Raw genomic sequence first — 57,671 nt, forward strand, 5'->3', positions numbered from 1 at the left:
CTGGTAAGTGCTCTAAATTTGTCGCAGGTCGCCCGGGCTTTTTCGTTTATTTGTTTCACAGCTACAAACTTAAAAACATGGGCGGCTTTTTTTTATGCCCTTACAAATCTATTCGTGATATTGTCTATTGATTTAATGATATAAATGTATTTAGATTTACTTTTTATTAGGTAGTCGTTACCTTTAAGTAAGTAGTTACCGAAAAGTAAGTAATATGAAAAGTAGCACAAAAAATGAGGCTTGTCCTTTTAGATTACGGGCTTCGAGAGATGCTTTGGAAATCATTCAGGGTAAATGGCGCGTTCCTATTGTTATCTCTTTAACCTATGGCGTTAAACGCTTCGGTGAAATTCAAAGAGATATTGGCGACGTATCGCCAAAAATGTTATCCCAAGAGTTAAAAGCTCTGGAAGAAAACAAAATAATCAATCGGATTATGTACGATACTATGCCTGTAACTGTTGAATATTCTTTAACTCCGCTTGGCCAGTCAATGCAAACACTATTGGATGAATTGCTAAACTGGGGAAATCATTTTAGGAAAGAAATTATCGGACAATAACTATTCCTAATTTGCTCTGTTACAATGCAAAGAAACTTCATTTTATAAATTCAAATTGTACTTTCCGCTAAAATACCAAATTATTAACACAGCAACTCAGAAATAAATATATTCTTATAGGGTTTGGGATCCGGATTTATAATATGTCATGGGTTGCCCATTTTTCCAGCAACAAAACAAGGTCTTCCAATCTGACCGGTTTGCTGATATAATCGTTCATACCAGCCTCAATGCACCGATCATGGTCTTGTTTCAGTGCATTGGCGGTTAAGGCTATGATGTAGGGACGTACCGGGAATTGTTTTCTTATCAGCATTGTGGCCTCAATCCCGTCCATTTTAGGCATTTGCAGATCCATTAAAATAATATCGTAATGCCTGGTGGTGGTGGCATGAAGTGCTTCAAGCCCGTCCACGGAAAGATCTGCCTCATAACCCAGGCGTTTGAGGACAGAAAGAATTACAATCTGATTTACTTTATTATCTTCTGCCACCAGTATTGAAAGTGGATATCGTTCAGAAAACCCGGGGTCAAGTTTGACCTGCATCTGGCTCTGATAAACCAAATCCTGTGCTTTCTTCGGTAAGCTACCGCCGAGTTTTCCATAAATACATTTTTGTAAAGCATACCTCTTCACAGGTTTGCTCAGCGGAACTTCTAACAGCTCCCGTTGTACACCTCGATTTGCAGAACTTACCCCAAAAAAGATAACTGGCAGCTTGGTGCTGTAAGCTTCAATGCCTGATCTGAGAAAAGCACTGTCATTATCGGGAAGATCTGCATCGGCCACAACCAGATCAAAATCTTTAAATCGCTGTAGCAATTCCAGGGCTTCGTGGGCTGACCTAGCCTGATGCGTTATCATACCAAAGGAATTGAGCATATCTGACAGCACTTCACTACTAACTTCATTATCTTCAACCACAAGCACTTTTTTTTCAAAAAAGCCCCTCATATCAAAATCATGCTCAGCACTTATAATATCTTCGCCTGCTTTAACATCGACTGAAAAATGGAAAGTACTTCCTTCTCCCTCTACACTTTTTACACCAATCTGCCCATTCATCAGGCCTACAAGCTTTTCGCAGATAACAAGTCCAAGGCCTGTTCCGCCATAGTTTCTGGTGGTTGAAGAATCTATTTGAGAAAATGCTTTAAAGAGACGTCCCATCTTGTCCTTTGGAATCCCGATTCCTGTATCGCTGATTTCAAAATTAAGGGTTACATTACGTTCCTCACGTCTGAGTAAACTTACCAAAAGAACAACCTGTCCCTTGCTCGTAAACTTGATGGCGTTCCCAACCAAATTGATCAGAATCTGCCTGATTCTGAGATTGTCGCCCCAAAGTATTAATGGGACCTCGTTTTCAATTTTGTACACCATATCGACCTCGAAGGGCAGTGTTTTAACAGAAAACACATCAAAAACCTCTTCAATACATATACGCAGATTAAAATTAATGTTATGAAGCAATAATCCTCCCGATTCAATCTTTGAAAAATCGAGGATGTCATTGATGATCGCCAGCAAATCTTCACCGCAAAGCTGTATCGATCTGGTAAAGTTCTGTTGTTCCTGGTTCAATGGTGTTTCAGCAAGCAGAGCAGCCATCCCAATTACTCCATTCATGGGCGTCCTGATCTCATGGCTCATAGATGCAAGGAATGCACTTTTAGACAGATTTGCTTTGTCTGCCTGCTCAACAGCTTTTTTCTGTTCTATAACCGCATGTTCAAGCTCCTTTGTCCGCATGGCAATCTGAACTTCCAGCAGTTTTTTTTGTCTCCGAAGATTGTTCGTTCGTACTTTATACCAGATATAAACCCAGCATAATACGACAGAGACAGCCAGGCACCGAAACCACCATGTCTTCCAGAAAGGCGGCGTAACGGTTATTTCCATACTTGCGCCTTTTTCATTCCATATGCCGTCGTTGTTGGAGGCCTTGACCCTAAAAGTATAGACTCCGGGGTCAAGATTTGTATAAGTAGCCTGACGGCTATTTCGTGTGTAGATCCACTCATCATCAAAACCCTCCAGCTTATAAGCATATTCATTTTTTTCAGGAGAGGTGTAATTGAGCGCAGCGAATTCCAATGAGAAAAAAGATTGCTTGTAGGAAAGTTTAACCGTTTTCGTTTCGGTAATATCCTGATGAAGAATTGAATCCGCAGCACCAACCTGCACTTTTTTATTAAATATATTGAAATTAGTAATGTAAACGGGCGGTACATATAAATTATCAGAGAGACTGTCAGGATAAAAACTGCTGAAGCCATTAATCCCACCAAAAAACATTTGCCCATCCTGCGCCTGAAAACAAGAATTATCCCTGAACTCTGTACTCCATAACCCATCCGAAAGTCCGAAGTTCCGGAAAACCTTTCGCACCGGGTCAAACTTTGAAATACCTCTGTTGGTACTCATCCAAAGCATATTTTTGCCATCCTTCATGATTGCATAAATAACATTGCTTGCCAAACCGTTTTTCTCAGTATAAACCGTAAACCTGCCTCTTTTTGTATCCATGTAATTCAGGCCGCCTCCTACTGTGCCAACCCAAATGTTAACACCATCCGCCTTGCAGAATGATTGAATACCGTTACCGGATATACTATACGCATCAAGACTGTCTTTACGGAAGTGGCTAAATTTTTTTGTAGACAAATTAAACCTGTCCAGCCCATTATATGTACCAACCCACATATATCCCTCTTCATTCTGAAATACTGCCGAGACAATATCGCTCGACAAGGACGACTCAGACCTTAAATCGGCAACGTAGCTTGTGAACCTGTCTTTTTTTACATCATAGAAATTCAGCCCACCTTTCCAGGTGCCAAGCCATATATTACCGTCCAGATCTTTATACAGATTGTTAACGTCGGCCATGGAAAGACTACCAGCCTTTCCATGATCTGGCATAAAATGTCTGAATTTAACTGCTTTCGTATCAAAAAGGTCAAAACCACCATTATGAAAACCAAGCCCAAGCACATGATCAGAAACCTGGATCATGGTGACAACATAGTCTGAGCTTATTGAATTGATATTATTTTTCTGATGTCTGAAATGCTTAAAGGTTTTGGTTTTTCTATTGAAAAGATTAAGCCCTCCACCGTCGGTCCCTAGCCAGATATTGTCCGGATTATTATCGCCACTGATGCAGAGGACCATATCGTGGCTCAAACTGTTAATATCCTCAGGTAAATGGATATATGATGTAAACTTAGTTTTCACGCCTGATAAAAAATTCACCCCACCCGCGTAGGTACCAACCCAAAGGTTTTTTGCATCATCCTTGTAAATACAATAGACCGAATTATTGCTTAATGTTGAAACGTCATCTTTTTTATTCTTAATGTTAGAAAAAAGACCGCTTTCCTGATCAAATATACTAATACCTCCATTTTCGGTACCGATCCAGAGCCTACCGTCAGCTGCTTCACAAAGAGATAAGATATCGTTATGGGCTATACTATTACGTATAGCATCATATTTAAAATTAATGAATGAATCCTGCCCACGATCATACAAGGACATGCCCCCACCATGTGTACCCACCCACAACTTTTGCTTACTGTCGACAAGTAATGTCGTTATCCAATCAGAGGAGATACTTTTACTATTTTTGATATTGTGAAAATAACCTTTTGCCTGTTTGGTTAAAAGATTCAAGCTGAACAATCCATTTTCTGTCGCAATCCACAATGTACCATTATTCTGCTGTGCTATTTTTAATATGATGTTGCCTTTTGCAATTCCGTGACCAAACGGGTAAAGCTTAAATTTCCCTGACGCGGCATCAAATAAAAACAAGCCATTACTGCTCGCAACCCACATCCGGTTTTGACCATCAATAAATAAATCATTGATTTCATTGGACTGGCCTATATTACGGAAGTGTGTAAATCGATTTTTCTCACGGTCGAAACGATTTAAACCGTTCACTGTGGCAATCCATAAATTTCCCTGAGCATCCTCTTCTATATCCTTGATACGGCTATCGGATAAACTGTTTGGATCCTGGTCGTCATGTTTATAGATGGTAAACTTATACCCATCAAATCTATTTAGTCCATCTTCTGTTCCAAACCACATAAATCCTCTTTTGTCTTTTAGAACGGAATTTACATTACTTTGAGATAGCCCCGAGGCCGTGGAAATCCTTCTAAATCCGTTAGACTGATCTTGTGCGTAACATCGACTGAATGATAAGATGTAAATAAGCAGTATAAAAATCGTACGGATGCAGAAAATCATATAAACGCGAGGAAAATCATGTCATATTATAATTTAATCGTACTAATAGCAAATATAATCCTAAATAGTTTCAGGACTTTTATAGAAATAATTAACATTATCTTAGGATAATCGGCCGGAGATGCACTTTGCAAACATTGTATTTTACCTTTCGAAAATGGTAATTCAAACCTCAACTTTTGCTGTACGCGTTTGATACCCGGTGCAGATTTTAACAAAATTTCCCATTCTTTAATAGTAGTATGCAAAAACTTTGATTGATGGGTACCAAAATGAGGATTCTAATAATTAACTGATATAGTCTACGTATAGGGTAATCGATGCATCGATTCAACATACATTTTTGTCTGTCACGACAGGAAATTAATTTTCTTTCAACTTTACAAAAAAACTTCTATAATGTTAATACCAAGTATCTAGGAAATATTTGTGAGCAGTTGTTTGCAAAGATTGTTGCTTAAACTGAATTCATTTTAAATGTTATTTTAGTATATGCCCCTTTTCCACCTACTGTTTTTCATTAAAAATGAAAGATATCTTATCAAACGTATGCTTATGCTGAAAGAAAAAAATACTGAATTTTCAGTATTGTTTAAAGAAAGTATGTCATCAATATTTGTTATAGATAACCAGTAAATATTTTTCGTGGATTTACGCGTTCTGGTCTGTGAAAATAGTTAGCTGTTAAGGGCTACGACGGGCATAAATTCAAGGGTGAATAATTGATATACGTGTCTCGAAATTTTGATATCTCTGTCTTACATTTCGATTGAATCTGAACAATTGCAATAAATGCTAATTATAACATTTTATCCAGCTTCATAAAAGTTATCAATCTGACTGGGAATTTACCATTTATGTAGTGGCTGATAAATTACAGGCTGATGTAGGTAGATTGACGTCGACTTTTGATCGACATTTTAGTTTTATTCAGAACCATCATAATGCAAAAGATTTCCGAACAGTAATTCAGCAATATCCACCCAATAATGTCATCGGATAACAGCTTATGAAAAATAATGTATTTACTAAAATTAAAGAATTTAATAAAGGCAGAGATCCTTTTTTTCTTGCCCTGAAATATGACAAAATGATGGAGAATCCATTCAATTTCTTTAGAGGAACCTGTCATTTGTTTTATCAGGATCTTTCAAAGAAATTCACTTTCGAAGATGATACGAAAGTCTGGATATGCGGTGATTTACATATTGAAAATTTTGGCCGTTACAGAGGTAGTGATGCAAAACTACATTATGATATTGAAGATTTTGACGAGGCGGTATTGGCTCCTGTGACCTGGGAAATTTTGAGAGTCATCACCAGTATCCATCTGGCTGCGGAACAACTTAAATCCGATACAGAAACCGCAGATCTATCTTTTGAAAAGTCTAAAACGCTATCTAAACATTTTCTCGAATCATATGTTGAAGTTATTCTTGAAGGAGTTCCTGGTCAAATTAAATGTACAAATTTACTGAACTTTATTACGCCTCCTGTTAAAAATAAAAACCAGGTTTTTCAGACTTCCTCTACGCCGGCAACTATAAATATTGACAGGCCAACATCAAACAAATCCAAGACCGATGAACTTGACCTTGTCCTAAAAAAGAAGATAACGGAAGTGGTTACAACATGGCTTCGGGGAAATAAAAATATGGACGAAGTTATTGATGCTGCGTGGCGCATTGCAGGAACGGGAAGCTTGGGGATTGAGCGGTATATTGTTTTGGTAAAGCAAACTGACGGTCAGGGTTTTTACCTGTTGGATATGAAGAGATCTATGCCATCAAGTTTGAGAACTTATGTAGACTCATTTAAGCAAAAAATTGTACAACCAGAATGGCAAAATGAATCAGAAAGGATCATTGAGATCCAGGAGAAAATGCAAGATATTAGTCCTCAGTTTATTGTACAGAATGAATCCAGACAGATTTTATTCGAAGGAAACAGCTACGTACTGAAAGAATTGCAGCCGGAGGCCGGTCGGATAGAGCTTAAAAATCTGGTGAAGGCAAATCAGTCCCTTAAAGAAATCATCGCCGATTATGCAATAATTACTGCATCCGCCCATTTAAGCTCAGCAGATTTTAAGGGATCGTCAAGTGTACGTTCGTTACAGGCTTTTTTTAAGAATAAAATGCATCATCGATCAATCCTGAATTACTGTACAGGATATGCAAAAGATGTAAAAAAAGACTTCGCAGATTTTTCGTCAGATCCTAATGTCTGGCACTTTATTCGCAAGTATTGCGAGTTAGTAAAAATAAAGCCCTGACGTATACCTTCATCGTTATTTCTATTAGCGCATATCCAATGAGCAATATTTGTCCAAAAGAAATAGAAACCCATCGACTTGCCAGCAATACAAGCAGGGAATTAGTAATTATTTCCGCCTGCATATATTCTTCGCAAAGGATACTGGTAAATGCAGAGGAAGTATATGAAATAACTTGTGACAGCCGTCAGCGATGGAAAGATCTGATTTTACCTTCCGGTCCTGAAGGTATTTTTAATCCGTTGGCCATTCTCGCAGGATTAAGACTTAGGGGTGTAAAATGTTTTTGTTTGTGTGGTGCATATAATGAATCAGAAAACGATCTTTTTGAAATAGGGATCCAAAGGGTTATTACGATTCCTAAGGATAAAACATCACTTTCATTTTTTCCAAATGATGCCATAAAACACTATGGCAACAATAAAGGGTCTGTAATCATAAAAGTCAGGCGCCTGAAATAAACGGATAAACCGACATATGTATGACAACATGGTCGGCATTGAAAACTGGCGAAAGTCAAAATATGACTAAGAAAAAATCATTTCGGTCGTGAATTTATACTAAAGTTCATAAATGGAAATTCGGTCGTGTTATTTTAATGGTGAGTCTGGCGTTCGATGCGACCTTTCCGAAACTGATGATTTAATAATTGTCAGGACAAGAGAGGGAAGCGCCTATTCAATATTGAAGACCATAAGTGCATTGGATCCTTATTGGAACTATATCACTTTGTTCGAAGCTTTTCCGGAATCTAACGTTTATTTGTACAAATGCTTCTTTGCTCCGGATACCCGCAAATTTAGAGACGAAGTCAAACGAATCATTCGTATAGCAGGGCACCCTTTACTTTGTTACGTAGGTACTGTCCTCAAATTTACTGGTACTGAAATATATCAAATCTACACAGGAAATATATTTATAAAGTTTTACGATGGTGTTGGAAATAGTCAGATTGCGGGTATACTCGCCCGTAATGATTTAAAAATAAAATCAATATTGCATTTTGGATTAAATACTTATTTCACTGAACCAGATAGTGACATCGGACGGAATGTATTTGAATTAACCCAGCAGCTTCTTGCCATGACGGAAGTGGAGTATTGCCACCCTGAGTTGATCGTAAAAAGTAGAAAAGTAGTATTGAATACCAACTCTATTCCAGAACCAATAAGCTGCACAAATTCAAATTGGACACTAAAAAAAACGGGTGTTTTTGATGCATGGAAGTTTTCAAAGGGTAAAGGAATAAAGATTTGCATAATTGACGACGGTCTGGAATTCGATCATCCGGCATTTTCAGGCAAATACAAAATCACAGGAGCCCGGGATATGATGGATAATGGAGGCACACGACTTCCAATACATCAATTTTCGGAAAGACATGGTACTGCGTGTGCAAGCATTGCCTGCTCTTCAGACCCCAAAGCATACGGTGTTGCACCTGAGGCATCACTCATGCCTATTCGTATTGGCGGACTGGGGTCGGTACTTCAATCAGAAGCATTTTATTGGGCTGTGCAGCAAGGTGCAGATGTGATTTCATGCAGCTGGGGACCACCTGACGGCAACATTTTTACAGAGACCGACAATGATTTTTCATTCCCTGTTCCGGATCATACCAATTTAGCCTTCCGTTACGCCAGTACAAAAGGACGTAATGGAAAAGGAATACCAATTGTTTTCGCAGCTGGTAATGGTAGGGAACCTGTAAAAAATGACGGATATGCATCGCACGAAAGTGTTATTGCGGTAGGTGCAAGCAATGAGGCAGACGAAGCGACAGTTTATTCCGACTATGGAATTCCCATGTTTTGTTGTTTTCCAAGTGGAGATTATAAAATACTGGATCAAAACAATGTCATAAAACTTGACGGTGTAAGGGTAGCTGACCGGCTGGGAGTTGCCGGCTACACAAGAGACCAATACTATGATTTTTTTGACGGAACCTCTGCTTCATGTCCTGGCGTGGCAGGTGTTATAGCACTTATGCTGGCAGCAAATCCAAATTTGGCCCAGGGTGAAGTAAAAACCATTATTAAAAATGCCTGCAAAAAAATTGGTAATAAAACTTCCTATATCAATAGTTACAGCCAGCAATTTGGATACGGATTACTCATGGCTGACCAGGCTGTTAAACTTGCAACGAATTATAAAACCTTAAACGCTTCTCTTCCCATGCCGACAAATTCAACTTCTTCCCCACGTTTATCCCTTCATATAGGGATTGATAAAGTGGACCCAACTTACTACAAGAATAGCTCTGTACCCGAATTATTTGGATGTGTTAATGACATGACAAATATGCGTGAGTTGGCCGACAGCTTGAATTTTAAAAGCGATGTACTTGCAAACTCTGATGCGACGCGGAATAATATCATGAAACAGATCGAAAAGCTTGGAAACCTTCTTGACCCTGGAGGCCTCCTGCTGATAACCTATGCGGGGCATGGAGCGCCAATTCCAGATTCAGATGGTGATGAAAAAGACCAGCAGGACGAATCATGGGTAACGTATGATGGGTTCTTAATCGATGATGAAATAAACAACTGCCTGGCAAAAGTTCCTGATGGAAACCGGGTGCTAATTATCTCAGATTCCTGTCATAGCCGGACTGTATCAAGAGTTGTATCTCCTTTTGGCCGCGTCCGCACTATATCCAAAGAAAGAGTTCGTCAAATACTTAAATCAAATAATCAGACGGTAGCAGATTTGAGGGCTGCAATTGGTCCAAAATTAGAACAGGTAGCATTCGTAAAACTTCTTTCCGCGTGCATGGATGATCAGTTTGCAAAGGAAACAAATGGTGCGGGTGTTTTTACCAACCGACTCCTGGAAGTGTTTTATGAACTCACAAGTCAAAACAAGACAACTAATTACCGCGATTTCATAGAAGCGATCAACGTTCGAATGAATGATCAGGACCAAATTGCAGGTATTTCTAACACAGGGAAGGAAAGCGCTGATTTTGATGGTCAACACCCTTTCAGCGATTCTTCCTTTAACAGTAGCTCTACTTCTCCGACCGTTTCAATCAAAAAAGATTCATCAGCTATACAACAGGCGAAAAAGGAAATACTGATTGTTAAATCTAAAAAAAATACTATCAAGATTCCCGCACGCACAACGGGTAGATCAAATGCTTTTTCAAACAATGAACTTAGAATAACGGGTGGCAAAAATGATAACTCAAAGCCATTTGGAGCTCCCAGCGAAATTTCAGCTGGTACAGTTGATGCTTCTGAAATTCCGGGAAGTAAGCCTTGGGATAAAGCTTATCAAGTTGTTTTAAGCAATCCGGGAACAGATATTGAATACGTTGAACCCGACATTGCTTCCAATATCTATCTGGAAGATTTTATGCCAAAGGCGGACCAGGCGCGTGCTCTGTCGGATTCCGAATTCATTTCGACATACCCAAACCCCGGTCCTGGCCCGAAGGGATTCACCTGGCACCTGGACGATTCTCACTCTCAGCTGAAAAGTGCCAATGAACTTGTATTTCCGGAGATCAAATTTCAGGACTTTCCAGAAGATACAGAGCGCATGGTCAAGATCGCTCACATTGATACTGGTTATTTGCCAAATCATCCCGCATTGCCAATCAATTTGGACCCGGCCGCAGCCACCTTTTCCGACGGCAGTATACGGGAAGGTGCTACTGATTTCGACTTACCGCTGTCGCTTTTTGAACAGCAGGGACATGGAAATGGTACCCTGTCAATTCTGGCCGGTGGGAAAATCCGCGATGAAGATACCTCGGGGGAATTCAGGGGATTTTTTGGTGCAATTCCTTTTGCCAGAGTCCTAAGTCTCAAAATCAATGACACGGTATCCATTCTTTCAGGCAAAAATTTCGCCGCGGCCGTAGACTATGCCATTGCTCAAAAATGCGATGTGATTACGATGTCGATGGCTGGCCTACCCAGTAAGGTTATGGCCGAAGCAGTTAACAAGGCATACGAAAATGGTGTGGTCATTGTATCCGCAGCGGGAAATAATTTCGTAAAAGGAATTGCCCGGATCTTGCCTACAACGACGCTCTACCCTGCGCGCTATCCTCAGGTAATTGCTGCCGTAGGTGCGGCAATAAATGAAAAACCTTATTTGTACAATGCACACAATGAAGCATTAAGATCATTCGATAGTGAATTTATGCAAATGAATTACGGGCCCGATGATGCTTTAAAAACCACAATGGCGGCATATACTCCAAATTTGGTCTGGTTTAACAGAATTGATAAAGATTCAAACGGAAAACCAAGGTTTTACATTAAACGCGGCGGTGGAACTTCATCTGCTACTCCGCAGATAGCTGCCGCCGCAGCATTGTACATTCACAAGCACCGTGCAGAACTGGAACAGCTGGCTGGCAATAACAAGTGGATGATTGTCGAGCTGGTTAAGGCGGCATTGTTTCAATCTGCTTCCAGAGATAACCCATTCCAGAAATATTATGGAAACGGCGTTTTGCGTGCCGCTGATGCCTTGGCGATTAACCCAAATACTCTTATAACCCAAATTTCACGCGCAAAAGATGCAGAAGGTGGAGGTTTTCTTTTCAAGAGACTGATCAGGATTTTTAAAGGGCGAAGTGCCTTTGGTAGTTTATCCGGCGATATGGAGACTAATCTTCAGACCATGATGAGCACAGAAATCCTGCAACTTCTTCACCGTGACAGCACTTTGCACAAATACCTCGATCAGATAAATCCCGAGGATCAGAACCACGGGCTTGATGCAATTCTTAATATGGAGGAATTTGTACGGGATATTCAAAAAAGCGAAATGGCTTCGGACTTCCTTAAACAAAGATTGCTCCTGCCTGTTGACGTTCGCATGGTTCGGACTTTGAATTCAAGTCGGATTGAGTTTAATAATCACCTCATCAAAACAAAATCCGGTGTAATTGAAATACGGACAGACGGTATTACTGCATCAATTAAGTCAGTCGCCACGGATCAGAAACTTGAAGATTGGGAGGGTGGTATTTATCACGCATTTGAAATTGAGATCAATGATAGCTTTGGGTCAAGAGGAGGCGGTTCTGCACTTGCCATTACGGACGATTTTGATAGTTTGGAAATGGATTCCGCAATTTTGATAGAGAAAAACGTGGATGGTGTCCCGCTGCTTCAATGGCAGCTTAAAGGAGACAGCACGGATGTGCCCGCCCCTTTAAGAAGTATTTTTGCTGCTGCTACGGATACTTTTGAAAAAGATCAGTTCTTTATTAATCTGAGTTCCGGCGACACCGATAATCTGCGCGGAGATGGGCTCAAAATTGTAAAACTTGCAGTCAAAGTTTTTAGTTGGTTTAAAAATCCAAAAAAGAAAAATAACAATGCTCCACTGCTGGATCTTGTGTCCAAAATGGGGGATTCGAAATACGAATTGCTGGTTTACGACCTCAATCGTGTTGGAGGAACAGGTAAAGAATGGGAAGATCCAACCAATATTCTAAATTTTTTCCAAACCATAAATAATGATCCAAAACCATTACTTGTTCTTCTTCCGGGATTACTAAGCAAACTTGAAAAAGGTTTTGATGAGTTTCTTGCAAATGGTGTTGTAATACAAGGACTTAAAACAAAATTTGGCCGCTACATTATAGGATTCAATATGCCCACTCTTGTGCAGGGCATAGAAGATAATGCGAAACATGTGAATCAAATGCTTGTCAATTCCGGATTAAAAGATAAAAAATGCAGTGTAATTGGCAGAAGCAGCGGCGGACTTATTGCCAGATTTCTGTTCGAGGAACTTTTGTTTGATATCAAAACAGGGCAACCTGTCAAATCCGCTCCACTGATACTTGAGAAGCTTGTAGTCACTGGAACCGCCAATCAGGGCACCTTACTTGCATCCCGTCAAAATTGGGCTAATTATGTCAATATTGCCAGCAATGTGGCCAATCTCGCAGGCCTCTTTGTTCCAGTTCTTCCACAAATCATGGGAATACTAAAGGCCATTGTTAATACCGGCACTTCCCTGCCGGGAGTGAGTGACCTGGACGAACAAAGCAAAGTAATCCTGAAACTTAACCAAATAAACATTAGCCGGACAAATTACCTGGTCATCACATCGAATTATGAACCCAATGGTTTTTTGAAAAAGCTTTTCAACGAAAACATTATTGATAGGCTCATTTTCAAAGAGGAAGACAATGACACGCTCGCTCCTGTGCTTGGTGCAATATTCAAGAATCAAGATCCGAATTATACGATCACACTTTTGCCGGATCAGTTTCATATTTCTTCAGAAGCAGACCAGGTAAACCATTTCAGTTACCTGCAACCTCACAATACCATCATTATCAATAAAATTTTAAACTGGCTATAAAAACATATTTCTGACTTCTAACTTCATTCAAAATGGCTGATAAAAAAAAGAAAATACAGCAAATAATCAATGCATTTGAGACCGGAACCGCTGCCGGAAAATATGATGCGCTCGTTATTTTCTCCGATGGTAAAAACAATACGAGGCAAATTACTTTTGGGAGAAGTCAAACAACCGAACAGGGAAACCTAAAGACACTTATTGATATGTACATTGTCCGCAAAGGAAAATTCGCCAAAGACTTTGCTCCTTTTACGCATCAAATTGGAACGGTTCCGCTTGTTGATAACACTCAATTTAAAACACTGCTAAGAAAATCGGCACGCGAAGATATTATCATGCGTGAGGCCCAGGACGAATTCTTCGATATACTTTACTACACTCCCGCCCTAGCTTTCTACACAGGTTTAAAGCTGACGCAGCAGCTCAGTTTGTTGGTTGTTTTCGATAGTTTTATTCATTCCGGCAGTGTACTGCCATTCCTTCGTGAACGTTTTACTGCCTTGCCTCCGTCCCGAGGAGGAGATGAGAAAACGTGGATCAGTGACTACGTCAAAGCACGACATGCGTGGCTTGCAACGAATAAAAAAGTTATCCTCCAAAAAACAGTTTACCGAACTCAATGTTTTCTGGATCAGATTAAAAATAACAACTGGCTTTTGGATAAGCCTGTGAATGCAAATGGGATTATGATTCTCTGATTACGATTCAGTATAGATTTGGTGATTTAAAAAGTGTTAATCATTCCAAAAGTTATAGAGACGAGAGAATTATATTTTAAAGATAAGGCCTGTTTCTTATATAGCCTGCCCACTCTAAATTAAAAAAGACATTATAACACTCAACTCTTAACCTTACTATGCAAAGAAATTCTATTACAGACACTCCAAAAGAGTCTTCTTTACAACTCTTTAATATCCTTCAGGAGGAGTACCAATATATTCATGGACCAGAATCAGCGGAGATCCAATCTTCTCAGTCTATTCCTCCAACTCCAGATTATGAAATAGAAGAAGAATTAGTTTTACGTTTAAACCTGGAAATAGGAAAACCAGGAAGGGCTGATGAAAAATTATCTGAGGATTATCAAAATCCTTACATAAAACTTGCCAAATGGATCAAGGCGGAAGATGAACAAAACAATGACGCAAAAATTACCGTAGAAACAATTGGGCGTGTTCTTATAATAAAAACAGAAGATAAAAATTTAATTGAGAATGAACCTTGGCTTAAAGATCTACTATCACTGCAGCCTTACACGCGCGGCCTGCTTTCTCAATATCAAGATGGTAGAAATACCAATAGAGCACTTACAATAGAAGATGTATTAGAGTTGAACAAGCTTTTGATCCATGATGCATTTTCAGAATATATCAAGTCCGAGGAAACTCTAAAATTAGAAAATATTTTTGACAAAATGCGTAATATCGCTCAATCTGCAATATGCTTTTCGGGAGGAGGAATACGCAGCGCCACATTTGGGTTGGGTATCGTTCAAGGGCTAGCTGATTTGGATGTTCTTGAAAAATTTAAATACATGTCTACCGTTTCCGGGGGTGGCTATCTTGGCTCCTGGCTGAGTGCATGGAGTCATCATGAGGGTTTTGAAACAGTAATAAAAAAGTTAAAATCTGAGTCTAGCACACCCTTTACTGTTGAGGCTGATCCAATCCTATATCTTAGAAAATACAGCAATTATCTGTCACCAAAACTGGGACTTTTTTCAGCAGATAGCTGGACACTTTATGCAACTTATCTTAGAAATCTTTTAATGATATGGCTGGTTATCATCCCCTTTATGGCTGCACTCGCTGGTATTCCCTGGCTTGCGGCAAATCTAGGTGGGGCTAAATTTGCTTTTTACGGTCCCTACGCCTTTTGGCTTATCTCCATCTTCTCGCTTGCAGCTGGAATTCTTCTGATCATGGCCACTAAGTTCCTACATGAATTTGTGCCTGAATCAGAGGCTGCAAAATTCAAGGGAGCTCCAACAAAAGATGTTTCGGTGGCGGAACGCGACACGAAAAATTTCATAAAGAAGTGCTTTATCCCCTTGCTTTCAGCAAATTTCTTGCTGTTGATAGCCTGGATTTGGTTTGAGCAGCTTACAACTTTCCCTTTTCAGTTTATCGAAGATATACACACCTCTCTCGGTTTAGACAAGAAAGACACTGACCTAAACATAGCATGTTTCGGAGGCATTTTTGTTTTACTTTGCACAGGATCCATTCACCTTATAGGATGGGTATTAGCAAGGCCTACACCAAAAAACTGGCTTCTTTTGTTGGGCCAGATATTGGTTGTTTGGGCTGCGGGGGCTTTTTCCGGTTTTTTGTTACTTCTGCTATTAGGCAAAACCCGCTTATATATTCCTGGTGATTTGCATTTACCAGCGGTTATCTGCCTTGGTTTTCCTACTGCTTTATTAGCAATTCTTTTGTCGGGTTATATTTTTGAAGGGATTATTAGCCGATGGAATGAAGATTCCCGGCGGGAATGGACTGCCCGATACAGCGGGTTTCTGTTATTAACAGCATTGTCGTGGTTGGTTTTAACGGCTATTATTCTTTTTGGGCCCAGATTAATTGACAATATCAAATTACAAATAGCAAGTTTGGGATTCGGATCAGGTATACTTACCGGTGTTCTTGGTGGGAGCAATAAAACAGCAGGCGGAGGTGAGGCAGCGGGTTCAAGACAAGGAAAAGGTGCTGCACCGGGAGCAGTGAGTCTCATGTCAAATTTAAGTCTGCCCATCGTAGCCTTAATTACCCTTGTAGTTTTGATGACACTTTTGTCGTCTTTAAATCTTGAATTAATCCGGATATTTGGTAAAAGTAACGCACCCTTTCCGATTGTTGATGTTTATATTCCATTTTTAATATTGCTGACATTTACACTTTTCGGCATTGGTACTGCATTTACAATTGATACTAACCGGTTTTCACTTCACGCGATGTACCGTGCACGATTGATACGTGCATATCTTGGAGCATCACGGCCGCAAACAGAACGTGCACCTGATCCTTTTACCGGATTTGACGAAAATGATAATATGCCGATGGCAAAGCTGGATAAGCAACAAATTACGTCTACAAGAGCTAAATCAAAACAAAAACCTCCTTTTCATGTCATTAATCTTGCGCTTAATCTGGTAAACAGCCAAAATCTGGCTTGGCAAGAACGAAAAGCAGCAGCCTTTTCAGTATCCACATTACACGCTGGCGCTATGAAGCTTGGATATCGACGCACGAGACCTGATGCTTTAAACCATGGTATGGATATAGGAAGCAATGTTGGTGAACAAAAAATTTATGGAGGCAAAAATGGCATCAGCCTGGGAACTGCCATGACAATTTCGGGAGCTGCCGCTAGTCCCAATATGGGCTATCATTCGTCACCTCTTATTGCATTTTTAATGACGCTTTTCAATGTCCGGCTGGGTTGGTGGCTGGGTAATCCCGGGCCTGCGGGGGATGAAACTTTTGATCGTCCAACGCCATTATTCGCAGTAAAACCTATCTTCGACGAATTAATTGCAAATACTGATGAACTCAATAAATATGTTTATTTGTCTGACGGAGGGCATTTTGAAAATCTTGGAATTTATGAGATGGTGCTTCGTCGCAACCGTTTTATTCTGGTAAGCGATGCCGGTTGCGATGAAAAATGTACGCTGGAAGACCTTGGTAATGCAATTCGTAAAATCCGTATTGACCTGGGTATCTCTATTGATTTCGATGAAGGATTCAACATCAGGGCAAGATCCAACGATCCGAATCCGGAGGGGCAATCCTGGGCATTAGGACGGATAAGATATTCAGAGGTAGACAAGCAAAGAGCGGGAAATTCCTGTTCGAACGATGTTGATGGGCTGCTTTTATATATTAAACCTGCTTTTTATGGTAAAGAGCCAAGAGATGTATTTAATTATGCCTCAATTAATGCCGCTTTTCCGCATGAATCAACAGCGGATCAATTTTTTTCCGAGAGTCAGTTTGAAAGTTATCGCGCTTTGGGAAAACATGCAATAGAAAACCTTAACGGATCTATAAAAAAAGAAGCCGGTGTTGATCTGATGGAGCTTTTTAAACCCGATGGTCCAAAAAAACATTGGGAATTTATGGCTAGTAAAAAGAACACTGCAACAGATAGTAATATTTAAAATGATGGCTTTTGGTAAGCATTAAAAGAGACAATGACGGCTTACAAAACTCTTGGGTTTAAACAAAAATCTAATTTAGTTTAAACTCAGAGTTTTTAGTTGAAAGCTTTTACAAAAATACAAAGCTGAACTTCATAGAAATTCTAAATCAATCCATTGCAACTTGCATACTGAACTAAACCGCTGGTATTCTTGGTATTGGTTTTTTCAATCATCTTTTGTCGGTGTGTATTTACTGTATGAAAGCTTATAAAAAGCTTGTTTGCAATATCTTTGCTACTTTGCCCCTCAGACAGCAACTTTACAATTTCCAGTTCACGTTTACTCAATATCGTTTTGTTTTTGACAAACTCATCGCAGTTGAATAGATAATGTTGGTTGTCAATGTCAGAAGTTAAAGAGGCTAATTGATCGTCAGAGTTTTTCCATTGTGTAATATCGTTACATATCCCTAACAAATGTGTAATATTGCCGGAGTCATCTTGCTGTAAAACAGCATTTTGTTCTAGGATACGAATAACTTCACCATCTGGTTTCAAAATTCTATAATCGTAGCTAAATCGATAATTAGACTTTTTTGTGGCAGGTATAGAATTCAATATATTCCAAATCCTGTACATAAGACGCCACGTATTAAGCTGATCCTCCGGATGTCTTATCTTATTCTGAAAATTCTGACCCATTGATGTGTAGTTGTCAGATGAATATCCAAAATGATCAAGCGTATTTTTACTGACAAATGTGTATTGCTGCGTACGGATATCTATAATCCATGTTACGCACGGTGACTGATTAAGTACATTTAGAAAGGCAGGATCAGTAAATGTAGCGTGCAGTTTAGACTGCACACCGGACGGTTCTGCTAACCCCATCCACATTTGCAAAACCTTGAGATATTCAGCATCAGATTGTAGCTTAGCGGCATTCATAATTTAGGTTGGAGAGAGTAGAAGATTATTAATATACAATCAGATATATACCCTAATAGTTTTATCTCAATTAGTTATATTTCCTCTCAAAATATAAGAGGAAATACATCGTCAAATATCACTACCACAATAATTTACAGTTAATATTACTTCAAGTTTTGAACAAATCATATCATGATTTATTAAGTGGTATTTTGACTGAAATTCAAGGAAAACTTCCATCAAAATTAAAATATCGTATCATTAGTAATACGAAGAAATCGATACGTCCAAAGGACATGATAGGGACTAAGAAAGAAGGAACTGATCTATGAACATTTTGGCTCTGAAATAGAAAAAAAACGACACTTGCATAGTAACATCCCGTCAAATTTGGCGGGTGTCTTTTAGACCAAATAAAGCTTAATTGACTAATTTATCAATGATAAAGAATACCATTGTAGCGACCATACTTAAACATTTACCATAAGAGAAAACTCGCATTCGTTGTGCAAACGAAATAAAACTGACTTCCTTTTTATCCTTGATACATTGCATACCAGTTTTCCAAAATACCCACGACAATGATGATGCCTACCCCTAACGGCAAAATATTTTCAGTTGAACCAATAAGTTAATGTCCTTATCATTACCGCAAACCGTCAACAAAATCAACGTTGAAAATAAAAAGGGGGGAAAAAAAGCAAAAATATGTAATCGAGTCGGAGCCCTTTTAGTATCATGCCAATCGAGCGGTCAGGTATTCAGTTTAGCCATTTTTTACGAAACAGCCTTTTGGTTCTGAATCCAGTCAATCCGACACTTTTATCATATTTGTCAAGAATCATACTTTTGGTTCGAAACATAAAAAACCCTGCTATCATAGAGGCAACTAAAAAGATAGCAACTAGTGCGGTCAAACAAGGGTTTGACGCTATTTAGGTTTGACCGTCATTACTTCGATATATTTTTTTTGATTTTGCATTTATTAACCGATAAACAATTCTACAATGGTGAAAGGGCAATAATGTTGTCAGCGCTAAATTGAGGCACGATTTTCATAATTCCCGGAGAATCTCTGTATTTCAAAATTACAAGATAACGTTTTTACAATGCTTCCAACCGAGTTTCTGGAAACAGCGAAAACAGTAGTAAATCCCTCCACAACAAAAGATTAACCGCCTTCAACCGGCCGGATTGCATCATTAAATGAACATCCCAATCGGATTAATCAAAATAAAAGCGGCATCCTTGACGATCAAAAATTCTTTATTTAAGATATCCTCTTTGAGCTTATCTCTTACTGACTGGGTTTGCTTATCACTTTCCTGGATTTTCAATTTCATTTTGTCCTTTCAGCATTTGTCCTGCGATGCTTGTAACTACACTTGGCGTATTCGTCTCCATAAAAAGCAGGTCACTGTCGTTTTTGCAATGGATTTTTTACTTTAATGCTTGCAGATTATTTATGGTTTTTTTAGGCTATCACTTGCTTTTATACAGAAAGTAGCCAAATCACCCAACGCGCTAATTATCAATATTTTACATGTCGAAAATTTAACTCAGGCAACAAATAGGTAACAAAAATTGACTTTTTATTGACATCAGCGATAATTTCCCTGGTTATTTCCCCCTACTACCCCCGGGGTATTTGCGGGACAGAATTTAATTACTGATTTCTATTTAGTACACTTACCACTAATTTTTTCTCGGTTCCATCTCTTCCGGCTTCTTCGCAGCGGCAAATAAATTGAAGCAAGCAACAAGGGATGCGTTACTTATGATCAAATCTTCTCCTGAGGAAAGCCACTGTACGTTTCTATAATAACCATTCGTAAGTAAGTCACGTATTGCCCGAAAAGACTTCAATTTACAATCTGATAGTCATTCAGCAAGTTTTACTAACTTTGAACCAATAAAATCTTAGCATAGAGAATCAAATAGAAATTTACAAAAGCAGTGTGACGGCGACACTCAAATCGAAGTAAAATTTGAGCAAGACACAGTCTGACTCAGCCAAAAGCAATTGCGGCGCTAACATCTCAGTAAAAATGCTCACGTTTTATACCCAGGCGTTTTATTTTTGAGTTCAGCGTGCTCTTAGGCACACCCAAAATTTCTGCCGCGCCGCCGTCCCCTGCTACCCGGCCCTTGCAATATTTCAGAATAGTTAGAATATGATCACGTTCATTTTCATCAATCGTCTTTAGAGCAATTGCTTCTCCAGCTAACTTAGGAATATCCTTTTGCTTTAACGAAGGCAGCTGAAACTGCCTGATTGTATCACCACTTGAAAGCAGGACACTGCGTTCGATCAGGTGTTCCAGTTCCCTGATATTACCAGGCCAGTTATATCGTAGTAATTCTTGCAGGGCACTGTTGCTTATTTTGTTGATTTCCCGACCGGCCTTTTTCGAGAAGCGTTGTATAAAATGGGTTGAAAGCAGCGGAATGTCCTCCGAACGCGACCGGAGTGGCGGCAGACTGATCGGAAATATGTTAAGTCTGTAATAAAGATCGCGCCTGAACCGGCCTTCTTCCATTTCTTTCTCCAGATCCCTGTTCGTAGCAGCAATTATTCTAACGTCTACCTTAATGGTATTTTTGCCACCTATGCGCTCGACTTCTTGTTCCTGTAAAACCCGCAATAACTTCACTTGGAGTTCCAGTGGCATTTCACCAACTTCATCCAAAAACAAAGTACCATTATTCGCAAGTTCAAATTTGCCGACTCTTCTTTCCGTCGCTCCGGTAAAGCTCCCCCGTTCGTGTCCGAAAAGTTCACTTTCGATTAAATTGGCTGGCAAAGTTGCGCAGTTCACTTTGACCATCAGCCTGTTTTTGCGTGGCGAATTATTATGTATAGCCCTGGCTATCAATTCTTTTCCAGTACCAGTTTCGCCAAGTATCAATACAGTGCTGTCAGATGCTGCCACTTGGTTGACCAAGCGAAATATTTTCTGCATTTCGGGGCCGTTGCCTATGATCTCAGCGTAGTTATGTGAAATATCAATCTCTTCCTTCAAATAAATCTTCTCGTCTTCCAGCTGCTGTTTATACTGATTAATTTCGCTTAACTGATGTAGCACTTTCTCATTGGCCAGGATGTTTGAAACCGCCACTGCTAACTGGGCACAGATACCTTTTAGCAAATTATGTTTCACTTTATCGATTTCCTCCGGCTTAATATTAAAAAATATTGTGCCAATCGGATTGCCGCCTACCCTTAATGCAAGACACAAGAGTCTTTTAAATCCAACCTCCTTCCAGAATTTCACGTATGCGGGAGCATTGGCTTCTTTATCAAGCTCATCAATAATTAAAATCACGGGCTCTTCAGTTGAAATAACCATCTGAAAAGCGGTGTCGAGAACACTATACTTCAAGCTGGTCACCTCATTGAAATCAATCTGACCTGTAACAGAGTCGCCAAGGTCCATCATAAATGCGCTGTGCGTTTCACCATCCTCATTGATTTTTGCCATGCCAAGCTGATCAATTGAGAATATATGCTTAATTCTTGCATTGACTACATGAAATAGATCAGCCCTGCTTTTTAAAGAAGCTATTTCGTTGCTCAACGAGAGAAGAAATGTTTTTTCTTCTTCCCTTATGGCTATTTGTTCGTTAGCAAGCACACTTGAAAGGGCAAGAGCGATTTGGTAGCAAATATTTTGCAAAAGTGGTTCAGCAGAGCTGGGATAGTCTTCAAAAAGCCTCAACCAGAGAATTCCGATAATTTCATCACCCACTCTTATAGGCATCGCTTTATTTTCCACCAGTCCAAGATCTTTCCAAAATTTTACATACCGTGGCACAACTTCTCTCCGACAGAGTTCATCGACATTAAAAGTAATCGACTTATCGGAAAGTATAACGGCATCAGTAATCCCATCATTTATGTCATCATGGGTGTCCCTTACAAGCGGAAAGTCTGGATGTCTGGTAAAATGCGCGTTCACATCATATAAAAACATTTGATGATGGCTTTTGTCTTCCGTAATAATTCGCAAACTGTAATCCCTTATAATGGTAAACTTTTTCATTTCCGCGGCAAAGACCATGGAAAGCTCATGCTTGTTTTTTACCGATGCCAACGCGTTACTAAACGATAATAACTGGGATTTTTCATTCTCGCTCCGTTTGATTTCCGCATTGGCAATAATATTCGAAACAGCAATGGATATTTGATTTGCCAAACCCGATACCAAACTGAGTTTATTCTTATTTAGAGTAGCTTTTGTATCGAAGCAGATCAGCCAGAAACCGAATACATTCTCGCTTTTAGAAAACCTGGTGACGATGACCTGCTTAATGCCGCTTTCATAATTCATGACCAGATAGGCAGGCATCTGTTTTTGCAAATTAAGCTCGTCAAGATCAAAAACTAATGGGGAAGAATTTACATATACCTGATCCATTATCCCGTCATTGATCGGAAATTTAGTTTTGGTTGCCTCGTTGTAAAATGGATGGTGCTTGCTTTTTGAGCCGGGATCGACGACATAAGCACTAAATGTAGAATGATCGTCATTGATAGTTGCGATCATAATATGGCTGAATGCGAGTTGATGTTTCAATTTTTGGGTTATCACCCGCATGATTCCCTCATTATCCCGAACAGCTGAAATGTCATTGCTAATGGATAAGAGCATTTCTCTTTCGCTTTCCCTTCGTTCAATTTCTTCTGCCGCAAGTATGTTGGATATCGCAGTTGAAAGCTGGTAAGATACCCCTTCTATTAATGACAGCTCATGCTGCGTATAAGCACCTAATCCAGAGGCGTTGACATAAAATATGCCGATGTTTTTTTTATCATCACGTAGTTTGATGGCGACTTTCTCACGGATTCCGTTCTCATACTCAAATTTTATATAGTCAGGCGCTGATGGCTCCTGATAAAGCTCCTCCATACTTAAAACTACTATTCCATCTGATGACATGACTTTACGAAAGCAGCAATCGCAATTAGAATATTTTTTCAGCGAAGTTTTCTGATAATTAGTATAGCCGGAACTTTGATGGGCCAGTGAAAACAGGAAAGCATAATAAGTATCATCTTCATTCAGTACCATAATTACAATATCTTCAAACTGGAAAAGTTTTTTCAGATTTCTATTAATCGCATTGAACAGGTGGTTTTTGTCACGGATGTTGGCGATATCGGCGCTCAATTGAAGCAGCAGTTTACTCTCCTCCTGTTTTGCTAAAATAGCTTCGTTCGCTCTGATATTGTCTACAGCGATTGACAGCTGGATGGAGATATCTTTGATTAACCGCAGTTGATTCGCCGTGATGTATTGATACTCGGTCTGGCAGATACACCAGGTTCCAATGATCCTGTCAGCTACATGCAAGCCGATTAAAATAGCCCTTTTTATTCCAACATCCTGGAAAATTTGGAAATAACCCGGCATATCCCCTTTCGCAACTTGCTGACTTAGCTCATAAAGCTGCGGTTCTTTCGAGATAATCACTTTATTCAATACCCGGTCATTGACAGGGTGTTTGGAGGCAATCGATCCTTTATAATCAGGATGTTTATCTGCCCACGATCGGACATCTTGCAAAAATGCACTGAATGTAAATTCATCGTTGTTTAAGACCCCAACAAATTGATCGCTGAAATCAAATAAGACATTTAATTTAAAATGAATGATTTTCAGCAGATCCCGTTTATTTCTAATTGCTGCAAAATCAATATTCAAGGACTGAATGATCTCATTTTCTTTTTCACGCTCCTGCATTTGCTCATTTTCTATAACGTTTATAAGCGTCGCCGCCATGAGTGGTGCCAGTGAAGGGAAATGGTCAAAATGATCAGATAATATTTGATCCTCTGTATCATATACCATAATCCATCGCGCACTACGGTATCCGTCCTGGTAAATATCGAGCTCTATGGCATTTTGATGTTGTGAGGCTGATGGGTTTTGCAGGTACAGGCTTACATTTATTGTTACCCGCGCTGTACGTCGCCCGTCTGGACTATACCCTTCATATAATATTAAATCATCTGGCCGAAGCACATTGGTTTTAACGATGGCTTTAAAGATTTTCTCATCACTACCGGTCAGTTCCTCAGGAAAAAAATTAATTAATGTTGTCTTATCTGGATCAGCCAGAAATATCGTCGTAAACCGGTAACCAAGGAGATTTTTTAAGTTGCTATTGAGCAGGCTCAGGAACTGCTTCTTGTTCCTCACTTTTAACATTGCCATATGCAATGCTAAATGTTCACCATTATCAGGCGATACTATTTTTTTGCCTTTACTCATGATAAGTACTATACGTAAGAAAGATATAATAGACTTGATAGCAACAAAATATAGATACTTTTTACTGAAATTCCAAACGAATCCCAGCAAGTAATCAACGGAGTCATATTAATGGCGGTGGTTGTTTCTCCTAATGATCTTTTGCTGTCCAAGAGTGCCGACATATCGGAACCAAATTCGTCAGATGACGAAATAAAGATCCTAAATTTTGAATTTATTAAATACAAAAAACTGATTTTCAGCAATATACACAACGGCACAGTATTTACATATTGATAAAGAGCAAAACAAAAAAATACTAAATTTTAATATTAAATTATGAAGACATTATCGGAAAAAGTGATCCTCGTGACTGGTGCCTCAAGAGGTATCGGCGCTGCCATCGCCCTTAGACTGGCGAGCGAGGGTGCCAAAGTTATTGTTAACTTCGCCGGAAGCCAGGAGGCGGCTGATAAAATAGTGGGAGACATCCTCAGCGCTGGTGGTGATGCCATTGCCCTACAAGCTGATGTGAGTAAATCGGAAGAAGTTAAAGAATTGTTTGATGCCGCAATCTCACATTACGGTAAAATAGATGTGCTGGTGAATAATGCCGGTATTATGCTGACCAAACTGATTAAGGACACTACCGATGATGACTTTACCCGGCAGTTCGACATTAATGTAAGAGGTACATTCAACACACTGCGGGAGGCTTCTACAAAATTGGCTCACCATGGAAGCATCATAAACTTTTCGTCTACCACGACACGCGTCATGATGCCCACTTATGGAACTTATGTAGCCAGTAAAGGAGCGGTGGAACAGTTAACTCGTGTATTTGCTAAAGAAATTGGCACAAGGGGCATCAACGTCAACATTGTCTCTCCTGGCCCCACCAATACCAAATTATTTACCGACGGTAAACCCCGGGAAGTAATTGACCGGCTAGCCTCCCTGTCCGCTTTTAACCGCATCGGCGAACCTGATGATATTGCCAAAATAGTTGCTTTTTTGGCCAGCGACGAAGCGAAATGGATCAGCGCACAGAATATCGGCATTAATGGCGGCATGGCCTGACCGGCAAATCATAAGTTATAAAACACTTAATTTCAACAATAAAAATAATGAATACACTGACAAACAAAGTAGCCTTAATAACGGGATCGGCCCGTGGCTTAGGTAAAGCGATAGCAGAACGCTATGCGGCTATGGGTGCCAATATTGTAATCAATTATTCACGCGACAAAACATCTGCTGATGAAGTGATGAGCAACATCAAGGCAATGGGTGTAAAGGTGATTTCTGTACAAGCTGATGTAAGCAAAGTAACCGAGATTGAACGATTATTTAAAGAGGCTTTGGATACATTTGGAAAAATTGACATTGTGGTCGCCAACGCAGGCATTGAAATGGTGGAAACGCCCGTTACTGCCTTTACAGAAGAACAATTTGACCGTTTGTTTGCCATAAATACCAAAGGTTCCTATTTTACCATGCAGCAGGCGGCAAAACATATTACCGATAACGGTCGCATAATTTACATCGCTTCTAGCACCACTTCATTTCCCGTACCCGGAATGGCTGTTTATGGAGGTAGCAAGACTACACCACGATACCTGGTTAATATACTTTCCAAAGAGATTGGCCATAGGGGCGTGACAGTTAATTCCATTATACCCTTTGCAGTTGACCACTCTGGCATATTTGCCGAAGCAGGCAGCTATCCCGAATTAAGGAAACAACTGCTGGACAGTTGTCCAATGGGAAGACTGGCTGAAGTGGAAGATGTGGCCAACGCTGCTGAGTTTTTTGCAAGTGATCTTTCATCCTTTGTATCAGGGCAGCATCTTTTGGTAAACGGCGGAGCAACGAACTAGCGACGCAAATTAGACATTAACGTATATATATAAGCGTAATTAACGAAATGGTGATTACAGAATTGGCAATAGTTCGCCCGCTCCCTTACTGCAAGACATGGAAGATTTAGAGATCAACTTATCTATGAAGAATTTAAAATACGGTCAAATTAGAACCAGTCATTAACTGCATAAAGACTATGGAAAACAGCATTAATTTTATAAAAAAATCACCGTTATTGTTTTTAAGTACCATACTTTTCCTCTGCGCCAACTGGCCCGCCTTATCAGTTGCTCAAATACCAGCGTCTGTAACAGCTTCAAATAAAAAGGCCGTCCAGGAGGGATTTGATCATTGGGAGAAAGGTACTGGCAGTTTTTTCGACCTGCTGGCAAACAATATGCAATGGACCATCACTGGCACAACACCTTTTTCGAAAACATACAAAGGAAAGAAACCATTTATGGAAGAAGTGATTGTCCCGCTTAACGAACGTTTAGCTAAAAAGATCGTCCCGTCCGTCAGAGGATTATATGCCGACGGGGACATGGTCATAGCGCTATGGGATGGTAAAGCCACGGCCAAAGATGGCAAGCCATATAACGCTTCCTATTCCTGGTACATGCAGATGAAGGACGGAAAAATTGTGAACGTTGTCGCATTTCTGGACGGTATGGAGTTCACAAATATCATGGACCGGATTCCTGTTAAATAAATTATCCTTCATATTAATCAGACTTCGCACGATTCAGCTGTCCAGTCTAACCTGTTATATATTAAAAAAAAGGCTGCATACCCAAAATTAATGGCTTTTAATAAATTGGGAGCTCAATAAGGTCCAGTTGATCTTAATACATTACATGTGAGTGCTGGCGATATCGTATAATCTAAAATTATTCGACAATATTATTTTAAACACTCAATTAATATTAAAAATAGTACCCGTTGAATAAATGAATAATAAGGCTTTTATAGAAAAAATTTACAACCATATAAATCAAAATTTATGTCAATTATTAAAGTAAAATCGTTAGCCGGGATCGATGTTCCGGACAGCGCAATTGCCAATCAGGCGACAGAATTATTATTAGAACATGGAACGGATTTTATTTATAATCATTCCTTGAGAGTGTTCTTTTTCTCCTCGCTTAACGGGAAACGCAATAGTTTGGCGTATGACCCTGAACTCCTGTATGTATGTTCTGTATTTCACGATTTGGGTTTAACCAGGCATTACAGCAGTGATGATCTTCGTTTTGAAGTAGATGGTGCCAATGCAGCACGCGATTTTCTGAAAAGTCATGGGCTGCCAAAGGAAAAATTACAGCTTGCCTGGGATACCATTGCCCTTCACACCACCATAGGTATCGCTGAACATAAAGAAGCAGAGGTTGCACTGATGTATTCGGGAGTAGGCTTAGATGTTATGGGTGAGGGTTATGAAAATCTGAGCACAGCACACCGGGAGGAGATTATTAAGGCTTTTCCGCGAAATGAGTTTAAGAAAAATATTATTCCTACTTTTTTCAGCGGTTTCGAACATAAAACCGAAACTACATTTGGTAATATCAAGGCGGATGTATGCGCTTACATGATTCCTAATTTTCACCGTAAGAACTTCTGTGACTGTATACTGCATTCACCTTGGAGTGAGTAATTAATTCCAGTCTCTAATAGCGTATAAATAAGAGAAAACTGATTAACAAAAAACTGCTATGGGAATATTTGATGCTGCACGCAATAATAATGTGGTTGAAATTAAATCTTGTTTAAAGTATACTGAAATCAATGCAAGAGATGGCAGAGGTTCTACCCCGCTTATATTAGCCGCATACTACAACAATGCTGAGGCCGCAGAAGCCCTGTTAATCGCAGGTGCTGATATCGAACTTTGTGATAGAATGGGCAACACGGCACTCATGGGCGCCTGCTTTAAGGGTTATATCAGGGTAGCTCAACTTTTGATTCATTACGGAGCATCAGTAGAAACTGTTAATGGAAATGAGGCCACAGCGCTGACCTTTGCAGCGACATTTGGTCATGATGCATTAATTGAACTTTTACTGGCTAATGGCGCTAATCCACTAAAAAAAGATCTTTCAGGCCGAAACCCTATTGATCATGCCTTAATCCAGGAAAACGCCCAATGCTATGAATTGATGGTAGCCGCTACGAAATCCATGATAGCTGAATAATTATTAATACCAATTATTTTATTCAAAACAATAGTGATTATGAATTACAAACAAGATTTCAAGGAAAATATTCAGCAATCAGATAGTGACAGAACGCTGACTAACCGCCAGGGGCATCCGATCACCAATAATCAAAGCATGAAAACGCTGGGAAATCGTGGACCCGCTATTTTAGAAAATTATCAATTTCTGGAAAAGATCGCTCACTTTGACAGAGAACGGGTTCCCGAACGTGTAGTCCATGCCCGCGGAACCGGTGCTCATGGTATATTTGAAGCATATGGTACCGCGGGCGATGAACCTGTATCGAAATTTACACGTGCTAAACTTTTCCAGGAAAAAGGGAAACAAACACCGGTTTTTGTGCGTTTTTCGACCGTTATTCATGGTGGCCATTCACCGGAGACGTTAAGGGATCCACGAGGTTTTTCGGTTAAATTCTATACAGAGGATGGGAACTGGGATTTGGTAGGTAATAACATCAAGGTGTTTTTTGTCCGTGACGCAATTAAATTCCCCGATTTCATTCACTCACTCAAACCTGACCCAATAACAAACCGTCAGGATCCCGGCCGCATGTTTGATTTCTTCAGCAATTCACCTGAAGTAACGCACATGATTACCTGGATTTATTCACCCTGGGGTATTCCTGCTAATTATCGGCACATGCAAGGATCAGGCGTAAATACCTATAAATAGGTTAACAAAGCAGGGGAAGCGGTTTTGATCAAATACCATTGGGAGCCATTACAAGGTGTAAAGAATTTAACCCAGGAAGAGGCGAACCGTATTCAAGCACAAAATTTCAATCATGCCACACAGGATTTGTATGAAGCTATTCTAGTCGGCAATTTTCCGGAATGGGAATTAAGTGTACAGATTATGAGTGACCAAGAGCATCCTGAACTGGATTTCGATCCCCTTGATGATACTAAAATCTGGCCTAAAGAACAATTCCCCTGGCTTACTGTCGGCAAAATGACACTGAACAGAAATCCTTCAAATTTCTTTGCTGAGGTGGAGCAGGCCGCGTTCGGGCCTGGTGTATTGGTTGATGGACTTGATTTTTCAGATGACAAAATGCTGGTCGGAAGAACATTCTCCTATTCGGATACCCAACGGTATCGCATTGGGGCGAATTATCTGCAATTACCTATCAACGCTCCAAAAAACCATGTGGCAACCAATCAAAGGGATGGGCATATGACTTACCATATCGATGTTTCAAAGGAAGCAAATGCGCATATCAATTACGAACCTTCGAGTTTGAATGGATTAATAGAAGCCCCCCAAAAGGAAATTGACTATGAGCCTACTTATGTCGCAGCAAAAATTGTCCGTCAGACAATCGACCGAACTAATAATTATGCCCAGGCAGGAGAACTCTACCGCAGTTTTGAAGATTGGGAACGCAGTGAGCTTATCAGCAATTTTGTCAGCGCTTTGGCCCCGATAGCAAAATTTACACAAGACAAAATGATAGAACATTTCACCAAATGTGATGCTGATTATGGCAGACGTGTGGCAGAAGGCTTGAGGCAGAAGGCAATATTGTAGTCATATAAGCCAACGGAAGTATTGTTCAGGTTAACATTTAGTAGTAAAAGAAATTACAAATAATTAATAATTATCAAAATGAGAAATCAAAAAGTATGGTTCATTACCGCGGCAGCAAGGGGCCTCGGTTTTGAGATAACTAAGGCAGTATTGGCCTCGGGAGACAAAGTAATCGCCACAGTCAGGAATAATCCAAAAGAACTGGAAACTGTTTTAAATAATGATAATCTACACGTTATTAACCTGGATGTAACCGATGGTGATGGAGCAAAGACTGCGGTAGCCCAGGCAATAGAACAATTTGGCAGAATAGATGTTTTATTGAACAATGCAGGCTTTGGTTTATTGAGCGGAGTTGAAGAAGGCTCCGATGCAGAGATACGCAAGATGTTTAACACTAACGTGTTTGGTACACTCAACGTGATCCGCGCCATATTGCCTTACCAACGAAACCAGCGCTCAGGCCATATTATCAATATTTCATCCGTTGGCGGGCTGAAGGGTTCTGCCGGATGGGGTTTATACAGTGCTACCAAATTCGCTGTCGAAGGCTTTTCAGAGGCGCTTTATAACGAGTTACTCCCTCTGGGCATTCACGTTTCCCTGGTGGAGCCAGGTTATTTCCGCACTAATTTCCTGGATGGATCTTCACTGAACGTTTCAAAAAATATAATTGAAGATTATACCGAAACTGTGGGCAAAATGCGCAAGTTCGCTGCTGCTGTCAGTTATAATCAACCCGGTGATCCAAAAAAACTGGCAGCTGCAATAATTAAATTAGCAGCCTCGGCAGAACCGCCGTTACATTTACCTTTAGGTAGTGATTCCTTGAAGGCTTATCAGGCAAAAACGGCAGCATTCCAAAAGGATATTGATGCCTGGAAGGATGTGATCACAGGTACGGATTTCGATGACAATTAATTGTAATAATGAGCATAGGCACTGAAAACTCATGTATTTTCAGTGCCTTTTGGTGATAGAAGTGGTAATTGAAGTGTCTAAATACCACCCGATTGTCCGCAACAAAATTAAATGAATAAAAAAAGGCGATTAGATTATGCCAGCCACCGAAATGCCGACAATTCGCTATTGAATAAAAAAATAGATTGCTTTTTTAATGGCCGATTTGAATTCTATAACTTTATTGAGTGAAAAACTATATTACAATTCAGGATCTGTACAAAAAAATGGCCGTAAGGGACGGATGGCAAGATCATGATGTACGTCAATTTAATATTTTCAATTTGGAGAGTATTCCCGTTACTCATACCAAATCCCTTAACTATAACCGTCGCGAATACTACAAAGCAAGCCTAATGTCTGGCCATGCCAGGTTTCATTATGCCGATCAGTCATTTGAAATAAACGGACACGCGCTGATTTTCACAAATCCTATGCTGCCTTATAAATATGAACCGTTAGGGAAAGTACAGACTGGCTTCTTCTGCATATTTACGCCGGCTTTTTTTGGTCAACATGAGCATCTTGAGCAATATCCGCTCTACCAGTCAGCAAACAATGCTATTATTCGATTAAACGATCAGGAGTTCGATTATTATAATGCATTATTTAATAGGATATATAATGAAATTAAAAGTGATTATAATTTCAAGTTTGACTATATCCGTGCCTTATTAGCTGAGATTATTCATGATGCCCAAAAAAAGCAACCTGCTTTAGGCGCAGCGAATAAAGACTCCAATTCTTATGAAAGGATCACATTATTATTTAATGAGTTATTAGAACGACAGTTTCCGCTTGATATGGGAAATGAAAAAATGAAATTTAATATTCCATCCCATTTTGCAAGCCAGCTCAATATTCATGTCAATCACCTGAATAAAGTCCTTAACAAAACCGTTGGTCAGTCGACCACTCAAATAATTAAGAAGCGGATTATCCAGGAAGCTAAAATATTGCTTAAAACTACAAACTTGCCAATCAGTGAAATAGGGTGGAGATTATGTTTTGAAGAATCTAATCATTTTTCTACTTTTTTTAAAAATCAGGAAGGTTTGACGCCTAAACAATACCGACAATCCGACAGTGATTGATAAACGTACTTTCTGATTTCCTAAACGTATTAAAATTTCCATTTTACCAATGAATTTTGCAAACTAAATATTTTAATATGTGGACTAAAAATAACATGCCGGATCAAACTGGAAAAATTGCGATTGTTACGGGAGGAAATACAGGTATCGGTTATGAAACTGCTTTGGCATTGTATGAAGCAGGAGCACATGTAATTATAGCATGCAGAGATGCCGAAAGGGCGACAGAGGCCATTGACACTATGAAATCAACCGGAGGCAAAGGCAGTTTAGAATTCGGGTTGTTGAATTTAGCCAATCTAGGCGCCATAAAGTCATTTGCCGAGTATTTCAAGCAAAAACATCAACGATTAAATATGCTGATCAATAATGCAGGCGTGATGATGCCACCCGCCAGTAAAACTGATGACGGCTTTGAGCTGCAGTTCGGCGTTAATTTTATCGGGCACTTCGCTTTAACAGCACATTTATACCCAGTCTTAAAAAGCACGGCGCACTGCAGGGTAGTAAGCGTAAGTAGCGGAGCGAGCACGTTTGTGGATCATATTGATTATGATAATCTTAAACTCGAGAAACCTTATGAAGAAATGCGAGAATACGCAACGAGTAAATTAGCTAATGTTTATTTTGCTTCCGAACTTCAGCGTCGCGCTCAACCTTTCAGCAACCTAATGTCCAACGCTGTACATCCGGGTGTTGTGTATACAGAATTACAAAGGCACATTCCCAAAGATCAGTTAGAAATTGCCTTCTCAAAATATAAAAAGGTGTCTGACCCCTGGCAGGGGGCATTGCCAAGTTTATTTGCGGCAACCTCCCCATCTGCATCAGGAGGTGCTTACTATGGGCCGGACGGAGAAAATGAGCAATCCGGTTATCCTGCTCTTTCCCAACGTATAACCCCGGCAATGAAAGACGAGTCCAAAGCTGCCGAGTTATGGAATTATGCTGAAGAAGTGACCGGTCTTAAATTTCCATATTAAATTCATAAAATAAAAAAGCAATAGGTTAATAAAAATTTGGTTATGTCCTGTTTAATCAGCAGGTCATAACTGATTTTTAATAACCCTTAACCATGTAGAAAAACGTTCATTTCATGTAAAAAAACAGGATCGAGGCCAGATGAATAAATTCTCCCATTGGAATTCTAGAATTCCCTCGTACAAACAAATCTCCACGATCTGACTAAAAAAATGGTCAACGAATATAACTATAATTTAAAAGATTGATTGAATGAATATTGGTGATCACCTCTATTTACTTAATGTGCTGCTTAGCAAAGTTTGAAGTTATACAACGTATAATTTATAAACAATTGATGAACAACTTGCTCAATTTTAGTTGCTTTAAGATTACCAAATTCTGGAATTGTTATGATGACCAAGCTAGAAATTGCTTTATCCTTTTGTATATTCTCAGCCTGAGCGGAATTTAGGAAACTTAGTCTTGCTTGTTTTTTGTATTTTGCATTTCATCTACTTCGAAAAATAAATGTTTGATCTTAAATTCAATATATGTTTGAAATTTTTCGAAAATATTTAGGAGATAAAACCACTTTATCAAATCAGGATTACGCGTTGATAGAATCACTTTGCATAATTAAAAAATTGCGTAAAAATCAGTATATTCTTCAATCCGGAGATGTATGGAAATATGATGCTTTTGTTTGCCGAGGGTTGTTAAAAATGTATTATTTGGATGTCAAAGGACAAGAGCACATTATGCAGTTTGCACCAGAAAATTATTGGACTGGCGACAGGGAAAGTATGGATACTGACCTGCCTTCAAAATATAACATAGATGCCATCGAACCAAGTGATATTTTACTGATTGAGAAAAATGATTTTGAAATGCTCAGAAAGACAATTCCTGAGTTTAATAACTTTGTAAATCAAACGATCAAGAAAAATGTTCAGACGTTACAGGGAAGAATTCATACAAGCATAACTCTGAGTTCAGAAGAAAAATACAACAACTTTCTTAAACAATTTCCTGACATTGCCAGCCGCGTGCCATTGCATATGATTGCCTCTTATATTGGAATTTCCGCAGAAACATTAAGCAGAATCAGAAGCCAGTCTGCCAAAAAATAACCTGATTTTATTGACTACATCTTGACAAATGTCAAGATTTTTTTCCTTCAGATGTCATTGGCCAGGCACGCCAATACCCGCACCTTTGTATCGTTCAATGTCGGATTAAAGTCCGGTAAATAAGAGCGAAGAAAATATTACATAAAATTCCCACATGGAATTTTATAACAACAATTTAACTACAATAACATGAAAACGATTGGCATAATCGGCGCAGGAAACATTGGAAAAACTGTCGCCACACATTTATTAAAAAACGGCTTTTCTGTGCTCATCAGTAACAGCAAAGATCCTGAGTCTTTAAATGAAACCATTTTATCCCTGGGAAAAGGAGCAAAAGCAGTAACTGCCATAGAAGCCGCCAGCGCAGATATGGTAGTATTAGCGTTGCCATGGTCACAAGTTCCAACACTAACAAAAATTACTGACTGGACCGGCCGTATTATAATTGATGCAACGAATCACTTCAAGCCCGATTTTCAAGTTGAGGATTTGGCTGGGCGTGCTTCCAGCGAAGTGGTGCAGGATTATCTTCCCGGAGCAAAGCTTGTCAAAGCTTTTAATACCTTGTTTTTCAAAGTACTTGAACAAAATCCGGTGACAGAAAATGGCCACCGTGTGCTTTTTATGTCAGGTGACGATACGCAGGCCAAAGTTCAGGTAAGCGAAGTTATTGAAGCAATAGGTTTTGCGCCGGTTGACTTAGGTTCGTTAGCCGTTGGCAGTAAACTTCAACAGGCAAAAGGTCTGCTGTCCACCTTGAACCTTGTTAAATTTTAACGAAATGAAAAAGAACAAAATTATTTATTGGGCGTCGACTGGTATTGTTGGGACCATGATGCTTTTTACCGCTTTCAAATATCTGACAAATCAGGAAATGAAGGAAGCTTTTGTACACCTTGGTTTCCCGGATTATTTCAGGATCGAATTGGCCATAGCAAAAATTATCGGAGCTATTCTGGTGCTGATTCCAGCAATTCCCAATCGTATTAAAGACCTGGCTTATTTTGGTTTTGCAATGGTATTTATTTCTGCGGTTATCGCGCACAGCTCACTTGGTGATCCGATCATAGCATCAATAATGCCGCTGGCATTTCTGGGTATACTTTCGGTTTCCTATTTTAATAACAAAAAGGTGCTTAATCCGCTGTAAGGTGGGGATAAACAACGAAAACAGCCTCGAAACAGGTGGCTGTTTTCTTCAAAAAACAAAAAAAGCAATGATCCGAAGTAATAAATACAAAATCAGTCTTGAACAGATTTCATCTGCACAAGAAGGTCCAGCATTACACGCGCCGGTCACGATAGAAATTTAATACCATGATGAGCTTTTCGAAATAATTGAACAAATCAAGAGCAAAAAAAATACTCGAAGATTTCACCGCGCAGCCGCTTTTGCTATTGGACTTAAAATGTTTGCGCAGGAACTGATTACGAAGAAAAGCCATTTGCTTTTTACGGATATCATGCCGGCGTTTGTAACTTTTGTACGGCGATTTAAAACCTATCAGGGGTAAAATACCGCAACATTGTTATCAACAGTTAAATAATATTTAAATTTTAAAATAAAATCGAATAATACTTGCACACTAAACATTGAGCTATTACCTTTGACTCATCAGATGACCAGATGAACACATGACAACGCCAATCATTCGTAAAAGCCTATCAGAAGAAGTTGCAGAACGCCTGCAAAACCAGATACAGTCCGGGAGCTACAAACTCGGTGAAAAACTGCCTTCTGAGCCTGAGCTCATGAAAGAATTTGGTGTAGGGCGCTCCTCGATTCGTGAAGCGATTCGAACACTTGAAAACTATGGAATTCTGAACGTCCAACATGGCGTGGGCAGTTTTGTCGCTTCTCAAAAAGGAATCAGTGAACCATTATCCAAAAGACTGCAAGGTGCCAAAGAAAGTGACATGCAGGAAGTAAGAGAGCTTTTGGAAATAAAAATTGTGGAAAAAGCAGCGATCAACCGGACCGATAAGGACATTACAAAAATTACCAACTGCCTTAAAATAAGAAACAAAGCAGCAGACGAAGAAAACCTTGAACAATGGCTCGAAGCAGATATTGCCTTTCACATCGCTATCGCCGACGCCTGTAAAAATCCAGTTTTAACTGAGCTCTATAAAACTTTTGCGGAACAGCAGCTAAAAAGCTCTATTGCCGAAAATTACGCCGGAAATATTTCCATGCATCGTTTTACAGAACTCCATGAGCTTCTTCTTAAAAGCATAGAGCAAAAAAAACCGGAGATGGCAGTAGACGCTATTTTGAAAATGAGAAATAAAGATTAAAAAAATTTAAACTAACTCATCAGATGAGCTGATGATTATAGTAAAATGAAAAAGACCACGCTTCTTTTCCCGGGACAAGGCTCACAAAGACCAGGTATGCTTCAAGCACTTGATACGACTGACCAGATTACGGCTGAAATCTTTGCGCAAACCCTGGAAATACTTAGTGAACCCGCAACGGTACTAGATGGTGAAGATAAATTACAGTCAACAGTCTATGTCCAGATCTGTCTTCTCATAGCAGGCGTTATCAGCGGCAAGCAGTTATTAGCCAGCGGCGTAAAACCAGATTTTGTGGCAGGACATTCGGTCGGTGCTTTTTCAGCGGCTGTCATCAGTGGCGTTTTATCTTTCAAACAAGCGCTGGCACTGGTAAAAAACAGGGGAACGCTAATGGAAAACGCTTACCCTAAGGGTTACGGAATGGCGGCTTTGGTCGGACTGCCTCTACCATCATTAAAAAAGCTCCTATCTGCTCATAACGAAAGCCAGGACACCATTTATCTGGCCAATATCAATACAGCAGATCAGCAGGTCATTGCCGGCAGACTCGATAGCATTCAACGATTCATTGAAAACTTAAAACAAAACACCGGTATCCAAAAAGCCAGAGTACTGAATATGTCTGTGCCTTCCCATTGTGTGCTGCTGGAAGATGTTTCAAGAGCTTTAAAAATACAGTTGGACGAGTTAATTCTGGGTAAGCCGGTTTTTGGTTATGCTTCCAACCACAGTGGCAGGCTGCTAAAAACATCGGTGGCTATCCGTGAGGATTTATGGAAAAGCGTCGCTTGCACTGTGCAATGGCATGATGCAACTACGCTGCTCTATGAACTTGGCACCAGGATATTTATTGAAACAAATCCCTCGGGTGTACTATCCAAAATGGCCGAATCTGCTTTTGCTGATGCTGATGTATTAGCCGTTCAAGAGTCAGGCGCAGGTCCGGTCAGCTGGTTATGGAAGCGTTTTCAGGCGGAGTAAATATTAATTAGTCATATTACAATTTTCAAAAAAAGGAGGTCAAAATGTCAACTAAATCATGGACAACCAAACGGGATGAAAAAGCCCGTAGAATTAAAAGTATAGCGCATCTTACAGAGGGCGCAGTACTGAAAAAAGAGAACATCGTTGAAGCGCTGGAACACCTGATCAGGCCGGGCGACAAGGTGGTACTGGAAGGCGATAATCAGAAACAGGCTGATTTTCTTTCACAGGCACTGGTACAGGTTAGTGCCGAAAAGGTCAATAAGCTACATATGATCATGTCGAGTATTTCGCGGCCGGAGCATTTGGATATTTTTGAAAAAGGAATAGCGGAAAAGATCGATTTTTCCTTTGCCGGGCCGCAAAGTCTGCGCGTTTCGCAGATGCTGGAAGACGGAATTTTAAAGATCGGCGAAATCCATACCTATCTGGAATTATACGGACGTCTTTTTGTGGATCTGATTCCAAATGTCGCATTGGTCGCGGCCGATAAAGCAGACCGTTTCGGAAATCTTTATACTGGTCCCAATACCGAAGAAACGCCTGCAATTGTAGAGGCGACCGCTTTTAAGGACGGGATTGTCATTGTGCAGGTCAATGAAATTGTAGATGAGCTGCCCCGCGTTGATATCCCGGCCAGCTGGGTTGATTTCGTCGTGGAATCCGACAAGCCGTATCAACTCGAAGCACTTTTCACAAGAGATCCAAAGCATATCACAGAGCTTCATATCTTGATTGCGATGTTGACGATCCGTGGGGTTTACGAAAAACACCAGGTAAAATCGCTGAACCATGGTATCGGATTCAATACTGCGGCCATTGAACTTCTTTTGCCTACTTACGCTGAAAAATTGGGACTGAAAGGAAAAATCGCAAGCAACTGGGTCCTGAATCCGCACCCAACTTTGATTCCGGCGATTGAAAGCGGCTGGGTTGACACGATTCACTGTTTTGGTGGTGAAGTCGGAATGGAGCAATATGTAGCGGCAAGGCCTGATGTATTTTTTACAGGAAAAGATGGCTCGCTTCGTTCAAACCGTGCTTTTGCGCAGGTTGCTGGGCAGTATGCCGTGGATATGTTTGTAGGCTCAACGCTGCAAATGGACAGAAATGCAAATTCTTCGACCGTGGTTTCAGGAAGATTAGCCGGTTTTGGCGGAGCGCCCAATATGGGCCATGATCCGCACGGAAGAAGACACTCCTCGCCTGCCTGGCTGGATATGATCACCTCGAAAGATCCACTGGCAAAAGGCAGAAAACTGGTAGTTCAAACAGTAGAAACATTCCAGAATGGCAACACGCCCGTTTTTGTGGAATCGCTTGATGCAGTTGAAGTAGCCAAACAGGCTAATCTGGCTATTGCTCCGGTGATGATTTATGGCGATGATGTTACGCACGTGGTGACAGAGGAAGGTGTTGCTTACATCTACAAAGCCGAAGGAGAACAGCAGCGTCGTGATGCGCTCAGTGCAGTAGCTGGAGTTACATCCGTAGGAACCCAAAGCAACGCTGCAACGATCCAGACGCTGCGTGAGAAGGGAATTGTAGCTTATCCTCAGGATTTGGGAATTGCACGGACCGAAGCCAAAAGATCACTTCTGGCTGCCCAAAATGTCCAGGATCTTGTCGAATGGTCCGGTGGATTATATAACCCACCGGCAAAATTCAAAAATTGGTAAGCAAAGCCTCACTGGCAACCAAGACTTAAATACCAAAGACCATGACTACGATCAAAGACAGTATTACGTCAGAAATCATAACGGTAAAACTTTCGCAGCTGGCAACGCAGGCGCTGATAGAGGAAGTAAATCTTTCACCCAAACCAGGACTCGTTGATCGCTTTAACAACGGAACACACCGCGATTTGACACTGCAACTCATGGAAAGATCAGCCTATGCGCTGCAAGACAGCTTCCGGCAGATGGCAGAAGCAGCATGGAATAAAAATCCATCTCAGCAGCTCAGGGAGCAACTTGCGGCCATTGGGCGCTATGGGGAAGAAAAGATGCTGAAAGCCACAGGAAATATTAATACGCACAGAGGGGCGATCTGGGCAATCGGGCTTATAACCGCAGCAGCCTCCATTGAATTATCTAAAAAGGAAGCGATTGATTTCGATTTGAGTGAAATTCTGGCAACAGCCGGACAGATCGCTTCCTTTGAAGACAGGTATCTTCCAAAGCAAAATACGAATGGAAGCAGCGTACGTATAAAGTATAGCGTCAGAAGCGCCAGAGAAGAGGCGCAGCTTGGATTTCCTTCCATAGCCAAAACCGCCCTGAATGCCTGGAAAATGTATGACCACTGTTCTTCTGACACACTGCGACTGCACGTGCTACTGGCTTTAATGTCACAGGTTGATGATACCTGCATTCTACACCGCAGTGATATGCAGGTGCTTAAAGAAATCCAGTACAGATCAAAATTCATACTTCAAAACGGAGGATTAACTACCCGGCAAAACTGGCATTTATACTTTGATCTGGATGATTATATCACCCATCACTGGGTATCTCCTGGTGGAAGCGCCGATCTTTTAGCGGCGACGATCTACCTTCAAAAAATTAAACAATACTTTTAAAATTCAAGGATATGGAATCGTTTTCATTCAAATACCCTGCTACCAAAAACATTAGCCAAAGGGCACATATTGGTGTGGTGGGTTCGGGCGATCTTGAAATACTGATCAGCCCATCAGAAATTGATCAGACAGAATTTGTTATTCGAACCGCGTCTGATGGTTTTAAACAAACCTGGAAGGCTGTGTTCGACCGGTTTACCGCTTTGAACGATTTTAAAGCAGTGATTACCATCAATGATTTCGGAGCAACACCCGGCGTGGTCAGTCTTCGTCTTGCCCAGGTTATAGAAATTGCAAATCAAAATTAAAAAATCATGCAGAACAGTTTTGTTGAGTTAAAGGGCCGTGAACGCGCTCTTGCTCTTTTGGATAAAGGAAGTTTTACCGAGCTTTTAGGACCTTTTGACGGCATGGAGTCCCCCCATTTGGCACCTCAGGGCATCGTTCCTGAAAGTGATGACGGAATGATCATCGCAAAAGGTACTATCGGTGGGCAGTCCGCCGTGATACTCTCAATTGAAGGCGCCTTTCAGGGCGGCGGTATCGGTGAAGTATGCGGAACGAAGATTTCAGCGTCTTTAGAACTGGCACTTAAAGACAATAAAAACGGCAAAAAAGTGATTCCTGTCATCATTTTCGATACGGGCGGCGTCAGACTTCAGGAGGCCAATTACGGTCTTTTGATCATTTCGGAAATCCAGTCAGCCATCGTGGCCCTGCGTGAATATGTGCCTGTAATCGGTTTGATTCCGGGTAATGTCGGCAGCTTCGGAGGCATGTCCATCACGGCTGCTCTTTGCTCAGAGCTGATCATGACCAATGTGGCAAGATTTGGCCTGAACGGCCCGGAAGTAATCGAACAGGAAGCGGGTGTGCAGGAATTTAATTCCCGTGACAGAAGACTGATCTGGGATACGATTGGTGGTAACGCACGTTTTGAAACCGGGCTCGTTGACCAGCTTGTAAAAGATGATATTGACGAATTCAAGAAAGCCATTCTCAAAGCGGTTGATAAAAAGAAAGCAGTTCCTCGCACCCAGCAGATCGGGCGCTTTTTATCTCTGGTCAATCAGCTTGATCCTTCCAAAAGAAACAGCAAACAGGATATTATCAAACTTCTTGAAACGCAGATAAAAGAAACACCTGCCATTGCAGACGCAAAAACACCCAGCCGCGGCAGAACCTGGTTTAAACAGTTTACCCAAAATGCAGATTCTGTAAGCGATTTCCCAAGTGTACTTGTTGCAGACATTTCATTTTTTGACCAGCCTACCCGCTTTATCGCAGTGGTACCTAATGCATCCAACCGTTTCCCAAGAGCAGCGCACGGAGAAGTCGGGCTTCAGGAGGGATGGGTACTTGCCAAATATATCCGCCAGGCTATTGAGGAAGATGCTGGTAAAGAGATCAAAAGAAATATTGTGGCGGTCATTGACGTGCCGAGTCAGGCCTATGGATATAACGAGGAACTTGCCGGCATCCACTACGCCTGTGCTGCCAGTGCAGATGCTTATGCGAGTGCCCGTTTGGCAGGTCACAGCGTGACGGGAATCATCGTGGGAAACGCAATTTCGGGTGCATTTCTGGCGCACGGACTGCAATCCAGCCGTCTGATAGCGCTCAATGACAAGGCTATCAATGTACAGGCCATGTCAAAACAATCAGCTGCGCGCATTACCAAACGCAGCATTGCAGAACTCGAAGAAGCAACGCGGAAGGTGCCTGCGATGGCTTATGATATCCATAATTATTACAGTCTGGGTGCACTCGATCTTTTGATTGACGGAGTAAATGCAGATGATCCTACACCAGAAAATGTGAAGGAAGTATCACTTAAACTGATTGAAGCTGTCAATGCAGGTGACCGCACGCTTTCGCGCCGCCTTCAAACCGAACCAGCGGTTTCAAAAGGAAGAGTAAGCTCTATCAAGGTCCGTGAAAAACTGGCAAAACAGTGGAACTAAGCGCGCACGATCTGCTCAAAATAAAAGCAGCGGAGGATCTTCAAACCGATACTCCGCTGCCTGATTGGGCTATTAAATCATTAAAGCTGGCACCTTACGTGGTTGTCAGACGGGCAGATACTAAAAACGGACTTATTCCGGTTGGTATCCGCGGCTCCCAAAGAGGACAGCGCATTGCGGCTTGGGTTCAGGCTGAAAACGTAACCGAAGTGATCACGCCTTACAGACTGACAAATCCGGATTGCTGGAAGGTTAATTATGACAAAAACCCGCCCGAAGCAGTCTATTCTTTAAAGCAACTCATTTCTGTTTTTGAAAAAACTGCACTGAACTGGGGACCAACCGGTAGTACCGCTTTTGAACTTGCCAGTGGAGTTAAAACCCTGAAAGACAGCAGTGATCTTGATCTTGTCATTCAAGTTCCAAATCCGCTCAGCCAGAAGGACGCGCAGGCTTTACTTAAAAAACTCCGGAAGCTTGCAACGGTGCAGCTGGATGTTCAATTACTTACGCCTGTAGGAGGCGTTTCGCTGGCAGAATTTGTGGGAGCAGAAACAGTTCTTGTCAAGACCAAAAGTGGCCCGCTACTGTCAAAAATATCTGAATTATGGATTTGACAGAAAAATGCAGATTTGACGCAGTTGAAAATACAGGACTGAGAATCTTTTTAATAACTCAGCGTGGTCAGTTGCTTATCAGGCAGTTAAACTTTAATTACCATGCCTTCGCCTTGCAAAAAGTGCTTTAAGAAAAATGTAAAAGACCGGTTTATCCTGCTGACCATACTGGTTTTAGCCGGGCCAATCCTTTACGCGCAAACAGCAGTTTCCAGGAATTCTATTGAAAAGCCAGCCGTTGATATTTTGAAAAAATTAAAAGTATCAGGTACGATCAGGACACGTTACACGGCGTCTTTTAACAAAAATGTTGGTATAGATGCCCGCCAGCATAGTTCCGGTTCTGATCAGTACACCGCTAATGCATTTACCATTCCGCAGGCGCGTATTGTTTTGTCAGGAGATCTTACAAAAAAAATGGACGTGTATGTGCGGGTGAACTTTGCTGATTTTGCAAATTCCCCGCAAAGCCGTGTACTTGAATATGCCTACACAACCTATCATTTTAACCCATACCTGAATTTTCGTGCTGGTGTTTTCAGGCCTTATTTTGGAAGAGAAGATGATGTGGCCACCGATTTTTTAAAATCTTTCGACTATTCCAATCAGTATACCGCCTTCGACGAAAACGGATGGATGAATTATCAGATGGGGATTAGTCTGTCGGGTGACATTAAGGCCTTCAACATTCTGGTAAAGTATTTTGCAGGCATTTACAATGGTAACCGGCGAAACAATTTCACCGATAATGACAACGGTAAACAGATTCCTGCCCGGCTCGAATTTGACTTCACGCCTGATTTTCAACTGGGTCTAAACGGTGGTTTTGGAAAAGATGAAGGCAATAAAATCTCAGCCTGGGGACTCGATATTAATTATGAAAAACAACTGAACAAGCGCTGGCGGATGGAAATTGAATCCGAATTCAAACAGGGAAATAATCAGGCACTTTTCCTGAACGAGGCAATTGCCGGAAAAACGGTCGGAGACTATATGATGCGTGGACTTTATATTCTTCCCAGTATCCAGTACCACCTGAACAGCAAAGAGATCAAGGGATTAGAAGCATCTTTTAAATACGAAACATTAGACCCTAACTTTAAACAAAATGGTAATCTGCACCGGGCTTATGTGCCCATGTTAGGCCTGGATGTGACCGAGCAATATGCAGTCCGGATTCAGATCGGTGCGGTCATCGAACGCTATAACCACAACATTGAAAACACAACCCAGTACAATTCCTCCCGCTTTATAACGCAGCTGCAAATCCGGTTTTAACAATCAAAAATTTATGGACTTGTTTCCCGACCAGACTATGAACATTCAAAAAGAAAATACACAAACAGCGACCATAAAAGATTCTCTGGAATTTTTCCCGGTCGCCCTATTCGGCTCGACAGTTGCAATAGCCGGATTATCTATTGCTTTCAAGCAATCATCCGTACTTTTCGGCTTACCACCCATCGCAGCTCAAAGCATCGGTGTGCTGGCCTGGATCTTATTTATTTTCCTGACCATACTATATCTTGCCAAGATATTCCGGTTTCCAGACTCGGTCAAAGCAGAACTTACCCACCCTGTTTCTGCCAATTTCCTGGGGACTTTTTTTATCTCGGCTGTTCTTTTGTCCTCGATTGCGATTCCATTTTCTTTGGATCTCGCCCGCATTACCTGGATATCAGGCACGACGGGCGGAAGCATTTTTATGTTTGTACTGACTTACAGATTATTCAAGGGAGAATTAAATGTCCTGGACGCTGTACCACCCACCCTGATCCCGGGTCTTACAGTTTTGAACGCTGTGACAGCCGGCGTGGGCATGAAGCTGGGGATTATTGAAAATGAGACAGGCACCATCCTGTTTTCACTGGGAATCGTATACGTAATGGTATTTTTTGTGATCATAGCCTACCGGCTGGTGCACAGAGAACCGATCCGGATTTTTTTAAAACCAACATTACTATTGATGTCAGCACCTTTCACAGTCGGATTTCTAAGTTATGTAAGCCAGGTTAAGCACGTTGATCTTTTCGGATCAGCGCTTTTCTACTTTGGTTTTTTCATCTTCATTGTTTTATTCTTCATCGTTTTCACCAAAGGCCTTCCATTTATGATTTCCTGGTGGGGAGCCTGCTTTTCGACAGGTGCTTTGACAAATGCTTCACTTCGTTATGCAATATTAAGCCAGGATTTGATAGTTAAAGGCCTGGCCGGATTTATGCTCGCGGCGGCTTCGGTACTCATTCTAAGTACGTTTTTACTGACGCTCAGATTACAGATAAATGGAAAGCTGTTAAGACCATAACTTGGATTTCATCATTTTTAAGTTAATTCTATTATTGGTCGTATTTAAGCTGAATCAATATCCGATTCTGGCCGTCGCCTTGCCCCTTAGTTCAAGCCATTGTCCAGCGGTACAGCACACTATTTTTGTTCAATTTTGGATCTTCGGTTACATTTTCGTCGCATAGATTATTTACGAACTTTTGAAGTAAGAGCAATTGATTTTTTGGTAAATCATAAATGGAACCATATAGCTCAGAAAGATCATGACCATCAGGAGCTGCCTCTTGATCTGATAACTGCCATCTGGAGGATACAAAAAATCCCTTTCCACGTGTAGCGTCAATATAGCCCATCACTTTTAAAGAATTATAACCCTGTTCTATGGTTGCCCTGGAAACATTCAAATACGCACTTAACTGATTAATTGAAGGGAGAGCATCCCCTTTAAAAATCATTTGCTGCGCTATTCCTATTAAAATAAAATTCGCAATCTGTTTATACACGGGTACGGGTGATCTTTTTACCACAGTTATGTTTTGTATCCATCGGAAATTATGCAAAAAGCTGGTTTTTTCTTCGTTCTTCATTTCAATCATATTTAACCTGATCGTCTTTCATAAAATGCCAAATCTATTGCTACGCAAAGGCTTCCGGGTGTTTTCATTTAATTATGAAGTCACCCGGAAACTGTATATACCTAATGCCTGAAAAGGCCGCCTTCCTATTTTTTTGCTTTAAATCTGTAACTGCCCGAACCGATTTTAAAAATAGACTTTCCGTCCTTCTGCTCTACAAACACAATGCCCTGCTGACCTGAAACAGGTTTGTCTCCCTCTGTCACTTTTGATGGATCCGGTGAGGGAATGTATATTACCGCTGAACTATTAACAGGGATTTCGACATTCATTTCTGTCATATTATCCTTTATCTCACATTGCACGCTAATTCTTCCATAAGGAGAATCATAATGTGTATCCACAGAAGTAATGTCTCCAACCAGCTCAGGATGAATGATAACTTCTTTGCTCGCAACAGACGAAGGCGCATCCTGAATGCCGGACAATCCGCTGTAAAACCACTCCATCAAATGCCCCAGCATCATGTGATTGTTTGAGGCATTGGTGTTGGCCTGCCAGGACTCTGTCAATGCAGTCGCTCCTTTTTTTAACTGATAACCATAACCCGGGACGTCAGTTCTGCTATTCATATCATAGATAACTTCGCTGGCACCCGCCTGTTGCAGTGCAAGCAACAGGTAGCGAAAACCTACATCACCGGCACTGAGACTGTTGTTACGTGCCCTTATGCCTGTTATCAGACTTTGGGTAACGGCCTGCTGGTCCTTCGGTTCAACAAGTCCCATGTAAAGAGCCATAGCATTAGCGGTCTGGCTGTTTGTAGCATAATTCTTAACTTTTTCGTTAAAGAATTTCTTATTGAAAGCCTGTTTGACGATTTGCGCAATCCGCTCATAATTTTCAGCTTCACCGGACTTACCAAGTAATTTAGCCGTTTGTGCCATGATTGATAAATCATAGTAATATACCGCAGTTGCAGTAACACCTGCTGGCGTAAGCTGTGGGCTACCCGGATCTTTTGGACCAAGGTCATACCAGTCCCCCAGGCCATGCATCAGAATTCCGTCCTTACTTTTACTTTCCAGGTAAGAAATATATGCTCTCATCATCGGATAACTTTCAGTCAGCAGCTGTTTATTGCCATACCATTTGTATAAATACCAGGGCAGGATCACGCTGGCACTGCCCCATTCGGGAGAATCGCGGAAAGCTCCGGGGAAACGGGGATATTCAGGCGCTACACTTGGAATTAATCCCTCTGCGGTCTGCGACTGCTGCATATCCTGAACGATTTTAGCAAAGTATCGGGACACATCATATTTGTAGTGCATTGAACTTCCCATCAGATGAGCCACCTCGAGCCAACCGAGCTTTTCCCTGTGGGGGCAATCTGTAAGTATACTCGCCATATTGCTTCGGATACTCCAGTCAATGAGTGTGTCGATTTCATTAAACAGCACACTTGAACTGGAAAATGAACCTGCCTGAGGAGCGGAAGCGCGGGTATGCAATCCTTTTACATCTTCAATTACTGGCAATCCTTCCGGATTAGGCTCGTCCACTGGAACTGCTCCCTCAATCTGAATATAACGAAATCCGTAATAAGTAAACTGGGGATGCCACGTCTCAGACTGCTGGCCATTTGGGGCCGTTCCACGCAGTGTGTACGTAAAAAAAACAGGGGATCCAACAGCCTGCTGGTTTGCTAACTTATCGCTGGTGAGCAGTTCGGCAGGAGTAATTTTGACGCTGGCTCCCCTCTTGCCCTTTACGGTCAGTTGCGGAAAGCCTGATATATTCTGTCCCAGGTCATAAACCCATATTCCTTTTTTAGGATTAACAGGAATTTTAGCTGTAAAAATCTCATGAATTTTAATTGGATCCTGCAACTGTGATGACAAACGAGGTGGCCCCTGGACCGCTACCGGCGTTTGCCATGTCTGATCATTGAATCCGGAACTCGTCCAGCCGGATTTTTCCAATGTTGCATTATAATCTTCTCCGCCAAAAACACTACTGAAAGTTATAGGGCTTTGGGTAGCTTTCCATGTCAGGTCACTGACGACATTTTCGAAACTTCCGTCTGTATATTCCAAGAGAATTTTCGCAATAAACATTGGATAACCATAACTGACCACCAGTTTTTTATACCGCTCATTGGGAATATTGTAAAAACCATTGCCCAACATTACGCCAAAAGCATTCTCACCATTTCTGATCTGACTGGTGAGATCAAAAGTTACATACTGAGCCACTTTCGAATACTCTGTCCAACCCGGGTCCAATACATGATCACCCACTTTTTTGCCGTTTAGAAAAAACTCAAACTGGCCAAGTCCGGAGATGTAGGCAGTGGCAGCTTTTATTTTTTTTCGAACCAAAACCTGCCTGCGAAACTGCGGTAAAACGTTGCTGGCCGGAGCCGGCTTGCCGATCAGTTTATCAAATGAATCTATACCGGGCACAATGCGGTCTGTTTCAGCTATTTTTTCCATCCCGATCCATTGCGCGTTGCCCCAGTCTGTTTTATCTGGCAAGCCCATTCGCCAAAAGGCCGGCTGGCTCCACTCTGAGGGCTTGCCCGCTTTATCCCAGGCCATTACCTTCCAGTAATATTTTCTACCTGGTTTTAGATTGGCTCCTGAGAAAGCTATTTGAATGGATTCATCCGACAATTGCTTTCCTGAATCCCACAGGTTGCCTTTTGCGGCATCCAGTTGCTGGGGTGAATCCGCAACCAGTATCCGGAATGCTGTTTGCCGCTGTCCGCGCTCCTTGGATAAAAGCTGCCAGCTCAGCTGTGGTTTGGCTGTTTCGATGCCCAAAGGGTTCTCAGCATCTTCGCAACGCAGATGATGCACTTTTAACTGTGCAGATACAGAGGTAGCCCATATGCTTAACAACAGTAAAATCAGAGGTAGTCTCATTATAGTTTTCAATATTTTGGCAAGATAAAAGCATAACAAATAAAGGCACCGTTGCTATGAAAACAAATCTTTCATAATAGTCTCTATTCGTAGTCACGCGTCATTTTTAATTAGTAACCAGGATTTTGTTCCAATGATAAATTGATCAACAACTCATTTTGAGGAATTGGAAATATAAGCCGGTCCTGCGTTACATTGTATACATTACCGGTCAGATAGGGACGAATAGCCTTTTGTTTGGCCCCATAAGCCGTCATAACCGGGATTGCCTGACCCGTGCGCACAAGGTCCAGCCAACGGTGATTTTCAAAGGCCAGTTCGACCCGACGCTCTTTTGCAATGGCTATCCGCAGGTCGGCCTGTGAATTTGCCGTGGTAGCAGAAAGTTTTGCGCGCGTACGCACCTGGTTGAGCAGCACAATGGCATCAGCCGATTTATTCTGCTCATTGAGGCTTTCAGCCAGCAGTAGCAATGCATCGGCATAGCGGTAAACCGGCCAGTTGTCATTCGTGTTGTTAAACTGAGCGTGTGGATGAAGATATTTTTTCACAAATGGCTGCGCCACTACCTCACCAGCCGGATTAATGTAACTGTCGGCTACGGAAGCAGCTTTACGCGTATCACCGGATTCGTAAGCGGCAAGCAAGTCACTGGTAGGAATATTCCAGTCTCCCAGGTTCTGGCTGTTGCCTGTTTGTCCGGTGATGTTTTTGGTGTCGGTAACGCCTGGAGCAAACTGATATGCGAAGTTGCTTTGAACACCCTGAGTACCTTGCAGATACTGCACTTCAAAGATTGATTCAGCATTATTTTTATTGGCTGGATCGAAGATCGATGCATAATCAGGCAAAAGGCTGTATCCCAGCGCCGTCACGTCCTTAAGAACCTTCTCAGCTTCGGCATACTGTTTTTGAATCATATAATAATAACCCAGCAGCATTTTAGCTGAGCCCTGCGTCACCTGGCCTTTTATTGATTGGTTTTTTGGAAGCAGGGTCGATGCATCGGTAGCATCGGCCAGAATTTGTTTGTATACATCAGCAGCCGACGAGCGCGGTAAATTTGCTTCGGCAACTGTTCTCACTTCTTTCAGTTGCAGAGGTACGCCGCCAAAATACTGCACCAGATCCAGATAGTAGAACGCCCGAAGAAATTTTGCCTGGCCTTTCAGATTACTTTTGACATCGGCACCGATATTGGCTGCGTCGATCCTTACCAAAACAGCATTTGCTTTGGCAATTCCCGAATAGTTATTGATATACTTATTGTAGATATAGCCATTGGTCGCTACATCCGTAAACGTATTAATATTTTCCTTGTCTGTAATTTGTCCACCCCGGTTGCTGCTGTTGAACAGATAATAGGTATTATCCGAGCGCATCTCGCCCATCACATAGGCATCATTGTAAAGCCCCTGCAAAGGGCGGTAAATGCCGGTAACAGCTTTTGTAAAATCATCCTCAGATTGAAAAAAATCGGCTTCTGTGACACTGGTCTTCGGAGTCAGCTCCAGAAAACCTTTTTGACAAGAACTAGCCCCTAAAAGCACCAGCCCGGCCATCAGCAATTTTATTTTCATAATTATAGTATATTAGAGTCGATAGAATAATCTTATTTCAAATTCACGTTGATACCAAAACTGATCGTGCGTGGTACCGGATAGGAAGTATAGTCTATACCCTGCGTCAGTCCGTTTGTGCCACTGTCATTTACTTCCGGGTTAGCTCCTTTGTAACTGGTAAATACAAATGCCTGCTGCACGCTTCCATAGGCCCGGATGCTTTTGAAATAGTTATTTTTGGTAAGGGGAATGGTATAGCCCAGGGTAATGTTTTTGATGGTCAGATAGCTGCCGTTGCTTACCCACCTTGAATTGGTATTCCGTGCAAGCGGAGTGCTAACAACGGCCCTTGGGTGAATCCCGTCGCCCGGGTCCTGTTCTGATTTCCAACGTCTGGCCACATCTTTGGTCACATTAAAAACGCCATCCAGGTTCTGGATATATTCCAGAGTCCGGTTTTGAATATCATTACCGTATTGCCCGGCAATAACCGTACTAAAATCAAAGTTACCATATGAAAGATTGTTGGTCATCCCGAACATAAATTTGGGATTCGGATTTCCAATAATGGTCTTGTCAGCTACCGTAATAACCCCATCCCCATTGATATCAGCATATTTCACAGTACCCACTGTGGATGGCCCGTCACCACCCAGGTATTTGGGCGAAGCGTCAAGGTCAGCCTGCGTTTTGTAAACCCCAAGAAATTTATAACCAAAGAATGACCCGATAGCGCTGCCAATCTGAATAATGTTCGGGCCATTGGCATCACCCCTTGGCAGAGCCGGATCATAAGGCCCCAGATTCAGGACGTTGTTCTTGATAAAGGTGATATTGAAATCTGTGGACCATTTAAGCCTCCCTACCAGGTTCTGCGTGCTGACAGCAAATTCATGTCCCTGAAATTCGAATTTTCCTACATTATCAGTTATGGTAGCAAATCCTGACTGACGCGGTACACCCACATTCAGCAGCATGTCGGAGGTAGTTTTATGGAAATAATCGTAGGTCAGAAAAATTCTGCCTTTCAGAAGGCCGATGTCAAGGCCGACGTCAAGTTGATTAGACTTTTCCCAGCTCAGATTATCATTACCAATGTTAGATATAGTCGTACCATTGAACAATACACCGTTGAAGGGGTAGTTAGTAGCACCGGTACGCGCAAGATATCCATAATTACCAATGTTGAAATTACCATTGAGGCCGTAACCAGCCCGAAGCTTCAAAGTTGAAATAGCCGGAATTTTAGTCATAAAAGATTCATCTGACACATTCCAGCCAACAGACACCGCCGGAAAATTACCATACTTGGTATTTGGTGCGAACCGTGAGGAACCATCACGGCGGAATGAAGCAGAAAGAAGATACTTCCCTTTGTAATTATAGTTCAGTCTGGATACGAATGACACCAGAGACCATTCCTGCAAATCAAAACTTGGGGAGAACTGCGTACCCGCATTCAGGGTCTGCACTTTATCGTTGGCAAAGCCTGTGGCACTGATATTGCTGAAATCCTGACGAAATTTCTGGGCGGTATATCCGGCCAGTACATCAAAATTATGGTTTCCAAAAGCGCGTTTGTAGGTCAGGGTGTTTTCGGTCAGCCAGGAATAAAAAACGTTGTTCAACTGGGAAGCACTTGTCTGAATTGGTGGTGCAGAAAACAGGCTGCCCGAGGTTGAAGGCGTGAAATTATTGAATTGCTGATTGGTATAATCAATATTAATGGATGACTTGAAATTCAGGTCTTTTATGATTTCCAGTGTCCCGTAAGCGTTCGCTAAAATCCGGCCTGTGCGGTTGCTGTTTTTGACCTGTTGGACCACATTGTACCAGTTAGGATTAGGAAACAGACCGGGTGATGTGGCCGTGAGTGGAATTGTCCCGTCTGGGTTTATTGCGGGTGCCAGCGGTGAAGTGGCAATGGCACTCTGGATAATACCTCCTCCGAAAATATTTCCATCTGTATTCGGGGCTTCGTTGGTAGCAAAGCTTGGCGCAAGATTTACACCAACAGTAACTTTGCTGTTGACCTTATAATCCGAATTAAGACGAACCGAATAGCGTTTGTAGTTGGAATTCAGCAGAACGCCGTTTTGGCTGATATATCCTACGGTAGCTGCGGTGCTGAGCTTTTCTTTACTGCTGGCCAACGATAAACTGTAATTCTGTATGGCCGCATCCCTTAAAAGCAAATCATACCAATCAGTCCCTTTTCCGGCATATTGAGCAGGATTTTGGTACTCAACAGGAATGCTTGTTGCCTGGCCAAGCCGAATTTTCTCCTGAAAAACTTCATTCTCGTACTGAGCAAATTCCTGGGCGTTCATCATATCCGGCCGGCCGCGCTGCGGCACCTGCTGAACTCCGTAACTTGCGTTAAAGCTGATGGTGGACCGCCCGTTTGGAGCTCTTTTTGTTGTAATCAGCACTACCCCATTGGAAGCTCTTGACCCATACAAGGCAGTTGCTGATGCATCTTTCAGGATTGAAAATGTTTCAATCTCATCAGGGTTAATGTTGCTGATATCGCCCACAATCGGAAAGCCATCCACTACATAAAGCGGCTGACTACTTCCGCTGATCGAAGCAGCACCACGAATCCGTATTGACATACCTCCCCCAGGAACGCCGGTTGTCTGTGAAATCTGAACACCTGGCGTTTTACCCTGAAGTTTCTGTGCAAACTGCGTCACCGGAATGTCTTTGATTTCACTGGCACTAATGCTGGTTACTGCACCTGTAACATCAGCTTTTTTCTGGGTCCCATAAGCAATCACCACGACTTCGTTTAGCGCCTTGACATCCGGAATCAGGGTCACAGTCAGATTAGTTCTATTGTTCAGAGTCAATTCCTGGCTTACATAACCTATGAATGAAAATATCAGTGTTACATTCTGATCGGGCACGCTCAACTCGTAGTTACCGTTGGCATCGGTAATCGAACCGCTTGTCGTTCCTTTAATAGACACATTAACACCTGGCAATCCAGCGTCATTATCCGATGCCAGCACCCTTCCAGTGACACGGATTGGTGTCTGAGCAGCCACCTGTCTGTCTGCCCCAAAGACCAGAAACCCGGCAAGCAGCAGCCTGTAAAATAGCATCAGCCTCCTTTGGCGACAGGATAGCGCCACATTTGATTTGTCGATTTGTTTCATAGTATAACTATTATTGATTAGAAAAATTTATTTAAAAGCATCCCCTGTCAGCATATCTGAACGACATCGATCTTCAGAATCTCTCCCAGCTTTTTTAGCCTGGAACCGATGTGCCCAATTCCAACAGCGCAATGATGCGCCGGTCCATGCCCATTCCATAGTTCCACAAATGCTCGTGCACCAGGTGAAAAACGATACCGGCTGTTGGTATTCCCTATTTCCAGAATAGGCCCTTCCACAGATTCGCCTTCGGCAACAAGCAGCATCAGCTTTCCAGCATTGGTTTCCACAACGGACAGCATCGTTACGGGGCCATTTCGGACAGACATCTCCACGGATAAGCCTGACCCTACCTTTCCGTGATAAACTTCGAGTGGCCGTACCTTGGTTTTGCCTTGTGCGATCTGGATATGCCCTGGTCCGTCATGGCCCATGAGTACGACATCGTCCGTGTAATCCATAGCATAATATTCGGTAAAGGATCCTCCCACTCCGAAGCAGTCCATGATTTTCATCGCCTGTACGTTTTTGATTTCATACTCTCCGGCAACCGGGATACCCCTGGCCGTAAGCAGTGAAGTACCCAGAATGATGGAGCTCATCGTGTCCTCATTAGAGGGATTGCCAGTACCTTTGTGGTAGTAGGCCAGCGAACCCAGCTCATGCCTGTCGACAAGCTGATCCAAGGCGACAGAAGTTCTTGCAGAGCGTTCAAGTTCATAGATTGAACAGTCAGCCTGAATATCGAACCGCTCGTAAAATTCGCTGACCTTATCCTGGATGGCGAGCATTCCGACAGCCTCCCTGAGTGCTGAAAGTTCATCTACCTCCAGAATTGTAACATTGCCACCAAACGTGATCAATTGTAAAGTTGGGTCCGAGTAAATGTCCAGCATCCCGTTATAGTAATTACCCAACAGCCCCAAATTGTTATATGACATGCTGTTGGCTACCCTGGAAGCTTCAATCCATTCATCAATTTGTTCCCATACAATAGGATCACCATGAAGCATTCCTGTTACCTGGTAAGCAGCAATTCCAGACCTTTTAAGCACATTCATGATCTCCGGAACCGGACACGATCCGCAAAACGCCAGCCACTCCCCAGTCATACGGGTACGGTCATTCATACTATTAATCCTGGCATAATCTATGGCTGGTGCCGGAGAAAGATTCAAAATAACGACAGGCACACCAAGCCGGCGAACAACAGGCAATACTGTTGCCGAAAGAGCATAGGTAGTGGCGTAAATAAATATTATTTCTACATCGGCCTGACGAAACTGGTGCCCAGCCTTTATGGCATGTTGAGCATTGTCTATTATACCCAGATTTATGACGCTGGTGTAGGGTTTTTCCAAGCTTTGTTCAACGATTTGCAGGTAGCCTGATAGTCTCTGTTTCAGGCCTTCAAACTGCGGCCAATAGGTATCCAGGCCAATACCGAAAAGGCCAATTTTGAGTACAGGTTTATCGTCGTCAGACGTCTGTGAAAAAACTTTGCTAACGGAATTTTGCTGTATGGAATGCATTGGACAATATCAAAAAAAACAAATGAGTATCAAAAAAGATAAATTTTCACTTAGACTAGATTAAAATCCTAGTTTAATATTTCACGAACAAGAGATCAATAATCTTTTTATAAGTAAATATTTAAGAACTATTGTACAAATAAATCACGCAAATGGTTAGATTTGCCAATTGTTTTTGATTTTTAATTTATCTAATTTGATACTATATGGCATTGTTTAGAAAATACTATCAGAAGGTAATTGTTGAGCAGGCTCTTGATCAGCCCAGCTGGGGAGTTGCTGTCATCAATGTGGGACATAATATTCATCCGCCAGGTGTTAGTTACCCAGATTACCAACATCCGGGAGACTACGTATTTGATTGGGATAAAGGCCGTGTTCTGGAAGAATTCCAATTGGTATATATATCGCGCGGCCAGGGAATTTTTGAAGCTGATGGCGTAAAGCCGACTATGATTGAGGCGGGTACTGCTTTTCTGCTTTTTCCAGGCGTATGGCATCGTTATCAACCGTCAGAACAGACGGGTTGGGAAGAATTCTGGGTTGGTTTCAAGGGCTCATACGCTGATTACCTGATGGAGCAATCATGTTTTCAATCTGACAAACCATTAATTCAAATTGGTTTTAATAGTGAATTATTACAGGTACTGACACATTTGGTCGATACAGTCCGTTTTAGTTCTGACTCTTGTGGTACGTTATCCTCTTGTCTTACAATTCAGGTTTTAGCTTTGCTTTATGCCTCAGCGATCATGAAGAACCCTGAGCAAAGCCAGAGATATCAGCTCATTCTACATGCGAAATTCAGAATTCAGGAATACGAAGAAAGTGATCTGAACCTGGAAGAACTGGCGAAAGAACTGAATGTCAGTTATGTTTGGTTTCGTAAAGAATTTAAAAGAATTGTGGGTACCTCCCCAGGACAATACCATTTAAATCTGCGAATTAAACGTGCAAGGCAGCTTCTAAATGAAACTGACTTATCAATCGGAAATATTTCTGATCAGCTGGGTTTTGATTCAGATTTTCATTTCTCCAAAATATTTAAACAGAAAGTCGGATTTTCTCCCACCAATTACCGCAAGAATTTTCTTAAAAACGCCGTCACTACCTGAAAATGCAATGATCGTAAAATAGGCACGCTAATTCCTTTTTAAGATACCAAAATTAGAAATTGGAACGACCCCTACTTTCTCAGAATTTAAAAATAAATAGATAATTTCCACCAACTCTTTTCTTGTAAACATGGATTACATTTTCAATTTTGGAAGACAATACCTTTAATTTTAATAGGTTTGGAAGCGATCATAAATCATGCACAAAACGTCTTGCCCTAATTTGAAAATACTGCCCATTTTTTAACAAAATACAATAAGCCTTTTAGGTGCCGCCTTATCAGGCCACTACCCATAAGGGTTCTAAAGATTAACCGCCCTGCTGCCTCATGGCGCGATTTTCTTGACTCACTCGGATTTTAGTTTGTGGAAAAAGTTTACGACACTCACGCGTAAATCGGCATTTGTGTAAAAAGCCCTATAAGATTATCTCTAACGACAGACTGCAAGCCTTTTGTTAGATCAGCAATGCAATACCACAGTTAGCTGCAACCCTCCCGACACACCACAACAAACTACTGCCGCTTCACGGCTTTTTTATGTGCTATCCCCCAATCTATCATCGACATAATGACTGGACAAAAGGTTTGACAATAATCTGTGTGATTATACTCAACTAAAACAGGAGTATCAGGATAGACACTCCGAATAATTAATTTATTCATTTCCAAATCTTTCAATTCTCTCGACAACATTCTTGTAGAAATTCCCGGAATGCTTCTTTCTATTGCTCTGAAACGCTTATTGCCATTACGAATTGCGTATAAAATTGGAAGTTTCCATTTTCCACCGATTACATATAAGGTGTCTTGCAAAGCTTGCATTTCTTCAACTGGATATCTTTCCATTTTTAAATTATTTTGGTATACTATGTTATACTGGTTACAAATGTATATCACATTCATTGTAGTTTTGCATCTCATTATAAAAACACCCGGAAAATGAACAAAACAATTTTGATAACAGGCAGCAGCACAGGTTTAGGACATTTAACGGCTAAGCACTTTGCAAAGAATGGCTGGAATGTAGCAGCGACAATGCGTAGCCCAGAAAAAGAAACAGAACTCAATAAGATTCCAAACATTAAGGTTATAAAATTAGATATTACACAACCTGAGACAATAAAGCTCGCGATGGAAGAATCAATAAGTGCATTTGGAAAAATTGACGTTATTGTAAATAATGCAGGAATTGGTATGTATGGTGCGTTGGAACTTACCGCTGATACTGACATAGACAAACAATATGCTGTGAACGTTAAAGGCGTTATTAATGTAATACGCACATTTTTGCCTCATTTTAGAGAACAGCGTGCAGGAAGGTTTATCAACATCGGTTCAGTAATGGGGCTGAGCACCGCACTTCCATTAGGCTCCCTTTACAATATGTCTAAGTTTGCATTGGAAGGTTTGACCGAAGGATTGTATTTTGAATTAAAGCCGTTGAACATTGATTTACATTTAGTTGAACCAGGCGGATTTGAGTCCAATTTTGGAGCAAATATTACATTCAGTAAAAGTGATACGATTAA

Annotated in this window: 39 protein-coding genes and 2 pseudogenes (1 of these 41 running past the window's edge); 31 read left to right on the forward strand and 10 right to left on the reverse strand. The window is 41.2% G+C overall.

Going from position 1 to position 57,671, the window contains the following annotated elements; all coding sequences use genetic code 11:
- The first annotated feature begins 214 nt into the window (after positions 1-214).
- Positions 215-562, forward strand: coding sequence for a helix-turn-helix domain-containing protein (locus tag FZF08_RS17530; RefSeq protein ID WP_159471133.1), 348 nt, complete (start codon positions 215-217; stop codon positions 560-562).
- A 136-nt stretch (positions 563-698) separates the two neighbouring features.
- On the opposite strand, the gene FZF08_RS17535 is transcribed toward FZF08_RS17530, so the two are convergent.
- A complete protein-coding gene (locus tag FZF08_RS17535; protein WP_159471135.1) occupies positions 699-4,826 on the reverse strand; it encodes a hybrid sensor histidine kinase/response regulator in 4,128 nt (1,375 codons plus the stop codon).
- A gap of 1,009 nt (positions 4,827-5,835) precedes the next feature.
- Between FZF08_RS17535 and FZF08_RS17540 the strand changes: the two genes are divergently transcribed.
- The 5 genes from FZF08_RS17540 (at position 5,836) to FZF08_RS17560 (ending at position 17,605) form a co-directional block, all read left to right on the forward strand.
- A complete protein-coding gene (locus FZF08_RS17540) occupies positions 5,836-7,101 on the forward strand; it encodes a DUF2252 family protein (protein WP_159471137.1) in 1,266 nt (421 codons plus the stop codon).
- A 38-nt stretch (positions 7,102-7,139) separates the two neighbouring features.
- Entirely contained in the window at positions 7,140-7,562 is a 423-nt protein-coding gene (locus FZF08_RS17545; protein WP_159471139.1) for a hypothetical protein, read from the forward strand.
- 112 nt (positions 7,563-7,674) lie between these two features.
- The gene (locus tag FZF08_RS17550) at positions 7,675-13,440 is read left to right on the forward strand and encodes a S8 family serine peptidase (RefSeq protein WP_159471141.1); all 5,766 of its coding nucleotides are present in this window, start codon (positions 7,675-7,677) and stop codon (positions 13,438-13,440) included.
- A 32-nt stretch (positions 13,441-13,472) separates the two neighbouring features.
- The gene (locus tag FZF08_RS17555) at positions 13,473-14,141 is read left to right on the forward strand and encodes a chitosanase (RefSeq protein ID WP_159471143.1); all 669 of its coding nucleotides are present in this window, start codon (positions 13,473-13,475) and stop codon (positions 14,139-14,141) included.
- Between the two features lie 158 nt (positions 14,142-14,299).
- Positions 14,300-17,605: a patatin-like phospholipase family protein gene (locus FZF08_RS17560; protein ID WP_159471145.1), complete on the forward strand. Its 3,306-nt coding sequence runs from the start codon at positions 14,300-14,302 to the stop codon at positions 17,603-17,605.
- 143 nt (positions 17,606-17,748) lie between these two features.
- On the opposite strand, the gene FZF08_RS17565 is transcribed toward FZF08_RS17560, so the two are convergent.
- The 3 genes from FZF08_RS17565 to FZF08_RS31820 form a co-directional block, all read right to left on the reverse strand.
- Complete coding sequence (locus FZF08_RS17565; RefSeq protein ID WP_159471146.1) at positions 17,749-18,534, reverse strand: LuxR C-terminal-related transcriptional regulator; 786 nt, start codon at positions 18,532-18,534, stop codon at positions 17,749-17,751.
- Positions 18,535-19,718: 1,184 nt separating this feature from the next.
- Positions 19,719-19,859 (reverse strand): hypothetical protein, encoded by a 141-nt coding sequence (locus tag FZF08_RS17570; protein ID WP_159471147.1) that lies wholly within the window; start codon positions 19,857-19,859, stop codon positions 19,719-19,721.
- A 696-nt stretch (positions 19,860-20,555) separates the two neighbouring features.
- On the reverse strand, positions 20,556-24,791 hold the full coding sequence (locus tag FZF08_RS31820; protein WP_229216581.1) for a sigma 54-interacting transcriptional regulator: 4,236 nt from the start codon (positions 24,789-24,791) through the stop codon (positions 20,556-20,558).
- Positions 24,792-25,109: 318 nt separating this feature from the next.
- Here FZF08_RS31820 and FZF08_RS17580 point away from each other — a divergent pair, with 318 nt between their 5' ends.
- The 23 genes and pseudogenes from FZF08_RS17580 to FZF08_RS17685 all read left to right on the forward strand — a co-directional run bounded on the left by FZF08_RS17580 (position 25,110) and on the right by FZF08_RS17685 (position 45,284).
- Positions 25,110-25,850 (forward strand): SDR family oxidoreductase, encoded by a 741-nt coding sequence (locus tag FZF08_RS17580; protein WP_159471148.1) that lies wholly within the window; start codon positions 25,110-25,112, stop codon positions 25,848-25,850.
- Between the two features lie 47 nt (positions 25,851-25,897).
- Entirely contained in the window at positions 25,898-26,650 is a 753-nt protein-coding gene (locus FZF08_RS17585) for an SDR family oxidoreductase (protein WP_159471149.1), read from the forward strand.
- A 179-nt stretch (positions 26,651-26,829) separates the two neighbouring features.
- Complete coding sequence (locus tag FZF08_RS17590) at positions 26,830-27,345, forward strand: nuclear transport factor 2 family protein (protein WP_200837117.1); 516 nt, start codon at positions 26,830-26,832, stop codon at positions 27,343-27,345.
- A gap of 291 nt (positions 27,346-27,636) precedes the next feature.
- Positions 27,637-28,287 (forward strand): HD domain-containing protein, encoded by a 651-nt coding sequence (locus tag FZF08_RS17595; protein WP_159471150.1) that lies wholly within the window; start codon positions 27,637-27,639, stop codon positions 28,285-28,287.
- 58 nt (positions 28,288-28,345) lie between these two features.
- A complete protein-coding gene (locus FZF08_RS17600; RefSeq protein ID WP_159471151.1) occupies positions 28,346-28,825 on the forward strand; it encodes an ankyrin repeat domain-containing protein in 480 nt (159 codons plus the stop codon).
- 39 nt (positions 28,826-28,864) lie between these two features.
- Positions 28,865-30,085, forward strand: a pseudogene (locus FZF08_RS17605) (catalase); the annotation flags it as partial.
- A 6-nt stretch (positions 30,086-30,091) separates the two neighbouring features.
- On the forward strand, positions 30,092-30,382 hold the full coding sequence (locus FZF08_RS32210; RefSeq protein ID WP_310590604.1) for a catalase-related domain-containing protein: 291 nt from the start codon (positions 30,092-30,094) through the stop codon (positions 30,380-30,382).
- 78 nt (positions 30,383-30,460) lie between these two features.
- Positions 30,461-31,303, forward strand: coding sequence for an oxidoreductase (locus FZF08_RS17610; protein ID WP_159471152.1), 843 nt, complete (start codon positions 30,461-30,463; stop codon positions 31,301-31,303).
- Between the two features lie 227 nt (positions 31,304-31,530).
- On the forward strand, positions 31,531-32,436 hold the full coding sequence (locus FZF08_RS17615) for an AraC family transcriptional regulator (RefSeq protein ID WP_159471153.1): 906 nt from the start codon (positions 31,531-31,533) through the stop codon (positions 32,434-32,436).
- Positions 32,437-32,513: 77 nt separating this feature from the next.
- Positions 32,514-33,419: an oxidoreductase gene (locus FZF08_RS17620; protein ID WP_159471154.1), complete on the forward strand. Its 906-nt coding sequence runs from the start codon at positions 32,514-32,516 to the stop codon at positions 33,417-33,419.
- A 531-nt stretch (positions 33,420-33,950) separates the two neighbouring features.
- The gene (locus FZF08_RS17625; protein ID WP_159471156.1) at positions 33,951-34,529 is read left to right on the forward strand and encodes a Crp/Fnr family transcriptional regulator; all 579 of its coding nucleotides are present in this window, start codon (positions 33,951-33,953) and stop codon (positions 34,527-34,529) included.
- Between the two features lie 189 nt (positions 34,530-34,718).
- Positions 34,719-35,309: an NADPH-dependent F420 reductase gene (locus tag FZF08_RS17630; protein ID WP_159471158.1), complete on the forward strand. Its 591-nt coding sequence runs from the start codon at positions 34,719-34,721 to the stop codon at positions 35,307-35,309.
- A gap of 4 nt (positions 35,310-35,313) precedes the next feature.
- Positions 35,314-35,682: a DoxX family protein gene (locus tag FZF08_RS17635; protein ID WP_159471160.1), complete on the forward strand. Its 369-nt coding sequence runs from the start codon at positions 35,314-35,316 to the stop codon at positions 35,680-35,682.
- A 178-nt stretch (positions 35,683-35,860) separates the two neighbouring features.
- Positions 35,861-36,046, forward strand: a pseudogene (locus tag FZF08_RS32320) (DUF3861 family protein); the annotation flags it as partial.
- A gap of 121 nt (positions 36,047-36,167) precedes the next feature.
- Positions 36,168-36,830, forward strand: coding sequence for a FadR/GntR family transcriptional regulator (locus FZF08_RS17645; RefSeq protein WP_200837118.1), 663 nt, complete (start codon positions 36,168-36,170; stop codon positions 36,828-36,830).
- 45 nt (positions 36,831-36,875) lie between these two features.
- A complete protein-coding gene (locus FZF08_RS17650) occupies positions 36,876-37,814 on the forward strand; it encodes an ACP S-malonyltransferase (RefSeq protein ID WP_159471162.1) in 939 nt (312 codons plus the stop codon).
- A 44-nt stretch (positions 37,815-37,858) separates the two neighbouring features.
- Entirely contained in the window at positions 37,859-39,496 is a 1,638-nt protein-coding gene (gene mdcA / locus FZF08_RS17655; RefSeq protein ID WP_159471164.1) for a malonate decarboxylase subunit alpha, read from the forward strand.
- A gap of 41 nt (positions 39,497-39,537) precedes the next feature.
- Positions 39,538-40,398, forward strand: coding sequence for a triphosphoribosyl-dephospho-CoA synthase (locus tag FZF08_RS17660; protein WP_159471166.1), 861 nt, complete (start codon positions 39,538-39,540; stop codon positions 40,396-40,398).
- A gap of 11 nt (positions 40,399-40,409) precedes the next feature.
- Positions 40,410-40,706 (forward strand): malonate decarboxylase subunit delta, encoded by a 297-nt coding sequence (locus tag FZF08_RS17665; RefSeq protein WP_159471167.1) that lies wholly within the window; start codon positions 40,410-40,412, stop codon positions 40,704-40,706.
- A 6-nt stretch (positions 40,707-40,712) separates the two neighbouring features.
- Positions 40,713-42,362 carry a biotin-independent malonate decarboxylase subunit beta gene (locus FZF08_RS17670; protein WP_159471168.1) on the forward strand — a complete coding sequence of 550 codons (1,650 nt, stop codon included), beginning with the start codon at positions 40,713-40,715 and terminating at the stop codon, positions 42,360-42,362.
- Positions 42,353-42,979 (forward strand): malonate decarboxylase holo-ACP synthase, encoded by a 627-nt coding sequence (locus FZF08_RS17675; RefSeq protein WP_159471169.1) that lies wholly within the window; start codon positions 42,353-42,355, stop codon positions 42,977-42,979. The genes FZF08_RS17670 and FZF08_RS17675 overlap by 10 nt, the downstream gene beginning before the upstream one ends.
- 102 nt (positions 42,980-43,081) lie before the next feature.
- Complete coding sequence (locus FZF08_RS17680; RefSeq protein WP_159471170.1) at positions 43,082-44,257, forward strand: porin; 1,176 nt, start codon at positions 43,082-43,084, stop codon at positions 44,255-44,257.
- Between the two features lie 13 nt (positions 44,258-44,270).
- Positions 44,271-45,284, forward strand: a complete 1,014-nt coding sequence (locus FZF08_RS17685) for a C4-dicarboxylate ABC transporter (RefSeq protein ID WP_159471171.1) — start codon at positions 44,271-44,273, stop codon at positions 45,282-45,284.
- Positions 45,285-45,375: 91 nt separating this feature from the next.
- Here FZF08_RS17685 and FZF08_RS17690 read toward each other — a convergent pair whose 3' ends face one another.
- The 5 genes from FZF08_RS17690 to FZF08_RS17710 all read right to left on the reverse strand — a co-directional run bounded on the left by FZF08_RS17690 (position 45,376) and on the right by FZF08_RS17710 (position 55,025).
- The gene (locus FZF08_RS17690; protein WP_159471172.1) at positions 45,376-45,852 is read right to left on the reverse strand and encodes a GntR family transcriptional regulator; all 477 of its coding nucleotides are present in this window, start codon (positions 45,850-45,852) and stop codon (positions 45,376-45,378) included.
- A gap of 134 nt (positions 45,853-45,986) precedes the next feature.
- Positions 45,987-48,770 (reverse strand): alpha-L-rhamnosidase, encoded by a 2,784-nt coding sequence (locus tag FZF08_RS17695; RefSeq protein ID WP_159471173.1) that lies wholly within the window; start codon positions 48,768-48,770, stop codon positions 45,987-45,989.
- A gap of 110 nt (positions 48,771-48,880) precedes the next feature.
- Positions 48,881-50,350 (reverse strand): RagB/SusD family nutrient uptake outer membrane protein, encoded by a 1,470-nt coding sequence (locus FZF08_RS17700; protein ID WP_159471174.1) that lies wholly within the window; start codon positions 50,348-50,350, stop codon positions 48,881-48,883.
- Positions 50,351-50,382: 32 nt separating this feature from the next.
- Positions 50,383-53,493 (reverse strand): TonB-dependent receptor, encoded by a 3,111-nt coding sequence (locus FZF08_RS17705; protein WP_159471176.1) that lies wholly within the window; start codon positions 53,491-53,493, stop codon positions 50,383-50,385.
- Positions 53,494-53,540: 47 nt separating this feature from the next.
- A complete protein-coding gene (locus FZF08_RS17710) occupies positions 53,541-55,025 on the reverse strand; it encodes an arabinose isomerase (RefSeq protein ID WP_159471178.1) in 1,485 nt (494 codons plus the stop codon).
- 206 nt (positions 55,026-55,231) lie between these two features.
- Between FZF08_RS17710 and FZF08_RS17715 the strand changes: the two genes are divergently transcribed.
- Positions 55,232-56,140 (forward strand): AraC family transcriptional regulator, encoded by a 909-nt coding sequence (locus FZF08_RS17715; protein WP_159471180.1) that lies wholly within the window; start codon positions 55,232-55,234, stop codon positions 56,138-56,140.
- A gap of 515 nt (positions 56,141-56,655) precedes the next feature.
- Here FZF08_RS17715 and FZF08_RS17720 read toward each other — a convergent pair.
- Positions 56,656-56,988: a helix-turn-helix domain-containing protein gene (locus FZF08_RS17720; RefSeq protein WP_159471182.1), complete on the reverse strand. Its 333-nt coding sequence runs from the start codon at positions 56,986-56,988 to the stop codon at positions 56,656-56,658.
- Positions 56,989-57,081: 93 nt separating this feature from the next.
- Between FZF08_RS17720 and FZF08_RS17725 the strand changes: the two genes are divergently transcribed.
- On the forward strand, positions 57,082-57,671 hold the 5' portion of the coding sequence (locus FZF08_RS17725; RefSeq protein ID WP_159471184.1) for an SDR family oxidoreductase. The gene runs 232 nt beyond the window's last position; 590 of the gene's 822 nt are visible here — the first part of the coding sequence; it begins with the start codon at positions 57,082-57,084; the stop codon falls past the right edge of the window.

Origin of the sequence: Dyadobacter sp. 3J3 (assembly GCF_009801115.1) — a bacterium.
In the GTDB taxonomy this organism is placed as follows: domain Bacteria; phylum Bacteroidota; class Bacteroidia; order Cytophagales; family Spirosomataceae; genus Dyadobacter.

What these genes read in the sequence shown, in the direction of transcription:
- FZF08_RS17560 (WP_159471145.1), top strand. Translation starts at nt 14,300, where the DNA reads ATGCAAAGAAATTCTATTACAGACACTCCAAAAGAGTCTTCTTTACAA.
- FZF08_RS17690 (WP_159471172.1), bottom strand. Translation starts at nt 45,852, where the DNA reads ATGAAGAACGAAGAAAAAACCAGCTTTTTGCATAATTTCCGATGGATA.
- FZF08_RS17630 (WP_159471158.1), top strand. Translation starts at nt 34,719, where the DNA reads ATGAAAACGATTGGCATAATCGGCGCAGGAAACATTGGAAAAACTGTC.
- FZF08_RS17530 (WP_159471133.1), top strand. Translation starts at nt 215, where the DNA reads ATGAAAAGTAGCACAAAAAATGAGGCTTGTCCTTTTAGATTACGGGCT.
- FZF08_RS17545 (WP_159471139.1), top strand. Translation starts at nt 7,140, where the DNA reads ATGAGCAATATTTGTCCAAAAGAAATAGAAACCCATCGACTTGCCAGC.
- FZF08_RS17680 (WP_159471170.1), top strand. Translation starts at nt 43,082, where the DNA reads ATGCCTTCGCCTTGCAAAAAGTGCTTTAAGAAAAATGTAAAAGACCGG.
- FZF08_RS17665 (WP_159471167.1), top strand. Translation starts at nt 40,410, where the DNA reads ATGGAATCGTTTTCATTCAAATACCCTGCTACCAAAAACATTAGCCAA.
- FZF08_RS17590 (WP_200837117.1), top strand. Translation starts at nt 26,830, where the DNA reads ATGGAAAACAGCATTAATTTTATAAAAAAATCACCGTTATTGTTTTTA.
- FZF08_RS17700 (WP_159471174.1), bottom strand. Translation starts at nt 50,350, where the DNA reads ATGAAAATAAAATTGCTGATGGCCGGGCTGGTGCTTTTAGGGGCTAGT.
- FZF08_RS17670 (WP_159471168.1), top strand. Translation starts at nt 40,713, where the DNA reads ATGCAGAACAGTTTTGTTGAGTTAAAGGGCCGTGAACGCGCTCTTGCT.
- FZF08_RS17635 (WP_159471160.1), top strand. Translation starts at nt 35,314, where the DNA reads ATGAAAAAGAACAAAATTATTTATTGGGCGTCGACTGGTATTGTTGGG.
- FZF08_RS17535 (WP_159471135.1), bottom strand. Translation starts at nt 4,826, where the DNA reads ATGATTTTCTGCATCCGTACGATTTTTATACTGCTTATTTACATCTTA.
- FZF08_RS17540 (WP_159471137.1), top strand. Translation starts at nt 5,836, where the DNA reads ATGAAAAATAATGTATTTACTAAAATTAAAGAATTTAATAAAGGCAGA.
- FZF08_RS31820 (WP_229216581.1), bottom strand. Translation starts at nt 24,791, where the DNA reads ATGAGTAAAGGCAAAAAAATAGTATCGCCTGATAATGGTGAACATTTA.
- FZF08_RS17620 (WP_159471154.1), top strand. Translation starts at nt 32,514, where the DNA reads ATGTGGACTAAAAATAACATGCCGGATCAAACTGGAAAAATTGCGATT.
- FZF08_RS17710 (WP_159471178.1), bottom strand. Translation starts at nt 55,025, where the DNA reads ATGCATTCCATACAGCAAAATTCCGTTAGCAAAGTTTTTTCACAGACG.
- FZF08_RS17550 (WP_159471141.1), top strand. Translation starts at nt 7,675, where the DNA reads ATGGAAATTCGGTCGTGTTATTTTAATGGTGAGTCTGGCGTTCGATGC.
- FZF08_RS17610 (WP_159471152.1), top strand. Translation starts at nt 30,461, where the DNA reads ATGAGAAATCAAAAAGTATGGTTCATTACCGCGGCAGCAAGGGGCCTC.
- FZF08_RS17685 (WP_159471171.1), top strand. Translation starts at nt 44,271, where the DNA reads ATGGACTTGTTTCCCGACCAGACTATGAACATTCAAAAAGAAAATACA.
- mdcA (WP_159471164.1), top strand. Translation starts at nt 37,859, where the DNA reads ATGTCAACTAAATCATGGACAACCAAACGGGATGAAAAAGCCCGTAGA.
- FZF08_RS17660 (WP_159471166.1), top strand. Translation starts at nt 39,538, where the DNA reads ATGACTACGATCAAAGACAGTATTACGTCAGAAATCATAACGGTAAAA.
- FZF08_RS17705 (WP_159471176.1), bottom strand. Translation starts at nt 53,493, where the DNA reads ATGAAACAAATCGACAAATCAAATGTGGCGCTATCCTGTCGCCAAAGG.
- FZF08_RS17580 (WP_159471148.1), top strand. Translation starts at nt 25,110, where the DNA reads ATGAAGACATTATCGGAAAAAGTGATCCTCGTGACTGGTGCCTCAAGA.
- FZF08_RS17715 (WP_159471180.1), top strand. Translation starts at nt 55,232, where the DNA reads ATGGCATTGTTTAGAAAATACTATCAGAAGGTAATTGTTGAGCAGGCT.
- FZF08_RS17695 (WP_159471173.1), bottom strand. Translation starts at nt 48,770, where the DNA reads ATGAGACTACCTCTGATTTTACTGTTGTTAAGCATATGGGCTACCTCT.
- FZF08_RS17720 (WP_159471182.1), bottom strand. Translation starts at nt 56,988, where the DNA reads ATGGAAAGATATCCAGTTGAAGAAATGCAAGCTTTGCAAGACACCTTA.
- FZF08_RS17585 (WP_159471149.1), top strand. Translation starts at nt 25,898, where the DNA reads ATGAATACACTGACAAACAAAGTAGCCTTAATAACGGGATCGGCCCGT.
- FZF08_RS17565 (WP_159471146.1), bottom strand. Translation starts at nt 18,534, where the DNA reads ATGAATGCCGCTAAGCTACAATCTGATGCTGAATATCTCAAGGTTTTG.
- FZF08_RS17625 (WP_159471156.1), top strand. Translation starts at nt 33,951, where the DNA reads ATGTTTGAAATTTTTCGAAAATATTTAGGAGATAAAACCACTTTATCA.
- FZF08_RS17645 (WP_200837118.1), top strand. Translation starts at nt 36,168, where the DNA reads ATGACAACGCCAATCATTCGTAAAAGCCTATCAGAAGAAGTTGCAGAA.
- FZF08_RS17600 (WP_159471151.1), top strand. Translation starts at nt 28,346, where the DNA reads ATGGGAATATTTGATGCTGCACGCAATAATAATGTGGTTGAAATTAAA.
- FZF08_RS17570 (WP_159471147.1), bottom strand. Translation starts at nt 19,859, where the DNA reads ATGAAATTGAAAATCCAGGAAAGTGATAAGCAAACCCAGTCAGTAAGA.
- FZF08_RS17595 (WP_159471150.1), top strand. Translation starts at nt 27,637, where the DNA reads ATGTCAATTATTAAAGTAAAATCGTTAGCCGGGATCGATGTTCCGGAC.
- FZF08_RS17555 (WP_159471143.1), top strand. Translation starts at nt 13,473, where the DNA reads ATGGCTGATAAAAAAAAGAAAATACAGCAAATAATCAATGCATTTGAG.
- FZF08_RS17650 (WP_159471162.1), top strand. Translation starts at nt 36,876, where the DNA reads ATGAAAAAGACCACGCTTCTTTTCCCGGGACAAGGCTCACAAAGACCA.